Annotated in this window: 44 protein-coding genes (1 of these 44 only partly in view); 17 read left to right on the forward strand and 27 right to left on the reverse strand. The window is 73.2% G+C overall.

Features of this window, described 5'->3' with window-relative positions; translation table 11 throughout:
* Positions 1-145 precede the first annotated feature (145 nt).
* The 4 genes from ACZ499_RS21415 to yczE form a co-directional block, all read right to left on the reverse strand.
* The gene (locus ACZ499_RS21415; RefSeq protein WP_067155573.1) at positions 146-520 is read right to left on the reverse strand and encodes an RNA polymerase-binding protein RbpA; all 375 of its coding nucleotides are present in this window, start codon (positions 518-520) and stop codon (positions 146-148) included.
* 254 nt (positions 521-774) lie between these two features.
* Positions 775-2,127 carry an MFS transporter gene (locus tag ACZ499_RS21420; RefSeq protein ID WP_468409198.1) on the reverse strand — a complete coding sequence of 451 codons (1,353 nt, stop codon included), beginning with the start codon at positions 2,125-2,127 and terminating at the stop codon, positions 775-777.
* A gap of 57 nt (positions 2,128-2,184) precedes the next feature.
* A complete protein-coding gene (locus ACZ499_RS21425) occupies positions 2,185-2,949 on the reverse strand; it encodes a glycerophosphodiester phosphodiesterase (RefSeq protein ID WP_468677010.1) in 765 nt (254 codons plus the stop codon).
* A complete protein-coding gene (yczE, locus tag ACZ499_RS21430; RefSeq protein ID WP_468677012.1) occupies positions 2,946-3,662 on the reverse strand; it encodes a membrane protein YczE in 717 nt (238 codons plus the stop codon). Before yczE ends, ACZ499_RS21425 begins: the two co-directional genes overlap by 4 nt.
* A 64-nt stretch (positions 3,663-3,726) precedes the next feature.
* On the opposite strand from yczE, the gene ACZ499_RS21435 reads away from it, so the two are divergent.
* Positions 3,727-5,223 carry an SCO1417 family PLP biosynthesis transcription factor gene (locus ACZ499_RS21435; protein ID WP_468677015.1) on the forward strand — a complete coding sequence of 499 codons (1,497 nt, stop codon included), beginning with the start codon at positions 3,727-3,729 and terminating at the stop codon, positions 5,221-5,223.
* A 10-nt stretch (positions 5,224-5,233) separates the two neighbouring features.
* Here the strand turns inward: ACZ499_RS21435 and ACZ499_RS21440 are convergent, their stop codons facing one another.
* The gene (locus ACZ499_RS21440) at positions 5,234-6,787 is read right to left on the reverse strand and encodes an ATP-binding protein (protein ID WP_468677016.1); all 1,554 of its coding nucleotides are present in this window, start codon (positions 6,785-6,787) and stop codon (positions 5,234-5,236) included.
* Between the two features lie 38 nt (positions 6,788-6,825).
* On the reverse strand, positions 6,826-7,020 hold the full coding sequence (locus ACZ499_RS21445; RefSeq protein ID WP_067155558.1) for a hypothetical protein: 195 nt from the start codon (positions 7,018-7,020) through the stop codon (positions 6,826-6,828).
* A gap of 322 nt (positions 7,021-7,342) precedes the next feature.
* On the opposite strand from ACZ499_RS21445, the gene ACZ499_RS21450 reads away from it, so the two are divergent.
* From ACZ499_RS21450 to ACZ499_RS21465, 4 genes are all read left to right on the forward strand, one after another.
* Positions 7,343-7,735, forward strand: a complete 393-nt coding sequence (locus ACZ499_RS21450; RefSeq protein WP_371651093.1) for an ankyrin repeat domain-containing protein — start codon at positions 7,343-7,345, stop codon at positions 7,733-7,735.
* Between the two features lie 255 nt (positions 7,736-7,990).
* Positions 7,991-9,409, forward strand: coding sequence for a HEAT repeat domain-containing protein (locus ACZ499_RS21455; protein WP_468677019.1), 1,419 nt, complete (start codon positions 7,991-7,993; stop codon positions 9,407-9,409).
* 95 nt (positions 9,410-9,504) lie between these two features.
* On the forward strand, positions 9,505-9,744 hold the full coding sequence (locus ACZ499_RS21460; protein ID WP_468677020.1) for a hypothetical protein: 240 nt from the start codon (positions 9,505-9,507) through the stop codon (positions 9,742-9,744).
* Positions 9,741-13,313, forward strand: a complete 3,573-nt coding sequence (locus tag ACZ499_RS21465) for a hydantoinase B/oxoprolinase family protein (protein WP_468677021.1) — start codon at positions 9,741-9,743, stop codon at positions 13,311-13,313. Before ACZ499_RS21460 ends, ACZ499_RS21465 begins: the two co-directional genes overlap by 4 nt.
* Here ACZ499_RS21465 and ACZ499_RS21470 read toward each other — a convergent pair.
* From ACZ499_RS21470 to ACZ499_RS21485, 4 genes are read right to left on the reverse strand one after another with little or no spacing between them, the layout of a single operon-like run.
* Positions 13,301-14,215, reverse strand: a complete 915-nt coding sequence (locus ACZ499_RS21470) for a 5-oxoprolinase subunit C family protein (protein WP_468677023.1) — start codon at positions 14,213-14,215, stop codon at positions 13,301-13,303. The genes ACZ499_RS21465 and ACZ499_RS21470 overlap by 13 nt on opposite strands.
* Positions 14,212-14,832, reverse strand: coding sequence for a 5-oxoprolinase subunit B family protein (locus ACZ499_RS21475; protein WP_468677089.1), 621 nt, complete (start codon positions 14,830-14,832; stop codon positions 14,212-14,214). The genes ACZ499_RS21470 and ACZ499_RS21475 overlap by 4 nt, the downstream gene beginning before the upstream one ends.
* Positions 14,833-14,846: 14 nt before the next feature.
* The gene (locus tag ACZ499_RS21480) at positions 14,847-15,608 is read right to left on the reverse strand and encodes a LamB/YcsF family protein (protein WP_468677025.1); all 762 of its coding nucleotides are present in this window, start codon (positions 15,606-15,608) and stop codon (positions 14,847-14,849) included.
* A complete protein-coding gene (locus ACZ499_RS21485; protein WP_468677027.1) occupies positions 15,605-16,882 on the reverse strand; it encodes an MFS transporter in 1,278 nt (425 codons plus the stop codon). The genes ACZ499_RS21480 and ACZ499_RS21485 overlap by 4 nt, the downstream gene beginning before the upstream one ends.
* A 188-nt stretch (positions 16,883-17,070) precedes the next feature.
* On the opposite strand from ACZ499_RS21485, the gene ACZ499_RS21490 reads away from it, so the two are divergent.
* From ACZ499_RS21490 to ACZ499_RS21505, 4 genes are all read left to right on the forward strand, one after another.
* On the forward strand, positions 17,071-17,775 hold the full coding sequence (locus ACZ499_RS21490; RefSeq protein WP_468677029.1) for a GntR family transcriptional regulator: 705 nt from the start codon (positions 17,071-17,073) through the stop codon (positions 17,773-17,775).
* 77 nt (positions 17,776-17,852) lie between these two features.
* Complete coding sequence (locus tag ACZ499_RS21495) at positions 17,853-19,376, forward strand: hypothetical protein (RefSeq protein WP_468677032.1); 1,524 nt, start codon at positions 17,853-17,855, stop codon at positions 19,374-19,376.
* 431 nt (positions 19,377-19,807) lie between these two features.
* On the forward strand, positions 19,808-20,653 hold the full coding sequence (locus tag ACZ499_RS21500) for a hypothetical protein (protein WP_468677091.1): 846 nt from the start codon (positions 19,808-19,810) through the stop codon (positions 20,651-20,653).
* A 64-nt stretch (positions 20,654-20,717) separates the two neighbouring features.
* A complete protein-coding gene (locus ACZ499_RS21505) occupies positions 20,718-25,373 on the forward strand; it encodes a hypothetical protein (protein WP_468677034.1) in 4,656 nt (1,551 codons plus the stop codon).
* A 102-nt stretch (positions 25,374-25,475) separates the two neighbouring features.
* On the opposite strand, the gene ACZ499_RS21510 is transcribed toward ACZ499_RS21505, so the two are convergent.
* The 8 genes from ACZ499_RS21510 to ACZ499_RS21545 all read right to left on the reverse strand — a co-directional run bounded on the left by ACZ499_RS21510 (position 25,476) and on the right by ACZ499_RS21545 (position 36,686).
* On the reverse strand, positions 25,476-27,056 hold the full coding sequence (locus tag ACZ499_RS21510) for a GMC family oxidoreductase (protein WP_468677036.1): 1,581 nt from the start codon (positions 27,054-27,056) through the stop codon (positions 25,476-25,478).
* Between the two features lie 19 nt (positions 27,057-27,075).
* A complete protein-coding gene (locus ACZ499_RS21515) occupies positions 27,076-28,671 on the reverse strand; it encodes an APC family permease (RefSeq protein WP_468677038.1) in 1,596 nt (531 codons plus the stop codon).
* Positions 28,672-28,752: 81 nt separating this feature from the next.
* On the reverse strand, positions 28,753-30,222 hold the full coding sequence (locus ACZ499_RS21520; protein ID WP_468677040.1) for an aldehyde dehydrogenase family protein: 1,470 nt from the start codon (positions 30,220-30,222) through the stop codon (positions 28,753-28,755).
* Positions 30,223-30,330: 108 nt separating this feature from the next.
* Entirely contained in the window at positions 30,331-31,473 is a 1,143-nt protein-coding gene (locus ACZ499_RS21525; RefSeq protein WP_468677043.1) for an aromatic ring-hydroxylating oxygenase subunit alpha, read from the reverse strand.
* Positions 31,470-32,681 (reverse strand): N-methyl-L-tryptophan oxidase, encoded by a 1,212-nt coding sequence (gene solA, locus ACZ499_RS21530; RefSeq protein ID WP_468677044.1) that lies wholly within the window; start codon positions 32,679-32,681, stop codon positions 31,470-31,472. Before solA ends, ACZ499_RS21525 begins: the two co-directional genes overlap by 4 nt.
* A 68-nt stretch (positions 32,682-32,749) precedes the next feature.
* Positions 32,750-35,215, reverse strand: coding sequence for a GcvT family protein (locus ACZ499_RS21535; RefSeq protein WP_468677047.1), 2,466 nt, complete (start codon positions 35,213-35,215; stop codon positions 32,750-32,752).
* A 166-nt stretch (positions 35,216-35,381) separates the two neighbouring features.
* Complete coding sequence (locus ACZ499_RS21540) at positions 35,382-36,185, reverse strand: IclR family transcriptional regulator (RefSeq protein WP_468677048.1); 804 nt, start codon at positions 36,183-36,185, stop codon at positions 35,382-35,384.
* Between the two features lie 18 nt (positions 36,186-36,203).
* The gene (locus ACZ499_RS21545; RefSeq protein WP_468677050.1) at positions 36,204-36,686 is read right to left on the reverse strand and encodes a hypothetical protein; all 483 of its coding nucleotides are present in this window, start codon (positions 36,684-36,686) and stop codon (positions 36,204-36,206) included.
* Positions 36,687-37,039: 353 nt separating this feature from the next.
* On the opposite strand from ACZ499_RS21545, the gene ACZ499_RS21550 reads away from it, so the two are divergent.
* From ACZ499_RS21550 to ACZ499_RS21565, 4 genes are read left to right on the forward strand one after another with little or no spacing between them, the layout of a single operon-like run.
* A complete protein-coding gene (locus ACZ499_RS21550) occupies positions 37,040-39,793 on the forward strand; it encodes a sensor histidine kinase (RefSeq protein WP_468677052.1) in 2,754 nt (917 codons plus the stop codon).
* A complete protein-coding gene (locus ACZ499_RS21555; protein WP_266991087.1) occupies positions 39,790-40,230 on the forward strand; it encodes a roadblock/LC7 domain-containing protein in 441 nt (146 codons plus the stop codon). The genes ACZ499_RS21550 and ACZ499_RS21555 overlap by 4 nt, the downstream gene beginning before the upstream one ends.
* Before the next feature lie 10 nt (positions 40,231-40,240).
* Positions 40,241-40,693: a DUF742 domain-containing protein gene (locus ACZ499_RS21560; RefSeq protein WP_468677055.1), complete on the forward strand. Its 453-nt coding sequence runs from the start codon at positions 40,241-40,243 to the stop codon at positions 40,691-40,693.
* Entirely contained in the window at positions 40,674-41,279 is a 606-nt protein-coding gene (locus ACZ499_RS21565) for a GTP-binding protein (protein WP_385547703.1), read from the forward strand. Before ACZ499_RS21560 ends, ACZ499_RS21565 begins: the two co-directional genes overlap by 20 nt.
* Positions 41,280-41,374: 95 nt before the next feature.
* Here the strand turns inward: ACZ499_RS21565 and glpK are convergent, their stop codons facing one another.
* From glpK to ACZ499_RS21590, 5 genes are all read right to left on the reverse strand, one after another.
* Entirely contained in the window at positions 41,375-42,886 is a 1,512-nt protein-coding gene (gene glpK / locus ACZ499_RS21570) for a glycerol kinase GlpK (protein ID WP_468677057.1), read from the reverse strand.
* A 42-nt stretch (positions 42,887-42,928) separates the two neighbouring features.
* A complete protein-coding gene (locus ACZ499_RS21575) occupies positions 42,929-43,654 on the reverse strand; it encodes an MIP/aquaporin family protein (RefSeq protein ID WP_468677058.1) in 726 nt (241 codons plus the stop codon).
* A gap of 306 nt (positions 43,655-43,960) precedes the next feature.
* On the reverse strand, positions 43,961-45,157 hold the full coding sequence (locus tag ACZ499_RS21580; protein WP_468677059.1) for a lipid-transfer protein: 1,197 nt from the start codon (positions 45,155-45,157) through the stop codon (positions 43,961-43,963).
* Positions 45,154-45,603 (reverse strand): Zn-ribbon domain-containing OB-fold protein, encoded by a 450-nt coding sequence (locus tag ACZ499_RS21585; RefSeq protein WP_468677061.1) that lies wholly within the window; start codon positions 45,601-45,603, stop codon positions 45,154-45,156. The genes ACZ499_RS21580 and ACZ499_RS21585 overlap by 4 nt, the downstream gene beginning before the upstream one ends.
* Positions 45,604-45,679: 76 nt before the next feature.
* On the reverse strand, positions 45,680-46,486 hold the full coding sequence (locus ACZ499_RS21590) for a M15 family metallopeptidase (RefSeq protein WP_468677063.1): 807 nt from the start codon (positions 46,484-46,486) through the stop codon (positions 45,680-45,682).
* Between the two features lie 92 nt (positions 46,487-46,578).
* On the opposite strand from ACZ499_RS21590, the gene ACZ499_RS21595 reads away from it, so the two are divergent.
* On the forward strand, positions 46,579-47,115 hold the full coding sequence (locus ACZ499_RS21595) for an NUDIX domain-containing protein (RefSeq protein WP_468677064.1): 537 nt from the start codon (positions 46,579-46,581) through the stop codon (positions 47,113-47,115).
* A 172-nt stretch (positions 47,116-47,287) separates the two neighbouring features.
* Here the strand turns inward: ACZ499_RS21595 and ACZ499_RS21600 are convergent, their stop codons facing one another.
* Complete coding sequence (locus ACZ499_RS21600) at positions 47,288-49,654, reverse strand: glycoside hydrolase family 31 protein (RefSeq protein WP_468677066.1); 2,367 nt, start codon at positions 49,652-49,654, stop codon at positions 47,288-47,290.
* A 218-nt stretch (positions 49,655-49,872) separates the two neighbouring features.
* On the opposite strand from ACZ499_RS21600, the gene ACZ499_RS21605 reads away from it, so the two are divergent.
* The gene (locus ACZ499_RS21605) at positions 49,873-51,861 is read left to right on the forward strand and encodes an acetoacetate--CoA ligase (RefSeq protein WP_468677068.1); all 1,989 of its coding nucleotides are present in this window, start codon (positions 49,873-49,875) and stop codon (positions 51,859-51,861) included.
* 39 nt (positions 51,862-51,900) lie between these two features.
* Here the strand turns inward: ACZ499_RS21605 and ACZ499_RS21610 are convergent, their stop codons facing one another.
* The gene (locus ACZ499_RS21610) at positions 51,901-53,223 is read right to left on the reverse strand and encodes an aminotransferase class I/II-fold pyridoxal phosphate-dependent enzyme (protein WP_468677070.1); all 1,323 of its coding nucleotides are present in this window, start codon (positions 53,221-53,223) and stop codon (positions 51,901-51,903) included.
* A gap of 45 nt (positions 53,224-53,268) precedes the next feature.
* On the opposite strand from ACZ499_RS21610, the gene ACZ499_RS21615 reads away from it, so the two are divergent.
* Positions 53,269-54,543 carry an MFS transporter gene (locus ACZ499_RS21615; RefSeq protein ID WP_468677072.1) on the forward strand — a complete coding sequence of 425 codons (1,275 nt, stop codon included), beginning with the start codon at positions 53,269-53,271 and terminating at the stop codon, positions 54,541-54,543.
* 22 nt (positions 54,544-54,565) lie between these two features.
* On the forward strand, positions 54,566-55,522 hold the full coding sequence (locus tag ACZ499_RS21620) for a hypothetical protein (RefSeq protein ID WP_468677075.1): 957 nt from the start codon (positions 54,566-54,568) through the stop codon (positions 55,520-55,522).
* Between the two features lie 90 nt (positions 55,523-55,612).
* Here the strand turns inward: ACZ499_RS21620 and ptsP are convergent, their stop codons facing one another.
* The gene (gene ptsP / locus ACZ499_RS21625) at positions 55,613-57,283 is read right to left on the reverse strand and encodes a phosphoenolpyruvate--protein phosphotransferase (protein WP_468408796.1); all 1,671 of its coding nucleotides are present in this window, start codon (positions 57,281-57,283) and stop codon (positions 55,613-55,615) included.
* A 95-nt stretch (positions 57,284-57,378) separates the two neighbouring features.
* On the reverse strand, positions 57,379-57,671 hold the 3' portion of the coding sequence (locus ACZ499_RS21630) for a PTS sugar transporter subunit IIA (RefSeq protein ID WP_371651037.1). It continues 157 nt past the right edge of the window; the window shows 293 of its 450 coding nt (coding positions 158-450); its start codon lies off the right edge, out of view; its stop codon occupies positions 57,379-57,381.

Raw genomic sequence — 57,671 nt, forward strand, 5'->3', positions numbered from 1 at the left:
GGGGGGAAAAACAGGTCCCCCCTCCCCCCGCGACCCCCTGAGGTTCACGCCGGGCGATGCCTAAAAAAAAAAAAAGGGCCGCCCCACCCCCCCCGCCCCCCCCCCCCCCTCGACTCTTCGGTTTCCGCCAAGAGCGCTTGCGCGCCTACGCGGACTTGCGACTGTCGCGCGGATGCACGGCAATGTTCATGGCGCCGGAACGCAGAACCTCCAGCCTTTCGGCCAGAACCTCCTCCAGCTCTTCGCGGGTGCGCCGCTCCATGAGCATGTCCCAGTGCGTACGCGCGGGCTTGCCCTTCTTCTCTTCAGGACCTTCGCCGTCCACGAGGAGTGCCATGGCGCCACACGCCTTGCACTCCCACTCCGGCGGGATGTCTGCCTCCACCGAGAACGGCATCTCAAATCGATGTCCGTTCTCGCATGCGTACTCCACCGCCTGGCGCGGGGCCAGATCGATGCCGCGGTCGGTCTCGTAGCTGGTCACCACGAGGCGCGTGCCGCGAAGAGCTCGCTCACTCATGAATCGTGCCTCCCGGGCTTGTCGCCCACAGGACAGGTGTCGCTGTCGTCGTCATCCGGTCAACGTCCGGTCGGCGGTAAAGATTCCCGTTGTGGGTCATGTGTCGCCGTCGTGCCGCCCCTTGTTGTACCCACCAGTGCCCGGTTTGTCACATCTGGCAGCAGATGTCACCCAGCGTCTTCACTACTTGAGCACGCAGTAACGGTCCGCCTGGCAGGCCAAAGGCGTACACTACCGGCCTTTCACTTCAACGTCTAAATCCGCGCCGGAACCGGGTTCCCCGCGGCCGCCACGGCGGCCCTCACCGGCACCCGGGCGAGCAGCGCGAAGCCGGCCACGAAGAAGATCACGAGGGAGATGATCGCATCCCGGTAGCTCCCGGTCAGCTGATACGCGAGCCCGAACACCAGTGGCCCCAGCCAGCTCAGCCCGCGGTCGCTCATCTCGTAGGCCGAGAAGTACTCGGCCTCCTTGCCGCTCGGCACCATGTGTGAGAAAAGCGACCTCGACAGCGCCTGGCTGCCGCCCAGGACCGTGCCGATCGCCGCCGCCAGGACGAAGAAGAGCGCGGGCGAGCGGGCGGGCAGGAAGTACCCGGTGCCCAGGATCAGCGCCCACACCGCCAGCGAGGCGAGGATCGTGCGCTTGGCGCCGTACGTCTGCGCGAGCCGCCCCATCCCGAGCGCCCCGGCCACCGCGAGCACCTGCACGAGCAGCACGGCGACGATCAGCGTGTTCTGGTCGAGCCCGAGCTCCTCGGAGCCGTACAGCGACGCCTGCGAGATCACCGTCTGCACGCCGTCGTTGTAGATCAGATAGGCGAGCAGGAAGGCGAGCGTGAGCGGACGCGCGCGCATGTCGCGCAGCGTCGCGACGAGCTGGCGCCAGCCCGCACCCACCTTGCCCTCGGCCGGGGCGTGCCCGGCGGGCGCGCCCCGGTCCCGCAGCCGCCGCAGCGGTACGAGCGTGAAGGCGCCCCACCAGACCCCCGCCGAGGCCAGACAGATCCGTACGGCCGTGCCTTCGGAGAGCCCGAAGCTGTCGTGGCCCGAGTAGAGGATCAGGTTGAGGATCAGGACGAACGCGCCCGCGGTGTAGCCGAAGGCCCAGCCGCGCGAGGAGACGCGGTCGCGCTCCTCGGGGCCGGCGATCTGCGGCAGATAGGCGTTGTAGAGCACCATCGAGACCGACAGCGCGGCATTGGCGACGATCAGCAGCGCCGCGCCGAGCAGATAGCGGTGCCCGTCCAGGAAGAACATGCCCGCGGTCGCCGCGGCTCCGGTGTACGCGGCCGCCGCGAGCAGCGGCTTCTTGCGGCCGCTGCGGTCCGCGGCGGCGCCCACCATCGGCATCAGGACCACCGCGAGCACCACCGAGGCGGACACCGCGTACGCGAAGAGGGACCCGGCCCGCACCGGAACGCCCAGCGGGTGCACAAAGCCGTCCGCGTCGGCGGCGTCCTTCGCGATCGTCGTCAGATAGGGCCCGAGGAACACCGTCAGGACGGTCGTCGAGTAGACCGAACACGCGAAGTCGTAGAAGTACCAGCCGCGTTGTTCGCGGCGGCGGTCAGGGTCCGGCGCCGCCTCTGCGGCGGCCCGGCCCATGGTCTCGGCGGTCAAACCCCGCGCCCTCTCGTTCGTTCTTCGGGCGCGCGCCGGGTGTCAGAACCCGGTTCCCCGGTCGGTCAGTACCTTGCGCAGCGTCTCCAGATGATCGGTCATGATGCCATCCACGCCGAGGTCCAGGAGTTTCGTCATCCGATCGGGATCATTGATTGTCCATACGTGTACCTGCAGGCCCAGGGCGTGCGCGGTCTCCACGAAGCGCCGGTCCACCACCCGGACCCCGCTCTGGGCCTCGGGCACCTGCGCGCACACCGCGCCCCGGCGCAGCGGCACCGGGACGCCGAGCGAGCGCAGCCTCAGGGCGGCGACGCCGCGCACCCCGTACGAGGTGGCCAGGCGCGGGCCCGCCAGCTCGGCGGCCCGGGCCACCCGGGCCTCCGAGAACGAGCCCACGCACACCCGGTCCCACGCACCGGTCCGGCGGATCAGCTCCACGAGCGGGCCGAGCGCGGACTCGGCCTTGAGGTCGACGTTCCAGCGGGCCTCGGGGAACGCCTCCAGGAGCTCCTCGAAGAGCGGCAGCGGCTCGCGGCCCGCTACCCGGGCCTGGCGCACCTCGGTCCACGGCAGATCGGCGATCCGCCCCACGGCGTCGGTGACCCGGTCCAGGGTGGAGTCGTGGAAGGCGACGAGGCGGCCGTCCACGGTGGTGTGCACATCGGTCTCGAAGTACCGGAAACCGGCCGCCGCGGCCCGGCCGAAGGCGGCCGCGGTGTTCTCGATGCCGTCGGCCGCCCCGCCGCGGTGGGCGAAGGCGATCGGCGTCGGGTGGTCCAGATAGGGATGGCGTACGCGAGTCACCCGCGCAGTATCGCCTGTGCCGGTGCCGCCCCGGTGACGGGCTCGGCGGCGACGGCGGGCGCGGGCTCCGGGGCCGCTGTCCGCTCCGGCCCGGGGGCGGCGAAGACGCGCAGGAAGAACTGGGCGAGCGGGCCGATGGCGAGGGCGTAGGCGACCGTGCCGACGCCCAGCGAGCCGCCGAGCAGGAATCCGGTCGCCACCACCGCCACCTCGATCGAGGTGCGCACCAGCCGGATGGAGCGGCCGGTGAGCCGGTGCAGCCCGGTCATCAGACCGTCGCGCGGGCCGGGGCCGAACCGCGCCGAGATGTACAGGCCGGTCGCGACACCGTTGAGCAGGATCCCGCCGGCCAGCAGGGGGATCTGCGCGGCGAACCCGTGCACGTCCGGCACCAGGGCGAGCGTGGAGTCCATGGCGATGCCGATGGCGAAGACGTTGGAGACCGTACCCAGGCCCGGGCGCTGCCGGATCGGGATCCACAGCAGCAGCACGAGCGCGCCCACGATGATCGAGACGACGCCGATGGTCAGCCCGGTGCGCTCGGCGATCCCCTGGTGCAGCACCCCCCACGGTTCGAGCCCGAGCCCGCTGCGCACGAGCAGCGCGGAGCTCACGCCGTACAGCGTCAGGCCGACGTAGAGCTGGAGCAGCCTGCGGGTGAGGTGCGTGGACACGTGAGTGCCCCCCTGTCTGGTGGTAGTGGACCGGCGCATGACACTCTGTGGCTGGGAAACCCCTCCCAACCATGGCCAATTCGGGGAAGGTGGACTGACTTTCATGGCGCAGTGGACCTCGGCGGTCGGGCCGGCACAGCTCGCCCGTCAGCTCAACGCACAGCAGCAGCCCCGCCCGGCGGGCACCCGCAAGCCGCCCGCCTACCGGGCGCTCGCCGACGGGATCCGCCTCCTCGTCCTCGAAGGACGGGTGCCGGTGGCGGCCCGCCTCCCCGCCGAGCGGGAGCTGGCCCTGGCGCTCTCGGTCAGCCGCACCACGGTCGCCGCCGCCTACGAGGCGCTGCGCGGCGAGGGCTTCCTGGAGTCCCGCCGGGGCGCGGGCAGCTGGACGGCCGTCCCGGCGGGCAACCCGCTGCCCTCGCGCGGCCTGGAGCCGCTGCCGCCGGAGTCGCTGGGCTCCATGATCGACCTGGGGTGCGCGGCGCTGCCCGCGCCCGAGCCGTGGCTGACCCGTTCGGTCCAGGGCGCCCTGGAGGAGCTGCCGCCGTACGCGCACACCCACGGCGACTATCCGGCCGGGCTGCCCGCGCTGCGCCAGATGCTCGCCGAGCGGTACACGGCGCGCGGTATCCCGACCATGCCCGAGCAGATCATGGTCACCACCGGCGCGATGGGCGCCATCGACGCCATCTGCCACCTCTTCGCCGGGCGCGGTGAGCGGATCGCGGTCGAGTCGCCCTCGTACGCCAACATCCTCCAGCTGATGCGCGAGGCCGGGGCCCGGCTGGTGCCGGTCGCCATGGCCGAAGGGCTGACCGGCTGGGACCTGCCCCTGTGGCGGCAGGTGCTGCGCGACTCCGCGCCCCGGCTCGCCTATGTCGTCGCCGACTTCCACAATCCGACCGGCGCGCTGGCCGACGAGGACCAGCGCCGCGCCCTGGTGGACGCGGCCCGCTCGGCCGGGACCGTGCTCGTCGTCGACGAGACGATGTCCGAGCTCTGGCTGGACGAGGGCATCGACATGCCGCGCCCCGTCTGCGCCTTCGACCCGGCGGGCGCGACCGTGCTCACGGTGGGCTCGGCCAGCAAGGCGTTCTGGGCGGGCATGCGCATCGGCTGGGTGCGCGCCGCCCCCGACGTCATCCGCTCCCTCGTCGCCGCCCGCGCCTATGCCGACCTCGGCACCCCGGTCCTGGAGCAGCTCGCCGTCAACTGGCTGATGGCCACGGGCGGTTGGGAGCAGGCGGTCGACCTGCGCCGCGCCCAGGCGCGCGAGAACCGTGACGCGCTGGTGGCGGCGGTCCGCCGGGAGCTGCCGGAGTGGGAGTTCGACGTGCCGGTGGGCGGGCTGACGCTCTGGGTGCGCACCGGGGGACTCTCCGGCTCGCGGCTGGCGGAAGTGGGCGAACGGGTCGGTGTACGGGTGCCCTCCGGCCCCCGGTTCGGCGTGGACGGCGCCTTCGAGGGGTACGTACGGCTGCCGTTCACGGTGAGCGGCCCGGTCGCGGACGAGGCGGCGGCGCGGCTCGCCGCGGCGGCCCGCCTGGTGGAGAAGGGCGCGAGCAACGGGGGCGAGTCGCCGCGTACGTTCGTGGCGTGACGGGCGCCTGTCAGCCCTCCGCCGGCACCGCCTGCTGGCGGGGCGCCGCCTCCACCGGGAGGTCGCGCTCCGGGAGCAGGTCCAGGACCGCCTGGCGGTGCTGCTCGCTGGTCGCGTCGTCGTACGGGTCCGGCGTCGCCGGGACCTGGAGGCGCAGGACGGGCCCGGTGCCCAGGCGGGCGTAGCCGCGGCCTGGCGGGACCGCCGTGGTCGGGGTGGTGTGCGGCGGGACGCCGAGGACCCACTCGGCCAGCGCCGGGGTGGAGGGGCCGAGCACCACGCGCGCGCGGGTGTGCGTGCGTACCGGCTCGGTCAGCGCCTCCAGGCTGTCGAACTGCTCGGCGACCACCACGGTCACCCCGGCCGCCCGCCCGTGCCGCAGCGGGGTCTGGAGCAGCTGCTGCGGGTCGGCCCGCCCGTCGGCGGCGGCCAGGTGCCCGAAGACGCTCGGCCGGTCGAGCAGGATCCACAGCGGCCGTTTGATGTCGTCCGGGGCCGGGTGGCCCCCCTGGCGGGCGCGGTTGGCGGCGATGAGCCGGCGCTCGGTCTCGTGCGCTGCCCACTCCAGCGTGGCCAGCGCCCCGGCGAGGCCGCACTCGACGGCGAGCACGCCCCGGCGCCCGGTCAGACACGCGTACTCACCGGTGCCGCTGCCCTCCACCACGAGCACGTCGCCGTGCTGGAGCACCTGCAGGGCGATGGAGCGCAGCAGGGTCGTGGTGCCGCTGCCGGGCTCGCCCACCACCAGCAGGTGCGGCTCGGTGGAGCGCGGGCCGGTGCGCCAGACGACCGGCGGCGCGTCGCGGACGTCGTCGCCCTCGGTGACCGGCACGGTCCGCTGCACCGCGTCGGCGTCGGTGAACCCGAGCACGGTCTCGCCGGGGCCGACGACGAAGCGCTGGACGGCGATCGAGGTGGAGAGCGCGTCGAGGACGCGCATGACGAGCTGGTTGCCCTCCTCGTCCCACTCGAAGCGGTACTCCCGGCCGCGCCCGGACTTGGTGTGCAGCAGCTGTTCGATACGGGCGCGCGCCTCGGGCTCGCCGTCCGTGAAGTACGCGGGGTAGTGGATGAGGAGCCGGGTGACGCGGCCCGCGTCGTCGAACTCGTACTCACTGAAGGTGTTGGCCCACTCCCCGCCGTGGGCGAAGAGCGGACTGGGGTCCTCCGCCACCGAGAAGTAGGGCACAAGCGCCTCGTAGAGCGCCTGGAGGCGGCCGGTCTCGGCCTCGTCGGGCCCGGTCTTGACGGGGGTGCGCTCGCGGCCCTTCCAGGCGGCCGCGGCCATCACCGTGATCAGGGCGAGCAGTGGCCCGTACGGGATGAGCGCGACCACCAGGACGACGGCCGCCACCAGGAACAGCGCGGGACCACGTCGTTCCCTGGGCGTGGCGGTCCACTTGCCGCGCAGGGCGGCGGCGATCAGCCGCAGGCCGCGGCTGATCGTGATGAGCGGATGGAGGACGTCGGTGGCGCTGTCGGCGGCCGTGCGCGCGATCTCGCGGCTGCGGGCGATCGGCACGCTCGTGCTGCTCAGAATGCGGGGGAGTGGTCGCCGGGCCACGTCGGTCTCCTGAGGGGGTGGTCGGGACTGGCGGGAGGTCAGAACTTGATCCCGCCCAGCAGGCTGGCCAGGCTCTGGCCGCCGGCCTTGATGCTCGGGGCGATCGCGGTGCCCGCGAGGTAGAAGCCGAAGAGGGCGCAGACCATGGCGTGCGACGCTTTCAGGCCGTCCTTCCGGAAGAAGAGGAAGACGATGATTCCGAGCAGGACGACGCCTGAGATGGACAGGATCATGAGAAGTTCTCCTGGTTGATGGGGACAGTCACCATGAGTTCTTCCAGGATCACAGGAAGTATCTATGTGATAAAAGATGCAATCGGGTGAAATTCTCTGATTTTCACTGGAGTGGCGGACATGGAACCGGGTCGCGGGCGGGACACTGTGCGGCTGCGGCGCCGGATGCCGTCACTCGCGGTGAGATGTGCCCCGGGCGGGCCGAACCATGTCGCCCGACGGGCAGTACCCTGTCGATTCACTCGTACGGCCCCGGTGCCGTGCGGGCCCAGGTCACAGGCGTTCCGAGGAGCGCCGTACGCAGCGAAGGGCGGTCCGTGCGATGAGCGATGACCTCGATCCCGAGGTGGTCGAGCTGGCGACCAGGATCTTCGATCTGGCGCGCCGGGGAGACGCGGAGGCGCTCGCCGCGTACGTCGACGCCGGGGTCTCGCCGGACCTCACCAATGACAAGGGCCACACGCTCGTCATGCTCGCCGCCTACCACGGGCACGCGGAGGCGGTCTCCGTGCTCCTCGCGCGCGGCGCCGACGCCGACCGCGCCAACGACCGCGGCCAGACCCCGCTCGCGGGTGCGGTCTTCAAGGGCGAGGACGCGGTCGTCAAGGCGCTGCTCGCAGGCGGAGCCGATCCTTCCGCCGGAACGCCGTCCGCGCTCGACACCGCACGGATGTTCGGCAAGACGGAACTGCTCGCACTCTTCGGCGACCGCTGAGGTTTGCACCGGGTGCCCCTGCGTACCTGGTGAGAGGGGCTCGTAAATGTGGTCGCGGTGGCGAAATGCCTGGGTCATCATGACGACGAGCCCCTTCATCAGGGGCAGGGTCCTTACATCGGGGGCCACACGACGAGAGGCAGGAAGATGACTCACAGCAAGAAGACGGCGGACGGCCGAACATGTTGGCGCGCGGCCTACTAGGGCACGGCACGAATCCCGGTTGCGTCAACAGCTTGATGTGAGGCTACTTCCATGTTTGATCCGGTCATAGCGCCGAGCGGTACGCTGCTCGGCCTGCTGCAGCGGGGCCGCGGCGACGGCACCCTGCACGCGCTCGCCGCCCCGCGCCCAGAAGCCCTGGCGGCCCTGAACCACTGTGTACTGGGCGACCCCCGCCACGACTGGCAGGTGGAGAACCGCTCCCTGTACTACGCGCGCCTCTACCTGGATCTCGACGGCGGACTCGACGAGATCGAGGCCCATCTCTTCAGCACCGAGGACGTCCTCGACACCGACGAGCACCGCACCGGTCTCGCGCTCGCGGTCCTCGGCCACCTCGCCTCCTACGGCAGGGACGACGCGCTGCTGCTGCTGCGGCGGTACGCCGTGCGTGGAGCCAACTGGGGCTGGGCCCTGGACGAGCTCGCTCTGCGTGACGACGACGCGGGCCTGCGCGGCCTCGCCGACTCTGTCCTCGCCCGGTTCCCCGGCACCCCCGAGGGCGACGCCGAACTGGCCGCCACCGTCCGGGACGCCTTCGAGCCCCGGCCCTGGCGGCTGTGGGCCGAGGACACCCGGGACGTGGTCGGCGCACGGGTGCGCGCCGCCCAGGAAGCCGGGTCCTTCGACCGCTGGCAGCGCCAGATGCGACCGTCCGGGCCCCGCCCGGGCTGGAGCGTCCAGGCCGTCTTCGACTGGGCCCAGGAGGGTCTGGAGCGCGGCGCCGACCTCACCCTGCCCGCCGCCCGCTGCCTGGGCGCGGTGGCCGGGCCCGACGACCGCGACCTCATCATCGAGGCCGCGCGCGCCGGCTCGGACGGCGCCCGCTGCGCCGCCCTGCACTACCTCACCGAGTCACGCGACCCCCGCGTGCTCGACCTCATCGAGGCCGCCGTCGGCGGCGGCTCCCACACGGTGGCCGAGGCCGCCGTCCACGCCTTCGAGCGGATGTGTGGGCCCGAGGCCGTCGACCGGGCGCGCGGCTGGGTGCACCGGCCCGACGCGCTCGGCGCCGCCGCCGCGGGCGTCCTCGCCTGCCGGGGCGAGGCCGACGACGCCCAGCTGGTCCTCGGTGCACTGCGCGAGTGCGTGCGCTCCGAAGGGCCCGACGCGCCCCTGCTGCGTCCCCTCGTCGACGGGGCCGGACGGCTCGGCATCGGCTGCGCCGCCCCCGTACTGAGGCACCTCTACCGGGAGACCGCCTCCTCCGAGCTGCGCGGCCGCACCGCCCGCGCGCTCGCCGCCACCGACCCCTCCTTCCCCACCGGCTTCGCCGTCGAGTGCCTGTGGGACTGCGAGGAGACCACCCGCGAAGTGGCCGCCCAGTACGCCGAGCTCGTCGACGCGCGCGTGGCGGAGCGGCTGCGGCGCCTGGCCGACGACCCGGCCGAGGAGGCCGAGGTACAGAGCGCCATCCACAACCGGATGGGCCCGGACGCCTCCGCGATATGAGCCGATAGGGCCCTATGGGCGCTGTCCGACTGGACAGCGGCCCGCTGCCGCACCCTGCTCGCCGAGCGCGGCCTCGCGCCGGGCCCACCGCCCTCGTGCGAGCCGGACCGGCCGCCGCGCTCCTGAGGCCGGCGACGGCCGGGGCCGCCCGGGTGGCGCGGCGCTCCACGGGCCTGCTGCCCCAGTTGCTCGGCCTCGCCGGGGCCGAGCAGCGCCACGCCGCGCGCGGCACCGCCACCCACCTCGATCCGCGCGCCGCGGAGGCGCTCTCCGCGGCGCGCGCGGCCATCGGCGCGCCCCCTGGCGCGGGCCGCCTTGCCAGAATGGAGGGATGACAGGGCGCTGGGAGTTCTGGATCGACCGTGGCGGCACCTTCACCGACGTGGTGGGCAGACGGCCCGACGGGCGCCTGGTCAGCCGCAAGCTCCTCTCCCACGACCCGGAGCGCGACCGCGACGCCGCGGTGGCCGGGATCCGGCTGCTGCTCGGCCTCGGGCCCGACGAGCCGGTCCCGGCCGACCGGATCTCCGTCGTCAAGATGGGCACCACCGTCGCCACCAACGCCCTGCTGGAACGGCGGGGTGAGCCGACCGTCCTGGTCGTCACCGAGGGCTTCCGGGACGCCCTGCGGATCGCGTACCAGAACCGGCCGCGGCTGTTCGACCGGCACATCGTGCTGCCGGAGGCGGTGTACGCGCGGGTCGTCGAGGTCGCCGAGCGGGTCGACGCGCACGGCGCCACCGTCCGCCCGCTCGACCTCGCGGGTGTCACCGAGGGGCTGCGGGCCGCCCGGGCGGAGGGACTGCGCAGCGCCGCCGTCGTCCTGATGCACGGCTACCGCTACCCGGACCACGAGCTGGCCGTCGCCGAGGCCGCCCGCGCGCTCGGCTTCACCCAGGTCAGCTGCTCGCACGAGGTGAGCCCGCTCATCAAGCTGGTGCCGCGCGGCGACACCACCGTGGTGGACGCCTACCTCTCGCCGATCCTGCGCCGTTACGTCGACGAGGTCGCCAAGGAACTCGACGGCGTACGGCTGATGTTCATGCAGTCCAACGGCGGCCTGCGGGAGGCGGCGCACTTCCGGGGCAAGGACGCGGTGCTCTCCGGACCCGCCGGCGGCGTGGTCGGCATGGCCCGCACCTCCGGACGGGCCGGCTACGCGCGCGTGATCGGCTTCGACATGGGCGGCACCTCGACCGACGTCTCGCACTACGCGGGCGCCTTCGAGCGGGACTTCGCCACCCAGGTCGCCGGGGTGCGGATGCGCGCCCCGATGATGAACATCCACACCGTGGCGGCGGGCGGCGGCTCGGTGCTCCACTTCGACGGACAGCGCTACCGGGTCGGCCCCGACTCGGCGGGCGCGGTCCCGGGCCCGGCCTGCTACCGGCGCGGCGGCCCGCTCACCGTCACCGACGCCAATGTGATGCTCGGCAGGATCCAGCCCGCCCACTTCCCGGCGGTGTTCGGCCCCAGTGGCGAACTGCCGCTGGACGCCGGGGTGGTACGGGAGGGGTTCGCCGCGCTGGCCGCCCGCACCGGCGGCCGCACCCCCGAGGAGGTCGCCGCCGGATTCCTGGAGATCGCCGTGCTCAACATGGCGAACGCGGTCAAGAAGATCTCCGTGCAGCGCGGCCACGACGTCACCCGCTACGCCCTGACCAGTTTCGGCGGCGCGGGCGGCCAGCACGCCTGCGCGGTCGCGGACGCGCTCGGCATCGACACGGTGGTCGTACCGCCGCTGGCCGGAGTCCTCTCCGCCTACGGCATCGGCCTCGCCGACGCGACCGCGATGCGCGAGCGGTCCGTCGAGGCGGAGCTCGACGAGGACTCCGTCGGGCGGGTGCGCGAGCTGTGCGACGCACTCGCGGCACGCACGCGTGGCGAACTGCACGCCGACAGCGTCGCGGACGAGGCGATCACCACCCACGCGCGCGTGCTGCTCCGCTACGCCGGTACGGACGCGAGCCTGCCGGTGGCCCTGGACACGGCGGACGCCATGAAGGAGGCGTTCGAGGGCGAACACCGCGCGCGGTACGCCTTCACCATGGACAAGCCTCTGGTCGTGGAGGCGGTGTCGGTGGAGGCCGTCGGCGCCGCCGGACCGCACGCCACCCCCGAGGTCGAGGAGTACGCGCGCGAGGGCGCGAGCGGCCCCTCCGCCACCGTGGGCATGTTCGTGGCGGGCGAGCGCCGGGACGTCCCGCTGCACCGGCGCGCCACCCTGCGCCCGGGGGACACGGTGGCCGGGCCCGCGATCGTCGCCGAGGCCGACGCCACCACCGTGGTGGACGAGGGCTGGCAGGCCGCCGCCGGTGCCCTGGGGCATCTGCTGCTCACCCGGGTGCGCCCCCGCCCCGGCCGCTCCGCCGTCGGCACGGACGTCGACCCGGTGATGCTGGAGGTCTTCAACAACCTCTTCATGGCGATCGCCGAGCAGATGGGCGTACGCCTGGAGAACACCGCCCACTCCGTCAACATCAAGGAACGCCTCGACTTCTCCTGCGCGCTCTTCGACGCCGAGGGCAACCTGATCGCCAACGCCCCGCACATCCCCGTGCACTTGGGCTCGATGGGCGAGTCCATCAAGGAGGTGCTGCACCGCAACGCGGGCGCCATGCGGCCCGGCGACGTCTACGCCATCAACGACCCGTACCACGGCGGCACCCATCTGCCCGACATCACCGTGGTGACCCCGGTGTTCGACGGCGAGGAGCTGCGGTTCCTGGTCGCCTCGCGCGGCCATCACGCCGAGATCGGCGGCATCACCCCGGGCTCCATGCCCGCTTTCAGCCGCACCATCGAGGAGGAGGGCGTGCTCTTCGACAACTGGCTCCTTGTCCGGGACGGACGGCTGCGCGAGACGGAGACGCGGGGGCTGCTGACCGGCGCCGTCCACCCCTCGCGCGACCCCGACACGAACCTCGCGGATCTGCGCGCCCAGATCGCCGCCAACGAGAAGGGCATCGCCGAACTGCGGCGCATGACCGACGAGTTCGGGCTCGACGTCGTCCAGGCGTACATGGGTCATGTGCAGGCCAACGCCGAGGAGTCCGTGCGGCGGATCGTGGCGGGGCTGAGCGACGGCTCGTACACGTACGAGACCGACGGCGGCGCCGTCATCCGGGTCGCGGTCACCGTGGACCGCGAGAGCCGCAGCGCCGTACTGGACTTCGCCGGCACCTCGCCGCAGCAGCCGGGCAACTTCAACGCGCCGAGGTCGGTGGTGATGGCGGCCGTCCTCTACGTCTTCCGGACGCTGGTGGACGACGACATCCCGCTCAACAGCGGCTGTCTCAAGCCGCTGGAGGTACGGGTGCCGCCGGGCTCGATGCTGGCGCCGGAGCACCCGGCCGCGACCGTCGCCGGAAACGTCGAGACCTCGCAGGCCGTCACCGGCGCGCTCTACGCGGCCCTCGGGATCCAGGCCGAGGGCTCGGGCACGATGAACAACGTGACCTTCGGCAACGACCGGGTGCAGTACTACGAGACGGTGGCCAGCGGATCGGGCGCGGGAGACGGATTCGACGGCGCGGACGCCGTGCAGACCCACATGACCAACTCGCGCCTCACCGACCCCGAGGTGCTGGAGTGGCGCTATCCGGTGCGCGTGGACGCCTTCGCCGTACGCGAGGGCAGCGGCGGGCGGGGCCGGTGGACGGGCGGATGCGGGGTCGAGCGCCGGATCCGCTTCCTGGAGCCGATGACGGTCGCCCTGCTGACCGGCCACCGGCGCGTCCCGCCGTACGGCATGGCGGGCGGCGCGCCCGGCGGGCTCGGCGCGAACCTGGTGGAGCGCGCGGACGGCCGCAGCGAGCCGCTGGGCGGTGTGGACACGGTCGAGGTGGGCCCTGGGGACGTCCTGGTCGTCCGCACGCCCGGAGGCGGCGGCTACGGCTCCTGACGCCCCCGCTCCTGACGCCTCCGTACGGAAGCGGGGCCCCGTCGTACGGGCACGAACCGCAGCGGTGTGCCGGGCGCGGCCTGTGCGGCGGCGGCCAGATCCGCCCCGGCGACCACGCCCACCACCGGATACCCGCCGGTGGTCGGATGGTCGGCCAGGAACACCACCGGGCGCCCGTCAGGCGGCACTTGGACCGCGCCCCACACCATGCCCTCGCTGGGCAGCTCGCCGTGAACGGCCCGTTCGAGCGCCGGGCCCTCGGTGCGCAGGCCGATGCGGTTGCTCGCGGCGGAGACCCGGTAGCGGCCGGTGGCGAGGGCGGCGAAAGCATTCTCCGTGAACCAGTCGGAGCGCGGCCCCGGCAGCATCCGCAGCACCAACTCCCGCGGCGGCCCCGGCGCGGGGGCAGCGTCCACGCGCGCGTAGTGCTCGGCCGGATGCCCCAGGGGCAGTACGGCGCCGTCCGCGAGCGGCGCCGGGCCGAGCCCCGAGAGCAGATCGGTGGAGCGGCTGCCGAGGACCGGCTCGACGGCGATCCCCCCGGCGAACGCCGTATAGGAGCGCACTCCGCGTACGGCGGCGCCGACCTCCAGGACGGTCCCCGCGGGCACCCGCACCGGCACGCCCCACGCCGCCGGGCGCCCGTCGACGGCCACCGGGCAGGGCGCCCCCGTCACCGCGACGGTGACGGCCCGGCGCGGGCGCACCGCGCACCCGTTCAGCGTCGTCTCCAGGACGGCGGCGCACGGCGGATTCCCCACCAGCCGGTTGGCGAGGCGGCTCGCGGGCAGGTCGAGCGCCCCCGAGCGCGGCACGCCGAGGTGGGCGTGGCCGGGGCGCCCCTCGTCCTGGACGGTGGTGAGCGCGCCGGCCCGCACCACGCAGAAGGCCCGGTCCGTCATGCCCCGCCCCGGGGGACGAAGCGCACCCGGGTGCCCGGTGCGAGGAGTGCGGCGGGTTCCCGGTCCGCGTCCCACAGCACGGCGTCCGTGGTGCCGACGAGCTGCCAGCCGCCCGGCGACGAGCGCGGATAGACGCCGGTGTACGGGCCCGCCAGGGCGACCGACCCGGCGGGGACCGAGGTCCTCGGGGTGGTCCGGCGGGGCACCCCGTACCGCTCGGGCAGCCCGGTCAGATAGCCGAAGCCGGGTGCGAACCCGCAGAAGGCCACCCGGAATTCGGCCGCGCAGTGGATCCGCGCCGCCGCCTCGGGCGAGACGTCCCACACCGCCGCGACCTCGGCCAGGTCGGGGCCGTCGTAGCGGACCGGGATCTCCACCGCCGTGCCCACGTCCGTGCGCGGCGGCGCGACCTCCCAGCCGGGCAGCAGCGTCGCGAGGCGCGCCGGATCGTCCAGACCGTCGAGCAGGACCGTACGGGCCGCCGGGACGATCTCCCGTACGGGCGGCAGGCTTCCGGCGGCGCGGCGGCGCAGCAGCTCGGCGTGGAGGGCCTCGGCGTCCTCGCCGCTGTCCAGCTCGACGAGGAGCGCGCGGTCGCCGACCGCCAGCGTCCGCATCGGCAGGGCACGTCTCACGCGAACGCCTCCACCCGCACGCCCGCACCCTCCAGGGCCTGCCGCACCCGGTGGGCGAGGGCGGCGGCGCCGGGGGTGTCGCCGTGCAGACAGAGCGAACGCGCGCGTACGTCGACGCTCTCGCCGGTAGCGGCGACCACGGCCCCGGTCCTGGCCAGGGCGAGCGACCGCTCGACGACCGCGTCCGGATCGGCCACGACCGCGCCGCTCTCGCCGCGCGGGACGAGCGTGCCGCGCGCGGTGTAGGCGCGGTCCGCGAACGCCTCGGTGACGACGGGCAGTCCGGCCTTCTCGGCCCGCGCCAGCAGCCGGGAGCCGGGCAGCCCGAGCACCGGCAGCGCGCCGCCCGCCAGGCACACCCCTTCGACGACGGCCGCCGCCTGCTCCTCGTCGTGGACGACCCGGTTGTAGAGCGCGCCGTGCGGCTTGACGTAGGCGACCCGGCTGCCCGCGGCCCGGGCGAAGACCTCCAACGCGCCTATCTGGTAGGCGACCTCGGCCGCGAGCTCGTTCGGCGGGACGTCCATGGCCCGCCGTCCGAACCCGGCCAGATCGCGGTAGGAGACCTGGGCGCCGATCCGCACCCCGCGCTCGGCCGCCGTCGCGCACACGCGCCGCATGGTGGCCGCGTCGCCCGCGTGGAAGCCGCAGGCCACATTGGCGCTGGTGACGACGGACAGCAGCTGCTCGTCGTCGGTCAGCCGCCAGCGGCCGAAGCCCTCGCCCAGGTCGGCGTTGAGGTCGATGACCGGGGTCACGTCAGTTCCCGTCCACGTGTCTCGGGCAGTCCGAACAGGGCCACGAAGGCCAGCGCGTAGCCGATCGCGCCGAGGGCCAGCGCGCCGCCCACGCCCCAGCTGTCGGAGAGGTAGCCCACGAAAGTGGGCAGGAAGGCACCGACGGCCCGGCCGCTGTTGTACGTGAAGCCCTGGCCCGTCCCGCGTACCGCCGTCGGATAGAGCTCGCTCAGGAACGAGCCGAACCCGCTGAAGATCGCGGACATGCAGAAGCCCAGCGGGAAGCCGAGGACGAGCAGCAGGGTGTTCGCGCCGGACGGGATGTGCGTGTACACCAGGATGCAGAGCGCGGACAGGACGGCGAAGAGCTGGATGTTCCGCTTGCGGCCGAGCCGGTCGCTGAGCACTCCGCCGGTGAGATAGCCGAGGAAGGCGCCGGAGATCAGGAACGTCAGATAGCCGCCGGTGCCGACGACGGTGAGCCCGCGGTCGGTCTTGAGGTAGGTCGGCACCCAGGTGGCGAGCGTGTAGTAGCCGCCCTGGACACCGGTGGAGAGCAGCGTCGCGAAGAACGTGGAGCGCAGCAGGTCCTTCTTGAAGATCGCGGCGAAGGAGCCGCGCCCCGAGCTGGCCGCGCGCCGCTCGGCTGCCTCCGGGGCGTCGCTGACGTTGCGCCGGATGTAGATCACCAGGAGGGCGGGCAGCGCGCCCGTCCAGAACATCACGCGCCAGGCGGTGTCCGCGTCCACATAGTGGAAGACCAGCGTGTAGACGACGACGGCCAGCGCCCAGCCCGCCGCCCAGGCGCTCTGCACGGCGCCGAGGGTCCGGCCGCGCTCCTTGGCCGAGGCGTACTCGGCGACCAGGATCGCGCCGACCGCCCACTCGCCGCCGAAGCCGAAGCCCTGAAGGGCGCGGCAGACCATCAGCGTCTCGTACGTGGGCGCGAAGCCGCAGGCCACGGTGAACACCGCGTAGGTGATCACCGTGATCATCAGCGCCTTCACCCGGCCGATGCGGTCGGCCAGGATCCCGGCGAGCGCGCCGCCGACCGCCGAGACCACCAGGGTCACCGTGGTGAGCAGGCCGGTCTGGCCGTGGTCGAGGCCGAAGTACGCGCCGATCGCGACCATGCTCAGCGGCAGCGTGAAGTAGTCGTAGGAGTCGAGGGCGTAGCCGCCGAACGCGCCGCCGAAGGCGCGGCGGCCGCGCGGACCGAGGGCCCGCAGCCACCCGAACGGGCCGCCGCTGCCGGGGAGTTCGCCCTCTTTCTGCTGTGCCTTGGTCGTGCTCATCTGCACCTCGCAGGGGGAGCGTGCGCGTGGGGTGGGGGTGTGGCTGTGCGATGACGCCCAAGTTAGAGGATCGTTGAACAATCCGACAAGAGTCGTGTCGGAACGTTCTTCCGTCCCCCGCTCCCTTTCCGTCCTTCTACGATGGAAGCCGTGCGTCGCCGGGAGCCCGGCGGGGGAGTGAGGAAGCCGTGGGAACGACGGAGTCCGAGGTCGGCGGGCTGGCGGACGACCGCCCGCTGCTCGGCCGCACCAGTACGGCCGAGCGGGTCGCGGACATCCTGCGCGGCCGCATCGCCGAGGGCTACTTCCCGCCGGGCGAACGCCTCGCGGAGGACGGCATCGGCAAGGCGCTCGGGGTCTCGCGCAACACGCTGCGCGAGGCGTTCCGGCTGCTGAGCCACGAGCGGCTGCTGGTCCACGAGCTCAACCGCGGGGTGTTCGTGCGGATCCTGGCGGTCGAGGACGTCGAGGACATCTACCGGACCAGACGCCTGGTCGAGTGCGCCGTCGTCCAGGGCCTCGGCAGGCCCCCGTACGCGCTGGAGACGCTGGACGCGGCGGTGGCGGGCGGGGAGCGGGCGGCCCGTCGGCACGACTGGAAGGGCGTCTCCACCGCCAACATCCACTTCCACCGGGAGCTCGTCGGCCTCGCGGGCAGCGCGCGCACGGACGAGCTGATGCGCGGTGTCCTGGCCGAACTGCGGCTCGCCTTCCATGTGGTGGACGACCCGAAACGGCTCCATCAGCCCTATCTCATACGGAACCGGGAGATTCTGGAAGCGCTGCGGTCGGGCGAGCGGAGCGGGGCGGTCCGGCTGCTCGCCGACTATCTCGACGACTCCCGGAGGCAGTTGGTGGAGGCGTACGCCGGGCTGGTGGCGGCCGGCGATTAGCCGGCGGGGGCGGCGGCCGGGCGGTCGTATCTGCGCCGTTTCGACCGTTGTCAGTGCGAGGACCTAATCTGTGCAGCGTGACTTCGCCTGCCTCGACGGAACCCGTTCCGCCCCAGCTCAGCGCGGCGCCGCGCCCGGCACCGGGCCCGGCCGCCGACGAGGGGCTGGCGCGCAGGCTGCGCGCGCTCGCCTGCACCGCCCCGCTGCACGACCTGGACGTGCGCAAGGCGAACCTCGCGGGCGAGTACTCGGTCTACGCGATGGCGGAGGTCGCCCTCGCCTCGATCGACCTCGTCACGCTGAACATGGACTTCGACACGGGCGCCGACCACGAGCAGATAGTGGCCAGGCTGATCCCGCGGGTCGCCGCGCAGGCGCCGGGCCGCCCCGCCACCGAGCACGAGCGGGTGGCCCGCTGGGTCCTGGAGAACCTGATCAACGTCGGCAGCGTGGACCGCGGCTTCCGCGCGGTGTACGGGACGTTCAGCCCGGACGGCGTCTATGTGCGCCGGGACTACGACTTCAAGCTGATCGAAGAGGTCCCGGGGTACGGGGGCAGCGTCTACCTCCGTACGACGGACGAGGCCGTGAACGTGCTGGTGGGCGCGCTCGACACGGATGTCACCAGCGCCCAGATCGCCGCCGAGGTGAAGCTGGAGGTGCTGATCAGCCGGGGCAGGCTGGCCGACGCCCAGCTCGCCGCCGAGCAGGCGCGCTACCGGACCGTGCAGTACGCGGAGACCCTGCGCCGCACCCTGGAGGCGACCCGGCGCAACGTACGCGCGGTCGACTGGCTGAACGCGGTCCCGGACATGATCGCGGAGGCGCTCGACCACGTGGCGGACCGCTACCGGCACGAGAACGCGATCCTGACCAACATCCGCAAGGCCCGGGACGAGGCGGAGGAGCCCGAGCACAAGCGGCGGGCCGCCGAGCTCGTCGACATCGTCAAGGACTGCATCCGGCGCCACACCCAGCTGCAGTCGCGCCTCCTGGAGGCCGGGCCGCTGTTCCGCGCCGAGCAGGACCGCCAGGCGTTCGCGCGCCCGGCCGCCCGGACCGGCCTCGACCTGTACGGGCAGCTGGTCGCGCCACTGCTGCCGCTGCCGGTCGAGGACGCGACACGGGTGACGGACGCGTTCTTCGCGCGCGGGACGGGGCTGCGGACGCCGGTGTCGGTGCGGGTGGCCGACCTCGTCGACATACTGCTCACGCCCCCGATAGAGCGGGAGCACCTCGGCGCGGAGATGCCCGAGCCCGATCTGATCGCCACGCCCGACGACAGCCGCTTCAGCGAGGAGCAGCTGGCGGCGGCGATGGAGCTGCTCGACCTGGAGTACGACGCGCCGCGCCGGCTGTCCGGTCTGCTCGCCGAGGCGCGCGGGCTGGACCCGGAGCTGCCGTACCTGGTCGCACTGCTCGCGGTGCACGCGGCGAGCCCGCCGGTCGGTACGGCGTACCGGCAGGGCGAGGAGCGGCTGCTGTTCGCCGTCGACGACGGGACGCGGCTGGAGGACCCGGAGTTCGGCGGGGCGGACCTGATCGTGGGGACGGCCCGGCTGGACGCGGCGGGGATGGCGGCGGCCCGGGAGGCGGCGTGATGGCCCCGCCCCGCTTCGGGGCTGCGCCCCGGCCTCCGTTCGCCTGCGGGCCATCTGTGGCTGGTCGCGCAGTTCCCCGCGCCCCTTAGGGGCGGGAGCTTCGCTCACCGCCCCGGCTCCTCAAACGCCGGAGGGGCTGAAAACGTGGCCCGGCCCCTTTCTGCCTGCCTTCAGGGGCGAGAGGAACGGCGCGACCAGCCCCCACCGGGCCCGCAGAAAAACAGGGCGGCGAAGCCCCGGGCAGCGAGCCTCACCCCCACCCGGCCCGCCCGCCCAGGGCTCAAGGGAACGGGCGGGGCGGGGGACAGGCCCGCCGCAGGCGCCGACCACCCGCACCGCAGAACACCGCACCGCACACCACCCCCCAAGGAGCCCCCGTGACCGACCACCACCCCGAGCGTGAGCCCGAGGCCGGCGACGGTGTCGGCGACGTGCCCCGCGAGGGGGGCGAGCAGCGGATCACCCCCGGTGACGCCGCCGACGCCGCCCGCCTCGTCGCCTTCGGGCTCCAGCCCAAACTGCTCCCCGCCCGTGACGCGGAGTACGCGGAACTGCTCCGCCGCCACCGCGAGGACCCCGCGTTCGCCAGACTCGCGGACGCCGTCGCCGCGGGCCTCGGGCTCGTCGTCCTGGAGGTCTCGCCCCGCGCCGGCATGGCCGTGACGGCCGCCGAGGACTCCGTCTTCGCCGTCCGCATGGGCGACTACGCCCGCCGCGCCGCCACCGACGCCGCGGACCGCTTCCTGCACGGCCTCGCGCACCTCGCCGTCGCCGCGATGGCCTTCCCCCGCCCCGAGGACCTCGCCGACGACGGCTACATCGGGCGGATCACGGTCAACGGCGTCGACGCGTTCGTACGCCAGGCCTGCCGCCGCCTGGAGGAGCGCGCCGCCGAGCAGGGCGAGAACACCGACCCCGAGACCGGCGCCCCCGGCCTGGAGGCCGCCTGGCGCATCTACGCCCGGCGCAGCTCGACCGGCGCCACCAAGGACGCCCGCCGTCTCGCCGGATCCACCACAGGCATCGTGGCCAAGGCCGTCGCGTTCCTCACCGAGTCCGGCTTCCTCCAGCGGACCGGCGACGACGCGGGCGGCGCGTACCGCACCACCGCCCGCTACCAGCTCCAGGTCCGCGACATGGCCGGCACGGCCGCGCTCACCGAGCTCCTGGAGCTCGGGGTCGTCGCGGTGAGCGACGGCAGCGCGACCCTGCTGCCGCCCCCCGACGGCGACGACCTCGACCTCGCCGCCGACGCCGGGCTCCCGTTCCACGCCTGACCCCTGCAAGAGAACACCCCGCACCAGAACACCCTCACCCCCGCCACATCTACGAGAGTCCGCCATGTACGAGCTGTCCCGGGTCCGCCTCTACTCCATCGGTCCCGCCGGTGCGCGTTACGCCGACACCGTGCTGGACCTGCGCGGCGTGGGCGCGCCCGTGCCCCACCCGGCGCCCACCCAGGCGGAGTTCTTCGAGGACGAGCCGGTCGGCCCGCCGCGCCGCCCCGCCCCCGCCGGCGTGCTCTTCCTGGAGAACGGCGGCGGCAAGTCCGTCCTGCTCAAGCTGATCTTCTCGGTGATGCTGCCCGGCCACCGCAACACCCTCGGCGGCGCCAGCTCCGGCGTGCTGCGCAAGTTCCTGCTCGCCGACGACTGCGGCCACGTCGCCCTGGAGTGGCAGCACACCCTCACCGGCGAGCTGGTCGTGGTCGGCAAGGTGAGCGAGTGGCGCGGGCGGCAGGTCTCCAACGACCCGAGGAAGTTCGCCGAGGCCTGGTACTCGTTCCGGCCCGGCCCCGGCCTCAGCCTCGACTCGCTGCCGGTCGCCGAGTCCAGCGCGGTCCGCCCGGCCGCCGAGGGCGCCTCCGGCGCCCAGGGCAGGCGCCGCACCATGAAGGGCTTCCGCGACGCGGTCACCGAGGCTGGGAAGGCGTATCCGCACCTCGACGTGGTCTGGGAGGAGATCCACGACCGCTGGAACGAGCACCTGGGCGACCTCGGCCTGGACCCCGAACTCTTCCGCTACCAGCGCGAGATGAACGCCGACGAGGGCGAGGCGGCCGGTCTCTTCGCGGTCAAGAAGGACTCCGACTTCACCGACCTGCTGCTGCGCGCCGTCACCGACACCCGGGACACCGACGGCCTCGCGGACCTGGTCGGCGGCTTCGGCAACAAGCTGGGCCGCCGCGCCGAACTGATCGCGGAGCGCGACTTCACCGCGGGTTCGGTGGACCTGCTCAACCGGATCGTCGAGGCCGCAGAGGCCCGCTCCCGTGCGCGCGACATCCACGCCGGGGCCGAGCGCCGTACGCGTACGCTCGCGCGCAGGCTCTCCGCGCGCGCGGGCCAGGAGCGCGGGCGCGCCACCGACCTGGCGGGCCGGGTCACCGCCGCCGCGCACACCGTCACCGAGGCCGAGCAGGCGCGCGGCCGCAGCGCCCTGATCACCTCCGAACTCGCCTACCGCCACGCCTCGCTGGCGCTCGCCGTCGCCGAGAAGGCCGCCGCCGCCCAGCGCCGCGAGCTGGCCGACGCCCGGACGCTGCACTCCGCGTGGCAGGCTGCCGAGGCGGTGCTGCGGCACAGGGCCGCGGCCGACCGCTCCGCGCGCGTGGCCGTCGCGATCCGCGAGGCCGAGCGGGACGCCGCGCCCGCGCTCGCCGCCCGCGCCACCGCCGCCGCCGATCTCGTACGGGCGCTGCACACCGCCGCCGAGGACGGCGAGCGGGTCGCGGCAGAGGAGGAGGAGCGGTCCGCCGCGCTCCAGGAGGCGAGCGAGGCGGCCCACCGCGACGCCACGGCCGCCGCCACCGAGGCGCAGCGCGCCCGCAGCGAGGCCGGGCATCTGCGCCAGCGTCTGGCCGAGGTCGAGCAGGAGACCGCCGAGGCGGTGCGGGCGGGCTGGCTGGACGACAGCGCCCCGGACGCCGACCCGGCCAGGGCCGCGCTCGCCGCGAGCGACGCCGAGAAGACGGCGGTCGCCGCCTGGGACACGGCCCGCGAGAGCGCCCGCGCCACCGCCGACCGCGCCCGCGAGGCCGCCGCCGAGCAGGCGCGCGCCGAACTGGCCGCGGCCCGCGCCCAGGACGCGGCCGAGGCGGCCGGGAACGCGTACGACGCGGAGCGCCGCGCCGCCGAGTCGATCGCCGCCGACGAGCGCCTCGCGGAGCTCCTCGGCCTCCCGTCCGCCCCGGCGGCCGGGGTCCCGCTGCCGCGCAGCGCGACGATGTACGCGGCGGAGGCCGTCCACGCGGCGGTGCGCGGCACCCCCGCCGCGTTCGGTACGGACGGCGCGGACACCCCGCTGACCGCCGAGGAGCTGGACCGCCAGGCCGACGAGCTGCGTCAGCTCCTCGACCAGGGCATCGCCTCCGCCGAGCGGCACCTCTTCGAGCTGCGGACCGGCGCCGCCGACGACGCCCGTATCCTCGGCGCGCTCGGCGACGGCGGACTGCTGCCGCCGGGCCCCGACGTCCTCGCCACCGTCGAGTACCTGGGCGAGCACGGCATCCCGGCCCTGCCCGGCTGGCGCTACCTGGCCCAGGCCGTGGACCCCGCCGACCACGCCTCGGTGCTCGCGGCCCGGCCCGAGCTGGTCGACGGCGTGGTGATCACCGACCCCGCCTCGCACGTCAGGGCCCGCGAGGTGCTGGCAGGCGCCGCGCTGCTGCCCCGGTCCGCGGTGGCCGTCGGCACCGCCGCCGCGCTGCTCGCGCCGGTGCCCCGGCAGGGCGCGGGCGAGAGCGATGTGTTCCTCGTCCCGCCGAACCCGGCCATGCACGACGAGCACGCCGCCGACGAGGAGCGGCAGGCGCTGCGCACCCGCGCCGCCGCCCGCGACGAGGAGATCCGCGCCCTGGCCGCGCGCCTCGCGGGCGACCGGGGACTCGCCGCGCGGCTGGGCTCCTGGCGCGCCGACTGCCCGCCCGGGATGCTCGACGAGCTCGCCACGGCCGCGCGGGACGCGCGCGAAGCCGCCCGCGCCGCCGTCGAGGAGCTGACCGAGGCCCGTACGGAACGGGCGGAGGCCGACGAGGCCGCCGCCGAGGCGTCCCGGGTCCGCGACGAGCGCCAGGAGTCCGCCCAGCGCGCCCGCCGCGCCGCCGACGCGCTGGCCGGGCTCGCGTTCCGGCTGCGCGAGCGCGCGGGCTGGCAGAGCACCCTGCGCGAACTCGTGGACGAGGCCGCGGAGTCCGAGGCCCGCGCCCAGTCCCTCCTGGAGCGCGCCCGGGCCGCGGACGAGGACCGGCGCGCCACCCAGCGCGCCGCCGACGACGCCCACCGAACCGCCCGCGCGCTGCGCGCCGAGCGCGCCGAGATCGCGGGCGCGCCGGAGAACCTGCCGGAGCCGGACGCCGCCGCCCCCAAGGCCGCGCTGCCCGCCCTGCGCGAGGCCTACCGGGCCGCCTCGCAGCTGTACGAGAAGGTCGGCGTCGGCGCCGATCTGCGCGCCGAGCAGGCGCGTGCGGAGAGCGACGAGAGCGCCGCGCTCACCGAGCTGAACCGGCTCACCAACAAGGTCCGCACCCGCGCCGCCCAGCTCCTGGAGGGCACCGACGGCGCCGACGGCCCGTCCCGGCAGGCCGCCGCGGCCCGCGCCGAATCCCTCGTACAGCTCCTGGAGACCAGGGCGTCGGCGGCGAGCGAGCAGCTCGGCCGGCTGCGCGGCGAGGCCGAGCGGCTGGCCCCCGAGGACGGCGAGGCGCACACCGAGCTGCCCGAGGAGCAGGTGCCCGGCGACGCCGAGCAGGCGCAGGCCCTGCTGCGCACCGCCACCGCCGAACTGGCCGCCCGCACCGCCGAGCTGGAGACCTCGCGCGCCGCGCACGCCGAGCTCCTGCAGGCCCACCGGGCCGCCGAGGACGGGGCCGGAGGCTTCGACGAGACGGCCGCGCTCCTGCGCGACCTGCTCCGCGACCACCAGCAGGAGGAGGACGAGCAGACGCCCGAGCCGTTCCCCGGCGATCTGGCCGAGGCCCGGCAGTCGGCCGCCGAGGCCCGGCGTTCGCTGCGCGGCTGCGCGGGCGACCTGTCGGCCGCCGAGGCCGCCGTCCGGGAGGCCTCGGACATCCTGGTCCGGCACGCCAACGCGACCCGGTACGAGCAGGTGCGCACCCCCGCCCGCCAGCAGATCCGGGAGCTGCCCGCCGCCGCGCTGCCCGAGCACGCGGCGTCGTGGGCGGTGGCGTTCGCGCCCCGGCTGCGGGTCCTCACCGACGAGCTGGAGCAGCTGGAGCGCAACCGGGACTCGATCGTGGACCGGCTGCGCGGGCTCGTCGAGTCGGCGCTGACCACGCTGCGCTCGGCCCAGCGGCTCTCGCAGCTGCCGGAGGGGCTCGGTGAGTGGTCGGGGCAGGAGTTCCTGCGGATCCGCTTCGAGGAGCCCGACCAGGCGACGCTCACCGAGCGGCTCGGCGAGGTCATCGACGAGGCGACGCGCGCGGCCGTGAAGAAGAACTCCGACATGCGCAGGGACGGAATGTCCTTGCTGCTGCGGGGAGTTCAGGCGGCCCTGGAGCCGCGCGGCATCGCCGTGGAGATCCTCAAGCCGGACGCGGTGCTGCGCGCCGAGCGCGTCCCGGTCGGACAGATGGGCGACGTGTTCTCCGGCGGGCAGCTGCTCACCGCCGCGATCGCGCTGTACTGCACTATGGCCGCGCTGCGGAGCAACGACCGGGGCCGCGACAAGCACCGCCACGCGGGCACGCTGTTCCTGGACAACCCGATCGGCCGGGCCAACGCCACGTATCTGCTTGAGCTCCAGAGGGCCGTCTCCGACGCGCTCGGCGTCCAGCTCCTGTACACGACGGGCCTGTTCGACACGACGGCGCTCGCGGAGTTCCCGCTGGTCATCCGGTTGCGCAATGACGCGGACCTGCGGGCGGGGCTGAAGTACATCAGCGTCGAGGAGCATCTGCGGCCGGGCCTGCCGGTCGACCCTGACGGGTCGGTGCACGGGGAGATCACGGCAACCAGGATGTTCAAGAAGCCGGCGTAGACGCTCCGGGGATGCGTTGGCGGTCGCCTGCGGGCCGCCGGTGGCTGGTCGCGCAGTTCCCCGCGCCCCTTTCGGGGCGCGGGGAACTCACCGGCACCCTGCTCAGACGCGCGCGTCCGCCTTCATCATGTCCGCGCACTTCTCGCCGATCATCATCGTCGTGATGCACGGGTTGACGGTGACCAGCTCAGGCATCACCGAGCCGTCGGCGACGCGCAGTCCGCGGATGCCCTTGACGCGCAGACGGGCGTCGAGCGGTGCCATCGCGTCGTCGTCGGCGCCCATCTTCACCGTGCACGCCGGGTGGTAGACGGTGTTGTGCGTGGTGCGGATGTACTCGAACAGCTCGTCGTCGGTGCGGACGTCGGGCCCGGGCGCCAGCTCCGCGCCCGTCCAGTCCGCCAGCGCGGGCTGCGCGGCGATCTCCCGGGCCAGCCTCAGCCCGTACGTCATCACCCGCACATCGTGCTCATGGGTGAAGTAGCGCGGGTCGACCATCGGCTTGTCCCGGTAGTCGCGGGTGCGCAGCCGCACCGTGCCGCGCGACTTGGCGTGCGTGACGTTGGGCGTCAGACAGAACGCGTTCTCGCTGCTCGGGTAGCCGTGCCGGGCGGTGTTCATGTCGAACGGCACCGAGCCGTAGTGGAACATCAGGTCCGGCCGGTCCAGGCCCGGCTCCGTGTCCGCGAAGATCCCGATCTCCCACCACTGGTTGGAGCGGGTCGGCATCGGCCGCTTGGCGTCCCACATGATGACGCCCTCGGGGTGGTCCTGGAGGTTCTCGCCGACGCCGGGGGAGTGCACCAGCGTCTCGACGCCCACCTCGCGCAGATGGTCGGCGGGGCCGATCCCGGAGAGCATCAGCAGCTTCGGTGTGTCGATGGAGCCGCAGCTGACGACGACCTCGCGCCGCGCGGAGACGGTACGGGTGTGCACCAGGTCCGGGTCCAGGTACTCGACCCCGGTGCAGCGCCGGTCCCCGCCGATCACCAGCCGCTTGGCCCGGATCCCCGTCCGTACGGTCAGATTGGGCCGCTTGCCGATGATCGGATGCAGATACGCGACCGAGGACGACTGGCGGATGTTGTTCTCGTCCGAGTTGATCTGGAACCAGTTGGCGCCTCTGACGACCGTACGGCCGGTGTTGAAGGGCGTGGTGGGGATGCCCGACTGGGCGCACGCGTCGAGCAGCGCGCTGCCGCACGGGTCCTCGCCCTTGATGGTGCGCAGCTTCACCGGGCCGCTGCGGCCGTGGTGCTCGCCGGGCGCGTCGTTGTTCTCCAGGCGCCGGTAGAGCGGGAAGACGTCCTCGGCGCCCCAGCCCGTACAGCCCTCGGCCGCCCAGCCGTCCAGGTCCTCGGCGGGCGCCCAGAAGGCTATGCAGGAGTTGTGCGAGGAGCAGCCGCCGAGCACCTTGGCGCGCGCGTGGCGCATCATGCTGTTGCCGCGCTCCTGCGGCTCGACCGGGTAGTCCCAGTCGTAGCCCGATTCGAGCAGCCCCATCCAGCGCTCCAGGCGCAGCACGTTGTCGTCGCCGACGTCCGAGGGGCCGGCCTCCAGGACGCACACGGTCACCGAGGGGTCCTCGCTGAGCCGGGCCGCGACAACGTTGCCCGCGGTGCCGCCGCCGACGACGACGTAGTCGAACTCGTCCGTGTGGCTACCGGTGTTGGCCTCGTTCATGATTCTCTCGCTCCTTGCTTCAGCCGGCGGCGGCGGCGGTGGTGGTACCGGTGGTGGTGGGGTCGGTGTCCTGCTTCTCGGCGGCGTGGTCCGCGAGGACGCCGGTGCGGTGGCGCTGGACGAACCAGTAGTAGGCGAAGCCGCCCACGGTGACGGCGCCGACGAACAGCACGCCGCCCCAGCGCAGGTACCAGTGGTACGGGGCCGCCGCGTTGTAGACGGCGGCGCGCGGCCACAGCAGGTTGACGGTCATGCCCAGGCCCCACAGCACCGCGACGATGTTCACGGGGAGGCCGAAGCGGCCGAGCGAGAAGCGCCCGGGCGCGGGCTGCCAGGTGCCGCGCAGCCTGCGGACCAGCATGGGCATCGTGACCAGCAGATACGCCAGGTAGATCATGATGATCGCGATGCTGGTGACGACCGAGAAGATCTGCGGCTGCTTGATGTTGACCAGCAGGATGCCGATGGCGACGATCCCGCAGACCACAGCGGGCGCGATCGGGGTCTGGAAGCGCGGGCTGATCTTGGCGAGCCGGCTGCCGCCCGGCAGGTTGTTGTCACGGGCCATCGCGAACATCAGCCGGATGCCCGCGGTGTGCACGGCGAGCTCGCACACCACGACCGCGATCACCACGCACCACAGCAGTGCCTGGCCCATGGTGTCGCCGAGGGTGCTCAGGACCACGTACTGGAGCCCGTCCACGGAGAGTTCGGGCGCGCTCAGGTCCGGCGTGGCGAGCAGCGCGCACAGCAGGATGAGGCCGCCGATGACGAACGAGGCGATCAGCGCCCGCAGGATCGCGCGCGGCGCGTTGCGGCTCGGGTCGACCGCCTCCTCGCCGAGCGAGGACGCGGTGTCGAAGCCGTACATGACGTACGCGGAGGCGAGCGACGCGGTGAGGAACGCGCCGAAGTAGCCGAGCGACTGGCCGCCGCCGATGCCGTGGGTCTCCACGATGGCGCTGGGCCCGCGGGTGATGTGCGCGGCCAGCAGGACGACCAGGATCACCGCGGCGACCAGCTCGATGAAGACGCCGGCGGTGTTGATGCGGGCCATCAGCTTGACGCCGAACGCGTTGATCACGGTGGTGAAGAGGATCAGCCCGCAGGCCAGGACGACCGCGTTGGCCGCGGCGTCGTACTTCCCGCTGCCGTCGCCCACGAACTGGAACCACGACGAGATCTGAGGGAGCGTCAGCTGGAGTGCCAGGGCGACGGCGGCCAGCGACACCATGCTCGCCAGTGTCATCATCCAGCCGGCCAGCCAGCCCACGTGCGGACCGCCCAGGTTCTTGGCCCAGTTGTAGACCGATCCGGCCACCGGGTAGCGGGCGGCCAGCTCGCAGAAGCAGAGCGCGACCATCAGCTGGCCGACGAAGACCAGGGGCCATGACCACCAGTAGGCCGGGCCGCCGAGGCTGACGCCGAAGTAGAACATCTGGAACGTGCCGGTCAGGATCGAGATGTAGCTGATCCCGGCGGCGAAGGTGTGGAAGTTGCCGAGGGTGCGCTTGAGCCCCGGCTTGTACCCGAGTTCGGCGAGCGCGGCGTCATCGGCGTCGGCGCTCGCCGGGGCTGGGGAGGGCGTGGGGGGCGGGGGAGTAGTGGCGGTCATCGGGGATCACTCCTCGTACAGGATCGCGCAGCGGGGAGGGCAGGGGCGGCGTGCGGTCGGACCGGTGGGTGCGGCGGTCGTTCAGTCGAACCATCGCTGCGGGCGCGGCTCGGTGTTGCGCCAGATGTGCTTGGTCTCCTGGTACTCGGCGAGCCCGGCGAGACCGAGTTCGCGGCCCGTTCCCGACTGCTTCATCCCGCCCCACTCGGCCTGCGGGACGTACGGGTGGAAGTCGTTGATCCACACCGTGCCCGCGCGCAGCCGGGCCGCGACGCGGCGCGCGCGGGCCTCGTCGCGGGTCCACACCGCTCCGGCCAGGCCGTAGATCGTGCCGTTGGCGAGCTCCAGGGCCTCGTCCTCGTCGCGGAACCGCTCGACGGTCAGCACCGGACCGAACGACTCGTCCCGGACCACCGACATCGCGGCCGTGCACTCGTCCAGGACGGTCGGCAGGTAGTAATTGCCGCCTCCGAGCGCCGGGTCGTCCGGGCGGGCGCCGCCGCAGCGCAGCACTGCGCCCTCGGCGAGCCCGGCCGCCACATACGCCTCGACCTTGGCGAGATGGCCCGCCGAGATCAGCGGGCCGGTGCGGGCCTGCTCGTCGAAGGGGCCGCCGAGCCTGATCAGCTGCGCCCGGCGCACCACTTCGTCGACGAAGCGGTCGTGCAGCGAGTCCTCGACCAGCAGGCGCGCGCCCGCCGAGCAGACCTGGCCGGAGTGCAGGAACACGGCGGTCAGGGCGTAGTCGACGGCCGTCTCGAAGTCGGCGTCGGCGAAGACGATGTTGGGGTTCTTGCCGCCGAGTTCCAGCGCGGTGCGCTTGACGGTGGCCGCAGCCGACGCCATCACGCGCCGCCCGGTGGTCAGTCCGCCGGTGAACGACACCAGGTCCACGCGCTCGTCCTCGACCAGCGGCGCCCCGGCGGCGGGGCCGGTGCCCAGGACGAGGTTGGCGACGCCGTCCGGCAGTCCGGCCTCGGTGAGCAGCCGCATCAGCATGATCGCGGTGTGCGGGGTCAGCTCGCTGGGCTTGAGGACGAAGGTGTTGCCCGCGCCGATGGCCGGCGCGACCTTCCACGCGGTCTGCAGCAGCGGGTAGTTCCACGGAGTGATCAGCGCGCAGACACCGACCGGCTCGGTGACGGTACGGCTGTCCGTCACCGGGTTCCCGGTGTCGATGACCCGGCCGGGCTCCTGGGCCGCGACGAGGTGCCCGAAGTGGCGGAAGCAGTTGGCGATGTCCGCCATGTCGTACTCGGACTCGACCAGCCGCTTGCCGGTGTCCAGGGACTCGGCGCGGGCCAGCGCGGCCGCGTCACGCTCGATGAGGTCGGCGACGCGCAGCAGCAGCGCGGCCCGCTGGGCGGCGGGGGTCCCGGGCCAGGGGCCCCGGTCGAAGGCCTCGCGGGCGGCGGCCACCGCGGCCGCCGCGTCCTTGGGACCAGCCTCGTCGACCACGGCGACCTGCGAGCCGTCCGCCGGGCAGCGGATCTCGCGGGTCTCCCCGTCGACGGCGGCGCTCCATCGGCCGCCGATGAACAGTTCAGGCATGACGCTCCTTGACTTCCTCAGTTCCCCCGGCCGCCCGGCCGACGGCCGTGCAGCAGAGTCGGGGGCGCCGTGATCACGAGGCGCCCCGGGTCGCCGCTACCCAGGAATTCACACTTCAGGCATGTGAGGATTCAGACAGGTCAGAACCCACTCGTGGAAGGCCCGGATGTGGTGTTCGCTGGGAACCAGCACCCCGCCGTGCCGGTACGCCCGTGAATCCATGGCGGGTTGGGTGCGTTCGCACGCCTCGAAGTCCTGCACGTTGACGCGGTGGAACAGCTCCACGGACCGGGAGACGTCGGCACCGGACGCCACGACCTGCGGCGCGTACAGCCAGTCGCACTCGACGACCGTGCGGTCCACGGCCAGCGGGAACATCCGGTGGACGATCACGTGGTCGGGCACCAGGTTCACGAACACCTGCGGTTTCACGGTGATCGCGTAGTAGCGGCGGTCCTGCGCGTCCGCCAGACCCGCGAGGCGGCCGAAGCCCGCGCTGCCGTCCACGGTGAACCCCTCCGCGCCCCGCGCGAACTCGGCGCCGTGCCCCACGTAGTACTGCGCGGCGAACCCCTTGGCGAACTCCGGCAGTACATGGGTGAGTTCGGGGTGGATCGTCGCGCAGTGGTAGCACTCCATGAAGTTCTCGACGATCAGCTTCCAGTTGGCGCGCACGTCGTACGAGGTCCGGCGGCCCAGGGCCAGTTCCGCGGCCCGGTAGCGCTCCACCGCCGCCGGGTCGCCCAGGCGCTCGGTGGCCGCGCCGACCACCGTGCCCTCGAACGACGGCGGCTCCTCGGCCAGGCACACCCACACGTAGCCGAGCCACTCGCGCAGCGCGACCCGCAGCAGCCCGCGCTCCTCGCGGTCCACGTCCGGCATCCGCGCCAGGTTGGGCGCGGCGACCAGCCGGCCGTCGAGGTCGTACGTCCAGGCGTGGTACGGGCACTGCAGGGTGCGCCGGACCGTGCCGCTCTCCTCGGCGCACACCCGGGCGCCCCGGTGCCGGCAGACGTTGAGGAACGCCCGCAGCGCGCCCTCGCGCGTCCGCACCACCAGCACGTTCTCGCGGCCCACCTGGACCGTGCGGAAGGCGCCGGGCCGGTCGAGGTCGGCGGCGCGGACCGCGCAGAACCACAGCGCTTCGAAGATCCGCTCCTGCTCGTGGGCGAAGACCGCCGGGTCGCAGTAGAAGCGGCCGGGCAGGGTCTCCAGCAGGCTCGGCGCGCGCTCGGCGGCCTCGGCGGTCATCGCGCGCCTCCACGGGCGCCCGCGGAGGCGCCCGTGCCCGTGCCCGTGTCCGCTTGTGCGCCGAACCTGTGCGGGTCGAAGAGCTCGATGGGGTGGGCCGTCGTGCCGTCGAGCGCCAGGTCGGCGAGGATCTCGCCGACCACCGGCACGAACTTGAAGCCGTGCCCCGAGAAGCCGCAGGCCACGGTGGTGGTCCCGGGGTGCGCCGGGTGCCGCGCGATCACGAAGTGCTCGTCCGGAGTGGTCGAGTACATGCAGGTCGCGGCCCGCAGGAACGTTCCGGGCAGGGTGGGGGTCACCCGGCGCATGGCCGTCGCCATCTCCTCGACCTCGGCCGGGGCCACCGTACGGTCGATGGTGCCGGGCGTGCAGGGGGCGCCGTTCTTGCGGAAGAACGCGACCTTGACGCCGCCTGCGGGCCCGTCGATGGCAGGGAACCCGTACACCTGGACCCCGTCCGCCTCCTCCCACACGAAGACCGGCTGGCGCTCCGGGAGAAACGGTTCGGTGCCGCCCTCGGGCGCGAACCAGTACATGACCTGCCGCTCGACGCGGACCGGCACACCGAGGTCCGCGAGCAGCCCGGGCGCCCAGGCACCCGGACAGATCACCAGATGGCCCGCCGTGTAGCAGTTCTCGGCCGTGTGGACGCGGACCCCGCGCCCGCCCGGCAGCTCCTCCCAGCGGGTCACCGGCTCCTCGAAGTGGAGCTCGGCGCCCGCCTTGGTGGCGAGCTGGAGGTGGGCCGCCACCGTGGTCTCCGGCCGCAGCAGCCCGGCCCGCGCCTCGTAGAGCGCCACCTCGTCGTCGAGCGGGTTCATGGCCGGGAAGCGGCGGCGGATCTCGCGGGCGTCCAGCATCTCGTGCGGCAGATCCCACTGCCGGGCCGAGCGCACCGCGCCCGCGACCGTACGGCAGTCGGGGCGCCCCACCATCATCCCGCCGCACAGCAGCGCTATCCCGCGCCCCGAATCCCGCTCGATCCGGTCGTACAGCTCGTACGCCCGCAGCAGCAGCGGCACGTACGCCGGGTCCTCGAAGTAGGACTGCCGGGTGATCCGCGAACCGCCGTGGCTGGAGCCGTGCGCGTGCACCGGGCCGAACCGCTCCAGGCCGAGGACGCGCACGCCGCGCGCGGCGAGATGCTGGGCGGCGGCCGAACCCATGCCGCCGAGGCCGAGAACGATCACGTCGTACGTCGGAGCCATGCTTCCTCCCGGAGGGGTCGGTGCCCGGCCGGGCCCGCCTCGTGACGCCGTTCACCGCAGGGCGCCGTTCAACGCACGAGGTGAGCCATCCGCGGGTCGAACAGCGGCTCTTCGGCGACGGTCGCGGGGACCTTCTCGCCGAAGTACTCGACATGGACCGCCGTGCCCGGCGCCAGGACGGGCAGCCAGGCGTACGCGACGCACCGGCCGATCGTGTAGCCGTACGCGGCACTGGTGACATATCCGGCGGGCACGCCGTCGACCAGCACCGGCTCACCGCCGAGGGCCACCGCCGAACGGGAGTCCAGGGTCAGACAGGTGAGCCGGCGCTTCACGGCCGAGGGGTCGCCGAGCGCGGCGCGGCCGATGAACTCGCCCTTGCCGGGCCGGACCGCGAAGCCGAGCCCCGTCTCGTACGGGGTGTGTTCGGCCGTCATGTCGCGGCCCCAGGCGCGGTAGCCCTTCTCCAGGCGCAGCGACTCGAAGGCGCTGCGGCCCGCCGCGACCACATCGAGCCGCCGCCCCGCGTCCCAGAGCGTGTCCCACAGGCGCAGCCCGAGATCGGCGCTGGTGTACAGCTCCCAGCCCAGCTCGCCGACGTAGCTCAGCCGCAGCGCGGTGACCGGGACGTTCCCGATGACCGTCTCCTTCGCCCGGAAGTAGCCGAACGCGGTGTGCGAGAAGTCGTCGCGGGTCAGGGGCTGCACCAGCTCACGGGCGAGCGGGCCCCAGACGCCGACGCAGCAGGTGCCGGAGGTGATGTCCTGGACGGTCACGGAGTCCGGCGCGTGCGCGAGCAGCCAGTCCAGGTCGGCGGGGGAGTTGGCGCCCACCTGGAAGCGGTCCGGGGCCAGGCGCGCCACGGTCAGATCGGACCGGATCCCGGCCGCCTCGTCGAGCAGCAGCGTGTACGTCACCGAACCCGGCTTCTTCTCCAGCTGGTTGGTCGTCATCCGCTGCAGGAACGCGAGGGCGCCGCGCCCGGTCACCTCCAGGCGCCGCAGCGGGGTCATGTCGTACAGCGCGACCCGCTCGCGCGTCGCCTTCGCCTCCGCCGCCGCGATCGGCGACCAGTACCGCGCCGACCAGGCGTCGCGCACGGGGATGTGCAGCCCGTCCACCAGGGGCGCGTTCGTCTCGTACCAGTGCGGCCGCTCCCAGCCGCCGCCCTCCAGGAAGTACGCCCCCAGTTCGCGCTGGCGTAGGTGGAAGGGGCTGGTCCGCAGCGGGCGCGGGCGCTCCATCGGCTGGAGCGGATGGACGACGTCGTACACCTCGACGAAGCTCTGCGCCGCCCGCTCCTCGATGTACTCCGGCGTGAGCTGGACGTCCTCGAAGCGCCGGATGTCGCAGGCATGCACGTCGAGTGAGGGCCGGCCGTCCGTCATCCACTCGGCGACCGCCCTGGCCGCCCCCGCCGAGTGCGTCACCCACACCGCCTCGGCCAGCCAGAACCCGCGCAGCTCCCGGGACTCGCCGAGCAGCGGCATACCGTCGGGCGTGAAGGAGAAGACGCCGTTCAAGCCGTGCGCGACCGCGCTGTGCGCGAGCTCGGGCAGCAGTTCCGCGGCGTCCGCCCAGCTCGGCGCGAAGTCCTCCGGGGTGAAGGCGAGCGAGGAGGGCATGACGGGTGCGTCGTCGTACGCCGGGACCGCGAACGGGTCCACCGGCAGCGGCCGATGGGCGTACGAGCCGATGCCGAGCCGCGCCCCGTCCCCGTCCGGGTGCGCACGGAAGTACAGGTCGCGGTCCTGGTGGCGCAGGATCGGCAGCGCGGCCGCCGCCCGCGCGGTGAGTCCGGCCAGCGGGGCGGTCGTCGCGTACTGGTGGGCGAGCGGCAGCAGCGGCACTGTCACCCCGGCCAGCCGTCCGATCACCGGGCCCCAGAACCCGGCAGCCGAGACCACAAGATCGGCCGGGAAGCGGCCCCGGTCGGTGACGACGGCGGTGACGCGGCCGTCCTCTTGCTCGATGGCCGTTACCCTGTGCCGCGCCAGGAACCGGGCGCCCCGGGCCTGGGCGCGTGCCTGGAGCGCCCGGGAGGCGAGCACCGCGTCGGCGAGCCCGTCGTCGGGGGTGTGGAAGCCGCCGAGGATCTTCTCCGCGTCGAGCGGCGGCCACAGCGCCCTGCACCGGTGCGCGGTGAGCAGCTCGCCCCGCACGCCCCAGGCGGCCGCGACGCCCGCCTTGCGGTGCAGATCGGCCCAGCGCTCCCGGGTGGTGGCGACCTCAAGCCCGCCGACCACCCGGAAACAGGGCTCGCCGTCCACGCTCAGCCCGCGGAAGGTGTCCACCGTGTACGCCGCGAAGGCCGACATCGTCCTGGAGGCATTGGTCTGGAAGACCAGACCGGGTGCGTGCGAACTGGATCCGCCCGGCGCGGGCAGCGGCCCCTGCTCCACGACGGTGACGTGCGACCAGCCCCGTTCGGTGAGCTCGTCGGCGAGCGAACAGCCCACGATCCCGGCGCCGATGACGACGACGCGCGCGTGGGCGGGGTCGGGTGCGGGGGCGGTGCGGATCTCGTGAGACACGGCCTCACCCTCCTGTTGCGCAGAGCACTACCGGTTGCGCGATGTGAGACATCCTGGGGACGGCCCAGGAGAGCGTCAAGAGGGTCCGACCGGTCGCCGAACGGGGGCTTCCCAGCCATGAATTCGCCTGACACGAACGGGATGTGACGCTCAGTCAGTCGACGTGTTACCCAGGACGCCCCATGCGACGCGAGAGGTCCCGAGCGGCCTCCATCACGCGCTCGGCGACCTCCGGGAGGGACTCCCGCGGCATCCGGTACGCCGGGCCGGAGACGCCGATCGCGCCGATGACCGAGCCGTCGTGGCCGCGCACCACCACCCCCAGGGCGTTGAGCCCGTCCTCCAGCTCCTCGGCCGTCTGTGCGTACCCCCGCTCGGCCACCCGCGCCAGCTCGGCGCGGAGCACGGCCGGATCCGTGACGGTGTGCGCGGTGAAGCGCGCCAGCCCTTGGCCGAGCAGTGCCTCGCGGCGCTCCTCGGGGAGGTGGGCGAGCAGTGCCTTGCCGCTCGCGGTCGCGTGCAGCGGGGTGCGCCGGCCCAGCCAGTTGAACGCCGTGACGGCCGCAGCCCCGCGCGCCTGCATGATGTTGACGGCCGCGTCGCCGTCGAGCACGGCGACGTTGGCGGTCTCGCCCGTGACGTCCGCGAGCGCGCGGCAGACCGGCACGCCCTCCTGCGAGATGTCGAGCCGCACGGCCGCGGCACCGGCCAGACGCAGCATCCCGGCGCCCAGGAAGTACTTCCCCCGCTCCTTCTCCTGGCCGACCAGACCCCGGTTCTCCAGCGCTCCGAGCAGCCGGAACGCGGTCGACTTGTGCACCTCCAGCTCATCGGCGATCTCGGTGACTCCGGCCTCGCCGAGCCGGGCCAGCGCCTCAAGGACGCTGACCGCGCGGTCGACCGACCGCAGTGCCCCGGCGCCGCCCCGTCGTCTGCCCGTGGCCGCGTCCGGCTCCTGCACCTCACCCACCGGCACTCCTTCGGGCCGCTATGCCCGGGAGAGGCTGCCCGGCTCGCTCTGGCCTATTCGGCCGGTCCCCGACCGGTCGGCCGCCCGGGCCGCACCACGCCGCACCCGGCGCCGCTCCCGGCGCAGTTGGCGCGCGGTGCTGCTCGGCACCGACACCACGCCGTTGCGCTGGTTCCACACCTGGCGGGTGATCCACACGTCCAGGACCGCCCAGGTCGCCACCACCGTGCTCGCCACGCTGCTGAGGACCATCGGGAAGGCCAGCCAGGAGCCCGCCACCGTGCACAGGAACGCGATCACCGCCTGGATCAGCGTGAACGCGACGATCAGCACCGAGCGCACCGCCGCGTTCCTGATCGGATCCGGCAGCCGCGGCCGGATCGCGGGCTCCTCCACCCACAGCGGCGGCAGTTCACCCGCGCCGCGGCCGCCGCTCTGCCCTCTGTCGTCATGCCTGCCGTCCGCGCGCGAGCCCTCCGATGCCACACGGTTCGCACTCATGCCTTCAGTGCCCATGGATACTCAACTCCCCACCACCGGCGCATCGATGCCTCCCGATGCGCACGGGTCCGTACATCCCCGTCACAACCCCCGTACAGAAGGACGAACGGAACTCCCGGAAGATTCCCGGGATTTGCGTGGAAGGCAGAATTCCAGCCAACCGGGCCGGTACGGGAACCACTGGCCCTACGGGTGTCCTCGGCCACACTCGGGAGGTGATCTCCCGTAATACCAGGACAACCCATGATCAACCCCGGTGAGGGCGGCCGAAAATCGTCCGGACGTGCCTTCGAGTTGTCTGTGTGGCAGTAGTAGGCTCGCGCCGTTTGTTGACGGTTGATCTGGGGGAGGCCATGCGCTTTCGCGGGAAGTCCATCCGCAGGAAGATCGTGGCGTTGCTGCTGGTGCCGCTCGTCTCCCTCACCGCTCTCTGGGGATTCACGACCTACATCACCGGCCGCGAGGCCAACGAGCTCCTGAACGTCACGTACATCGTGGACAACGTCGGCTCGCCGATGGAGGACACGGTTCAGGTCATCCAGGAGGAGCGCCGGCAGACGCTCGTCTACCTGGCCGACCAGCGGGCCTCCGACGCGCTCGCCGCGCTGCAGAGCCGCCGCCAGGACACCGACCGCGCGGTGGCGAAGATTCGTTCCGCCGCCAATGACTCCCAGGTGCGCGACGATCTGCGCCCGGCGGCCAGGGCGCGGCTGAAGACCGTCCTCCAGGAGTTCGACGGCATCGGCGATCTGCGCCGGCAGGTCGACCGGCGCAGCGTCAACCGCACCCAGGCGCTGGAGGCGTACAACGGGGTCATCGAGCCCTGCTACACGTTCCTGACCAATCTCCACGCGCTGGAGAACGTCGACATGGACAAGCAGGGCCGCGCGGTCGTGGGCCTCGCCCGGGCGCGCGAGATGCTGGCGCGCGAGGACGCCCTGGTCGCCTCCTCGCTGGTCGCGCCGCAGTTCACCTGGAACGAACTGCGCGAGGTGGTCAACCTGGTGGCCAACCGCACGCTCCTGTACGAGATAAGCCTGGAGAACCTGCCCGCCGGCGAGCGCGAGATCTTCGAGAGGTTCTGGGCCGCCGCCGGCTCCGAGTCGCTCCGCGCCGCCGAGCAGAACATCATCACCGCGGGCCCCACCAAGAAGCCGCACGTCGACCTGGCCCGCTGGCAGCAGACCGCGACCCCGCTGCTCTCGCGTCTCTCGCAGTCCGTCTCCGACGCCGACGACCGCTACCGCGACCGCGTCCACCCGGTCGCCTTCAACGTCCTCATCAAGGCCGGTGTCGCGGGCGTCCTCGGCTTCCTCGCCCTGGTCTTCTCGCTCTTCCTCTCCGTCCGCATCGGCCGCGAGCTGATCCGCGACCTCACCCGGCTCCGCAAGGAGGCGCACGAGGTGTCCGGCGTGCGCCTGCCCAGCGTGATGCGCCGCCTCGCCGCCGGCGAACACGTCGACGTCGAGACCGAGGCGCCGCGCCTGGACTACGAGAAGGACGAGGTCGGCCAGGTCGGCCAGGCCCTCAACACCCTTCAGCGCGCCGCCGTCGAGGCCGCCGTCAAACAGGCCGACGTGCGGCGCGGGGTGGCCGAGGTCTTCGTCAACCTGGCCCGCCGCAACCAGGTCCTCCTCCACCGCCAGCTCACGCTCCTCGACACCATGGAGCGCCGCACCGAGGACACCGACGAGCTCGCCGACCTCTTCCGGCTCGACCACCTCACCACCCGTATGCGCCGTCACGCCGAGGGCCTGGTGATCCTCTCCGGCGCCGCCCCGTCCCGCCAGTGGCGCAAGCCCGTCCAGCTGATGGACGTCGTCCGGGCGGCCGTGGCCGAGGTCGAGGACTACGAGCGCATCGAGGTCCGCAGGCTGCCCCGGCTCGGCGTGGGCGGCCCGGCCGTCGCGGACCTCACCCACCTGGTGGCCGAACTCCTGGAGAACGCCACGGTGTTCTCGCCCCCGCACACCGCCGTCCAGGTGCACGGCGAGCGGGTGGCCAACGGCTTCACCCTGGAGATCCACGACCGGGGCCTGGGCATGACGCCCGAAGCGCTCCTCGACGCCAACCTGCGCCTCGCCGAGACCCCCGAGTTCGAGCTCTCCGACACCGACCGGCTCGGCCTGTTCGTGGTCAGCCGGCTCGCCCAGCGGCAGAACGTCCGCGTCTCGCTCCAGCCCTCCCCGTACGGCGGCACCACGGCCGTCGTGTTCATCCCGGCGGCCCTGCTCACCGACGCGCCGGAAACCAACGGCACCGGCTTCCGCCTCGACCGCAAGGCGGCCCACGGCGACGCGGCCGGGCGCCGCGAGCGCGACGGCGGACCCCGCACGCTCTCCCCGCTCCCGGTGGGCATCCCCGACCGCGCCGTGCTCGACGGGCCGGTCGAACTGGAGGCACCCGTGGACCCGTTGGAGCTGGACGCCCCGCACGTCCTGGGCGCCGGTGAGCGGGACGACGCCCGCGCCGGCTTCCCCGGCGCGCCCCGCGGGGTCCCGGCCGAGCACCGGCAGCACGAGCAGGCGGCCGACGAAGGCGCCGGAGCCCCGGCCCAGCCGTTCGGCCCCGTACCGCTGCCGCGCCGCCGCCCGCCCGCGCCGACGCTGGTCAGTGACCACGGGCGCCGGGTCGACGACCAGCCGGGCCGCGACCACCCGTCGCCCGCGGCGGAGCCGGTCCGTCCGGCCGGGCCGACCCCGGAGCGGCGGCGGGCCGACGCGCTGCGCGCCAGCGGGCTCGTCCCGGCCCCGGCCCCGGCCCCGGCGCCCGAGCCGCTGCGGCGGCCCGCGCCCGGTCGCGAGAGCGCCGACGGAACCGGTCTGCAGGGCGCCCTGCCCCGCCGGGTCCGCCAGGCCAGCCTCGCCCCCCAGCTGAAACAGACCTCCGCCGAGCCCGCGGACCGCACCGGGCCGGGCGGCCCGGGCGCTCAGCCGCAGCCCGAGCGCGACGCAGAGGAAGTGCGCAACCGTATGGCGTCGATGCAGCGTGGGTGGCAGCGCGGGCGTCGGCACAACGCGATCACCAGCGCAGAGACCACAGTCGACCGGCCCGACCAGGCCCTGGGCGACGTACGACGTAATACATCTGAGGGGGACGGTCGATGACCGCACCGAAGTCCGCAGCACACGATGTCATCGGGAAGGGCGCCGGGGAACTCAGCTGGTTGCTGGACGAGTTGGTCGACCGGGTAGGTTCCATCCGCAAGGCGCTCGTCCTGTCCAGCGACGGCCTGCCCACCGGCACGTCGAGGGACCTGACGCGGGAGGACGGCGAGCACTTGGCCGCCGTGGCCTCCGGCTTCCACAGCCTCGCCAAGGGGGTCGGCCGCCACTTCGACGTGGGCGGGGTCCGCCAGACGGTCGTGGAGCTCGACGACGCCTTCCTGTTCGTGACCGCCGCCGGGGACGGCAGCTGTCTGGCCGTCCTGTCCGACGCCGAGTCGGACGTCGGCCAGGTGGCGTACGAGATGACCCTGATGGTCAAGCGGGTCGGGGCCCACCTCACCACGGCACCACGGACCGGCCTGCCCACCGCAGGGTGAGCGCGACGGTATGAGTGACGCAGACCAGCGGGCGCCGGCGAACGGCCCGCAGCAGCCGGACCGGGTGCCGCAGCAGTCGCCGCCCCGGCAGCACCACTGGTTCGACGACGACGCGGGACCGGTGGTGCGGCCGTACGCGATGACCCGCGGCCGCACCAGCAGCGTCGGCCAGCACCGCCTCGACCTGATCGCGGTGGTGGTGCCCGAACCCGCCGCCGACGACCCGGTGCGGGACCACTCACTCTCGCCCGAACACGTCGAGATCGTCGAGCGCTGCGTCGGCACCCCGCAGTCCATCGCCGAGCTGGCCGCCGGACTCGACCTGCCCGTCGGGGTGGTCCGCGTCCTGGTGGGCGACCTCGTTCAGGACCAGCTGGTGCACGTATCCCGACCCGTTCCGCCGGCCGAGCTGCCGGACGAGTCCCTTCTCCGCGAGGTGATCAATGGCCTTCGGGCGCTCTAGCCGCAGGAAGCGGCCCGTCGAACCGGTGACACTCAAGATCCTGGTGGCGGGCGGCTTCGGAGTCGGCAAGACCACTCTGGTGGGCGCGGTCAGCGAGATCCGGCCGCTGCGCACCGAGGAGCGGCTCAGCGAGGCCGGGCGGCCGGTCGACGACGTAGCGGGCGTGGAGGCGAAGAACACCACCACCGTCGCGATGGACTTCGGGCGGATCACCCTCCGCGAGGACCTGGTGCTGTACCTCTTCGGCACGCCCGGACAGGACCGCTTCTGGTTCCTCTGGGACGAGCTGGCGCAGGGGGCGCTGGGCGCGGTGGTCCTCGCGGACACCCGCCGCCTGGAGGACTCCTTCGCGGCGATCGACTACTTCGAACGCCGGGGGCTGCCCTTCACGGTGGCCGTCAACTGCTTCGACGACGCGGCCCGTTACCCTGCCGACGCCGTGCGCTCCGCGCTCGACCTCGACCCGGACGTGCCGCTGATCACGACGGACGCGCGCGACCGCGAGGCCGTCAAGGACGTCCTTGTCGCCGTCGTGGAGCACGCGATGGTCCTCTCCGAGCGCAGACGCCGGACGGTCTCGATCTGAGGCTCCCGCGCAGGGACACGGCCCGTACCCCCACCGACTGGGGTACGGGCCGTGCGTCTTGGGGGGCGCTCCCGTGCCCTCGCGGCCGAGAAGGGCTACTTCCCGTCCTCCTCGTGCCAGCCAAGGCTGCGCTCCACCGCCTTGCGCCAGTTGCCGTACTCGCGCTCGCGCAGCCGCGCCTCCATGGCGGGCACCCACTCCACGTCCTTCTGCCAGTGCGCCTTGAGCTCGTCCAGGCCCGCCCACACCCCGGTGGCGAGCCCGGCCGCGTAGGCGGCGCCCAGGCAGGTCGTCTCGGAGACCTTCGGCCGGATCACCGGCACACCGAGCACATCCGCCTGATGCTGCATCAGGAGCCGGTTGACCGTCATCCCGCCGTCGACCTTGAGCGTGGTGATCCGTACCCCGGAGTCCTGGTACATCGCGTCGACCACCTCGCGGGTCTGCCAGCTGGTGGCCTCCAGGACCGCGCGGGCCAGGTGCGCCTTGGTGACGTACCGGGTCAGGCCGGTGATGACACCGCGCGCGTCCGAGCGCCAGTAGGGCGCGAACAGGCCGGAGAAGGCGGGCACGATGTAGGCGCCGCCGTTGTCCTGGACGCTCGCGGCGAGCGTCTCGATCTCGCCGGCGCTGCGGATCAGGCCCAGCTGGTCCCGGAACCACTGGACCAGGGCTCCGGTGATCGCGATCGAGCCCTCCAGGCAGTACACCGGCGCCTGGTCACCGATCTTGTAGCCGACGGTGGTGATCAGGCCGCTCTTGGAGGGCACGGGCCGGCCGCCGGTGTTGAGCAGCAGGAAACTCCCGGTCCCGTACGTGTTCTTGGCCGTCCCGGTGTCGTAGCAGGCCTGCCCGAAGATCGCGGCCTGCTGGTCGCCGAGCGCGGACGCCACCGGCACGCCCGCCAGCTGGCCCACCGCCGTCCCGTACACCTCCGCCGAGGACCGGATCTCCGGAAGGATCGCCTCCGGTACGTTCATCGCGGCCAGGATCGAGGAGTCCCACTCCAGGGTCTCCAGGTTCATCAGCATGGTCCGCGAGGCGTTGGTGACGTCGGTGACGTGCACCCCGCCGGCCGTGCCCCCGGTCAGGTTCCAGATCAGCCAGGAGTCGACGGTGCCGAACGCGATCTCGCCGCGCTCGGCACGGGTCCGCAGCCCGGGGACGTTGTCGAGCAGCCAGGCCGCCTTGGGCCCGGAGAAGTAGCTGGCCAGCGGCAGCCCGGTGGCGTCCCGGAAGCGGTCCTGGCCGTCCTCGGCGCCGAGTCGGGCACAGAGCGCGGAGGTCCTGGTGTCCTGCCAGACGATCGCGTTGTGCACGGGCTTGCCGGTCGCCCGGTCCCACAGGACCGTCGTCTCGCGCTGGTTGGTGATGCCGAGCGCGCTGAGCTGTTCCGCGCGCATCCCGGCCTTGGCCAGCGCGCCCGCGACCACGGCCTGCACCTTCGACCAGATCTCGGTGGCGTCGTGCTCGACCCAGCCGGGCTTCGGGAAGATCTGGCGGTGCTCGCGCTGGTCCACGGCGACGATGGCGCCGCTCTGGTCGAAGATGATGCAGCGGCTGGACGTGGTGCCCTGGTCGATGGCTGCGACGAACTTCTCCGTCATGGCTACCCCTAGGTCTGAAGGCTGCGGTGGCGCGGCGCGTGCTCAGAAGGCCGCGTGGTGGATGAGGCCGCCGAGGGCCCCGCCGGCCAGCGGCCCCGCCACCGGTATCCAGGCGTAACCCCAGTCCGACGTCCCCTTGTGGGGGATCGGAAGCACGCTGTGCACCAGGCGCGGGCCGAGGTCGCGGGCCGGGTTGATGGCGTACCCGGTGGGCCCGCCGAGCGAGAGGCCGATGCCGACGACGAGCAGCGACACGATCAGCACCGTGGTGCCGGATTCACCCAGGCCCTCGGTGTCGCCGAAGGCGAGCACGGGCAGCACCAGACCGACCGTGGCGATGATCTCGGTGACCAGATTGGCGGCCGGATTCCTGATCTCGGGGATCGTCGAGAAGACGCCGAGCGTCGGAACGGAGCCGTCCCGCTCGGAGTTGGCCCGGAACTGGGCGAAGTACACGAGGTAGGCGAGTACCGCGCCGAGGATCGCACCGGTCAGCTGCCCCAGGACGTAGAGCCAGACCTTGTCCCACTCGCCGGTGTCGACGGCGATGCCGACCGTCACCGCCGGATTGAGATGGCCGCCCGACAGGGGAGCCGCGGTGTACGCCCCGGCCAGCACGCCGAAGCCCCAGCCGAAGGCGATGACCACCCAGCCGGCGCCTCTCGCCTTGGAGTGGTTGAGCGTGACCGCCGCGCACACCCCGGCGCCGAAGAGGATCAGGATCGACGTGCCGATGACCTCACCGAGAAAGATGTCTCCGTTGCTCATGGCTGCTCCTATGCCCTCGCCCGGGGCGTGGCCCCGGTCCTCCGTGCAGGGTGCGCGCTTTCCCATGGCTGCGGAGCCGGTGGTGAGGGTCCGCCGGACCCCTCCCGGCATCCGTGACGAGCGTGCTGGTCCGGCGGAATCGCCCTGTGGGGGAGCAGCCCGGCGACCGCGTGCGACGGCACGCGGCCCGGAGCCGAGGAACGGCGACGCCGAGAGACAACCGGAAGTGTTCACCGGCCGTGATGGAGCGTCAAGGTCGCCGACAGCAACGGCTGCCGGGGTACGGACGGAACGGCGGGCGGGAGCTCAGCGCACCGCGATCACCGACGAGCCGTGTCCGAACAGGCCCTGATTGGCGGTGATCCCGGCCCGTGCCCCGTCGATCTGCCGCTCGCCCGCCGTACCACGCAGCTGCCGGGTGAGCTCGCAGACCTGCGCGATGGCCTGGGCGGGCACCGCCTCACCGAACGATGCGAGCCCCCCGCTCACGTTGACCGGAACGCGACCGCCGAGCGCTGTCGCGCCCTCCCGTACGAGCTTCGCGCCCTCCCCGGCGCCGCACAGCCCCAGATCCTCGTACCACTCCAGCTCCAGGGCGGTCGACAGGTCGTACACCTCGGCCAGCGACAGGTCCTCGGGCCCGATCCCGGCCTCCTCGTAGGCGGCCCGTGCGATGGAGGCGCGGAAGGAGTACGGCGAGGGCTCCGCCGCGACCGCCGAGTCGGTGGCGATGTCCGGCAGGTCCAGGACCGTGTTCGGGTAGGTGGGCGTGACCGTGGACACGGCCCGTATCCGCACCGGGTCCGCCGCCCCGTGCCGACGCGCGTAGTCCATGCCGCACAGCACCAGGGCGGCCGCCCCGTCGGAGGTCGCGCAGATGTCGAGCAGCCGCAGCGGATCGGCGACCACGGCCGAGGCGGCGACCTCCTCGGCGGTCACCGCCTTGCGGTAGCGGGCGTACGGGTTGAGCGCGCCCGCCGCCGCGTTCTTCACCTTGACCAGCGCGAAATCATCGACGGTGTCCCCGTGCAGGGCCATGCGGCGGCGGGCGTACAGACCGAAGTAGGCCGGGTTGGTGGCGCCCAGGACCCGGAAGCGCAGCCAGTCGGGATCGTCCGGCCGATCGCCGCCCGCCGGGGCGAAGAACCCCTTGGGCGCCGCGTCGGCGCCCACCACGAGCACCACCTCGGCCATCCCCGAGAGGATCTGCGCCCGCGCGGTGTTGATCGCCTGCGCGCCGGACGCGCAGGCCGCGTACACGCTCGTCACGCGCGCGCCCTGCCAGCCGAGGGCCCGCCCGAAGGTCGCCCCGGCCACATACCCGGGGTAGCCGCCGCGCACGGTCGCCGCGCCGACCACGGACCGCACGTCCGGCCAGTCGAGCCCGGCGTCGGCGAGCGCGGCGCGGGCCGCTACCGTCCCGTACTCGATGAAACTCCTGCCCCATTTGCCCCAGGGGTGCATGCCGGCGCCGAGGACCGCGATGTCGTCCGTGCCGCTCATGCGCTCGCCCCCACGGGCCGCCAGTGCCAGGTCGTCCAGACGGTCCCGGCGTCCTCATTGAGCACGCCGGGCACCACCTCGACCTCCATTCCGATGGCGAGGTCGGCGGTGGTCACACCCGGCGCGGCCTGGCCCAGGACGACCATCCGCTCGGCCTCCAGCTCCACGGCGACCAGCGTGTACGGCTGCCAGACGGCCTCGGGGTCGGAGACGTAGGGCGCGGGCGGCCGGTAGCGCCCGTCGGTGTACGACCAGACGCGCCCGCGCCCGGAGAGCGGCACCTCGGTCAACTTCCGCCCGGAGCAGGCGGGGTTGCGGCAGAAGGAGTCCTCGCGTGGGAAGAACACGGAGGCGCAGGCGGTGCACCGGGTGCCGAGCAGCCGGAACTCCTGATCCTCCGCCTCTGTGAACCAGCCCGCCACCACGGGCGTGCGCGTGCGCGTCAAAACCCCTCCCGGCCTCATATCTGACGGAACGTCAGAAGTGTGCCACGAGTGGCCGCGCTCCGGCAGGGGGCGTCACTCAGCGGTGACCGGCCACCGAGCGCCACGCCACTGGGAAGTCGAAGTAGGTGTCCGGGAACGGCTCCGGCTGGAAGGTGTAGTGCCACCACTCCTGGGGTATCCCGACGAACCCGGCGGCCTGGAGCGTGCCCTTCAGGAACTGGCGGTTGGCGCGCTGGACGCCCTGGATGCGGGGGTCGTCGGTGTGCGACAGGGTGTCGAAGCAGTCGAAGCCGGTGCCCATGTCGACGGAGTTGTCGGGGAAGCGCTGGTCCTTCGGCGCGAAGCACGGCACGAGCGGCTGGCCGGGACGGTACGGCGGCGTCGGCCACGCGGGCAGCCGGACGATGGTGAGGTCCACCGAACTGCCCCGGCTGTGCCCCGACTTGGCCGCGATGTACACATCCTCGAACAGCCTCGACTTGTCGACAAGCGGATAGAACTCGGTCTTCATCCGCTGGTCGTCGAGGTCCTTCGCCCACTCCACGAAGGTGTCGACGGCCCGCTGCGGCCGGTAGCAGTCGTACACCTTCAGCGAGTAGCCCTCTCGGAGCAGCTTCAGCTGTGCCTGGTGCAGCGCCTGGGCCGCCTGGCGGGTCAGGATGCACACCGGCTGCCGGTAGCCGTCGATCGGACGGCCCACGAAGTTGTGCGGCGTGATGTAGCGCATCTCCTGGATGATCGTCGGGTCCACGGTGGCCAGCGCGACGAACTCGGCGGGTGCCTTGGGTTCGGGCGTGGCCCGGGCGGCGGGCGAGGTGGCGGTCACGGCGAGCAGGGCGGCGGCAGCGGCGACCAGGCCGCGCACGGTCGATCTGAGTGTCATGTGCACACCCTTCATTGCTCAACGGGTCGTAGAAAAGGGGGAGTTGGGGCAATGTGATCCGATGGCCGAATGTATTCGGTTAAAGTCCGCGCGTGACCGGGACCTCGAAGACCTCGAAGCAGCCTGTGAAGGACTCGCACTGCACCGCGTGCGGATCGCCCTACCCCTCGGCCTCGGCCGGCTGGCCCCGCCCCTGCGCGGCGTGCGGGACCGTCACCTATCGCAATCCGCTGCCGGTCGCCGTCGCCCTCCTTCCCGTGACGGACGCGCGCGGTACGGGACTCGTCGTCATCACCCGCGCCGTCGAGCCCCACATCGGCCGCTCCGCCCTGCCCGGCGGCTTCGTCGACGACGGCGAGCTGTGGCAGGAGGCGGTCGTCCGCGAGCTGTACGAGGAGACCGGAATAGAAGCCTCCGCCGCCGATGTGCGCCTCGCGGACGCGCTCAGCTCCCCGCACCACGTCCTCCTCTTCGGCCTGCTCCCCGCCCGCGCCGCGGCCGAACTCCCGCCGCCCGCCCCGACGGACGAGACGGCCGGCTGGCGGGTGCTCCGCCGCCCCGAGGAACTGGCGTTTCCGCTGCATACGCAGGTGGTACGGGGGTGGTTCGCCGGGGGTGAAGGGGGGTGAGGGGGCCGGGACTGCCGGGCGTTGAGGGGGGCGAGAGTCGGCGGCTCTCGCTGAGGGGTGGCGGCACTCGGCTGGGGGCGAGCCGTATGGGTACAGGGTTGGCGGCATTCGCTGAGGGCCGGCCGCATCGGCACAGGGCCAGCCGCACTCGCCTGGCGGCGCCGAGCGCAAGTCACCCCACCCCACGGCCCTCACCCCGCACCCGCACCACGTACCCCAGCTCCCGCGTCGCCCCCTCGTCCGTTATCCGCTCCACCACCACCCGGCCGCCCGCCGTCCGGGTGGTGAAACGCTCCACCACCGCCGGCCCCCACCCGTCGCCCTCGTCCCGTACGACGAGGCCGCCGCCGGTGCGTCCGGCCGCCGGGGCCCACACCTCCAGTTCCACTTCGCCGTCTGCGCCGCGCACCGGGATGACGGAACCGGCCCTGGCCAGTACCGGGATACGGGCCAGGGGCGCGTCCACGAGGACCCGGCAGGGGCCCTCGTGGGGCTCCTCGGTCGCCGTGTCGTACCAGCGGCCGCGCGGCAGCCGCACCGCCCGCCGGTCCGTGCCCCGCTCGAAGACGGGCGCCACCAGCAGCGCGTCGCCGAGCAGGAACGCGTCCTCGCAGTCCCGCAGCGTCTTGTCGCCCGGCGTGCCCCACCACACGGGCCGCACGTAGGGCGCCCCGGTCAGCCGGGCCAGCTGCGCCAGCGTCATGAAATACGGATGCAGCCGCTCCCGCTCGGCCAGCGCCACGCGCGCGTGGCCGAGCACCTCGGGACCGAACTCCCACGGCTCCCGGCGCCCGGCCCAGATCGCCGAGTGCGTACGGAAGAACGGCAGCCGGGCTGCCAGCTGCAACCAGCGCAGATACAGCTCCGGCGACGGGGTGCCGCTGAACCCGCCCACGTCCGGACCCGAGTACGGCACCCCGCACAGCCCGAGTCCGAGCACCAGGGCGAGCGAGGCCCGCAACCCCGGCCAGCCGGTGCTCACATCACCCGACCAGGTGCCTCCGTAGCGCTGCATTCCGGCCCAGCCGGAGCGGCTGAACAGGAAGGGCCGGCCGTCGGGGCGCAGCCTGCGCAGACCCTCGTAGCCCGCCCGTGCCATGGTCAGGCCGTACACGTTGTGGGCCTCGCGGTGGTCGCCGCCCCGGCCATCCAGCACGTGCCGCGCCGAGCGGGGCAGGGTCGGATCGCCGAAGGGCGCGAACGACGTCGGTTCGTTCATGTCGTGCCACACCCCGGCGAAGCCCTGGTCGAGCCGCTCCTGGTAGAGCCCGCCCCACCACTCACGCGCGCGTGGATCGGTGAAGTCGGGATACACGCACTCGCCCGGCCAGACCACGCCCCGCACCTCGTCGCCGCGCGCGTCCCGCACGAACGCGTCCGCCGCAAGCCCGCTCTCGTACACGGCGTTGCCACGCTGCGCCTTCACCGCCGGATCGACGATCGACACCAGCCGCACACCCTCCTCGGCCAGGTCCTTGGCGAGGCGGGGCAGATCCGGGAAGTGCTCGCGGTCGACCGTGAACACCTGGTGGGCGTCGTAGTGGTCGATGTCCAGATGGAGCGCGGACAGCGGCAGCCCGTGCTCCCGGTACCCGGCGACGACCCGCCGCACCTCGGCCTCGCTTCCGAAGCCCCAGCGGGCGTGCTGCGGGCCCAGCGCCCAGGACGGCGGCAGCGCGGGCGCGCCGGTCAGCGCCGTCCACCCCTGCAGCACGCGCGCGGGGGTGCCCACCACCACCCAGCAGCGCAGCGGCCCGCCCTCCATCCGCAGCTCGCTGCTCCCGGCCCGGTCATGGCCCGAGCCGGCCCCCTCCTCGCCCTCGCGCAGCAGGACCCGGCCGTCCCAGGTGTTGTCGTAGAACGCCAGATGGGTCCCGGCGTCCGCCACCACCAGCTGCACCGGCATCGTGATGTACAGCGGGTCGTCGCCGGGGGCGAAGCCGCCGCGCGGGTCCGTGTTCCACAGCCGGTACGCCCCGTCGCGCAGCCGGGGTCCGTCCGCGCGCCCGCCGAGCCCGAACACGCGTGCGTCGGCGGCCACTTCGGAGCGCTGCACCCAGCGCGCGGGACCGCCGCCGACCGGCTCCCACCAGCGCGGCGGCAGCTCGCGGCGGAGCACCACCCCGCCGGGGGTGCGCACCTCCACGGCCCCGTGCCGGGACACCGCCACCATCACCCGTTCGGAGACCACCCGCCAGCCGCCGTCCGTGTCGGGCTCCAGGGCGGCGCGCGCGTCGGGCTCGGGCGCGGGCCCAGCCAGCGCGTACGACGGCTCGGGGCCGGCCCCGTCCCAGCCCCAGAACACGGCGCCGCCCGCCGCCACCCGCACCTCCAGCTCGGAGCGCGCGAACCGCACCACGCCGCCGCCCGGCCGGGGCTCCGCGTCCCGCACCTGTCCGGGTGCCCGGGCGCGCTCGGGCCCGCGCGCGGGCAGCCCCCACGCGTCCGCACGGCGCCGCCGCAGGGCCGAGCGGACCGCCCGCAGCCCCTGCACCGAGCCGACCGCCTTCACCGAGCGCACCAGGTCATTGCCGTCCATGCGGCTCACCCTGCCATCCGGATCATGAGCTGTGTGCTCCGTTCAACTTCCGTTCATCCGTGGTGGCGCCACATCCTCAGGTGCCGGACTATGGGCGGCACACCCTGGTGCGGAAGACGATCACATGGCATCGTCCCTGTGAGCCGCCGCATGCGCACACCCCTACGCGTGTGCGGGCGGCACACGCACACCACGCGTACCAGCCCGGGAGCCCACCCATGACCTCACCAGCGAACGCCGCGCCGCAGCCCGCGCCCCTGTGGCAGCCGGGCCCCGACCGCATCGCCGGGGCGCGGATCACCGCGTTCCAGACCTGGGCCGCCGAGCGGTACGGCGCACCTGCCGAGGGCGGCTACGAGGCGCTGCACCGCTGGTCCGTCACCGAACTCGACACGTTCTGGAAGGCCGTCGCCGACTGGTTCGAGGTGCGCTTCTCCACCCCGTACGAGACGGTGCTCGCCGACCGGTCGATGCCGGGCGCCCAGTGGTTCCCCGGCGCCACCCTCAATTACGCCGAGCACGCGCTGCGCACCGCCGAGGACCCGGCCCGCGCCGACGACGCCGCGCTCCTGCACGTCGACGAGATGCACGAGCCCGTCGCCACCAGCTGGGCGGAGCTGCGCCGCCAGGTCGGCTCGCTCGCCGCCGAGCTGCGCGCCCTCGGCGTACGGCCCGGGGACCGCGTCAGCGGCTATCTGCCGAACGTCCCGCAGGCCGTCACCGCGCTCCTGGCCACCGCGGCCGTCGGCGCCGTGTGGACGTCCTGCGCCCCCGACTTCGGCGCACGCAGCGTCCTCGACCGGTTCCAGCAGGTCGAACCCGTCGTCCTGTTCACCGTCGACGGCTACCGCTACGGCGGCAAGGAGCACGACCGCACCGACGTCGTCGCGGAGCTCCGCCGCGAACTGCCCACCCTGCGCGCTGTCGTCCACATCCCCTTGCTCGGCACCGCTGCCCCCCAGGGAACTCTCGAATGGTCTTCGCTCACTGAGAGTGACAACGAGCCGGTCTTCGAGCAAGTTCCCTTCGACCACCCGCTCTGGGTTCTCTACTCCTCCGGCACGACCGGCCTGCCCAAGGCCATCGTCCAGTCCCAGGGCGGCATCCTCCTCGAACACTTCAAACAGCTCGGCCTCCACTGCGACCTGGGCCCCGAGGACCGTTTCTTCTGGTACACCTCCACCGGCTGGATGATGTGGAACTTCCTCGTCTCCGGCCTGCTGACCGGCACCACGGTCGTCCTGTACGACGGCAGCCCGGGCTTCCCGGAGACCGGCGCCCAGTGGGGCGTCGCCGAGCGGACCGGCGCCACCCTCTTCGGCACCTCCGCCGCGTATGTGATGGCCTGCCGCAAGGCCGGTGTGCACCCGTCCCGCGACCACGACCTCTCGCGCGTGAAGTGCGTCGCCACCACCGGTTCGCCGCTCCCGCCGGACGGCTTCCGCTGGCTCCACGACGAGGTCCGCGAGGACCTGTGGATCGCCTCGGTCAGCGGCGGCACCGACGTGTGCTCCTGCTTCGCGGGAGCCGTCCCGACGCTGCCCGTGCACATCGGCGAGCTCCAGGCCGCCTGTCTGGGCACGGACCTGCAGGCCTGGGACCCGCATGGCAAGCCGGTCGTGGGTGAGGTGGGCGAGCTGGTCGTGGTCAACCCGATGCCCTCCATGCCGATCCGCTTCTGGAACGACCCGGACGGCAGCCGCTACCGCGACAGCTACTTCGAGATGTTCCCCGGCGCGTGGCGCCACGGCGACTGGATCACCATCACCGACCACGGCTCGGTGGTCATCCACGGCCGCTCCGACTCCACCCTCAACCGCCAGGGCGTCCGCATGGGTTCGGCCGACATCTACGAAGTCGTCGAACGCCTCCCGGAGATCCGTGAATCCCTGGTCATCGGGCTCGAAGAGCCGGACGGCGGCTACTGGATGCCGCTCTTCGTCCACCTCGCCGAGGGCGCGGTCCTGGACGACGCCCTCCGTACGAAGGTCAAGCAGGCGATCCGGGAGCAGCTCTCCCCGCGCCACGTCCCGGACGAGATCATCGAAGTCCCGGGCGTTCCGCACACGTTGACGGGCAAGCGCATCGAGGTGCCGGTCAAGCGCCTGCTCCAGGGCACACCACTGGAGAAGGCGGTCAACCCGGGCTCGGTCGACAACCTCGGCCTCCTCCGCTTCTACGAAGCGGTGGCCCGCAAGCACGGCTGACAAAGGCGCGCCCCGCCCGCAGGGCGGGGGCGCCGCCCCTCACCCTCCGTACGTGGCCTCGGACTCGCCCAGCACCTCACCGAAGTCCGAGGCCAGCCGAGCCGCCTCGGCCGGTTCGAGCCCCGCCGCGGTGATCCGTACACCGGCCCCCGTAGCGATCCGGAACCGCGCGCCGGCGGCGACCCACCACCCGCGCGAGCGCAGCCCGTTCACCACCGCGGACTCGTCCCGCACCGGCACCCACAGGTTCATCCCGCTCGCCCCGTGCGAGGCGATCCCGCGCCGCTCCAGCTCGCCCGCCAGAGCGCGGCGCCGCTCCCCGTAGGCGTCACGCGCGCGGTGCACGAGCTCCCGCGCCATCCGGTCGGTGAGCAGCCCGAGCACCGTGCCCTGGAGCAGATGGCTCACCCAGCCGGAGGTCAGCAGCAGTCGGCCGTCGTGCCGCGCCAGCGTCGCCGGGTCACAGGCGGCGGCCGCCCACCGCAGGTCCGTGCCCAGGTACTTCGTCACCGTCCGCACATGCGCCCAGCGTGCCAGCTGCCCGCCCGCCGTCAGGGTGTACAGCGGCGCCCCCGCGATCTCCGCGGCGTGGTCGTTCTCGATTACCAGCACCTCGGGCGCCGCTCGCAGCACCTCCACGAGGTCGTCGCGGCGCCGCTCCGAGAAGCAGCCGCCGTACGGGTTCTGCGCCCGCGGGCTGCATACGACGGCCCGCGCCCCGGCCCGCAGCGCCTCGCGAAGGGCTCCCGGCCGCATCCCCTGGTCGTCGACGGCGACCGGGACCGTACGCAGCCCCATCACCTGCACCAGGTCGAGCAGATGGTGGTAGCCGGGGTCCTCCATGGCCACCGCGTCGCCGGGCCGCAGCTCGGTGGTGAGCAGCCGGGCGACGCAGTCGAGCGCGCCGTGGGCGAAGGTCACCGACCCGGTCGGCACGCCGTCGGCGCCCAGCCATTCCTGGACGCGCTCCTCCAGCAAGGGCAGCCGGGGCGTCGAGCGGTGGGACCGCGCACCGGCCGTCATCCGTACCGGCGCGGGCAGTTCGGGCAGGAAGGCCGGGTCGGGGTGGCCGCCCGCGAGGTCCCGCAGCCCCTCCGGCACCTTCGGCGGGCGCCGTGACGCGACCGAGGGCGCGGCCGCGACCACGGTCCCGCCCCGCCCGTGCGTGACCACGACGCCGCGCCCGCGCAGCTCCTTGTACGCCGTCGCCACCGTGCCGGGACTCACGCCGAGGTCGTCCGCGAGCCGGCGGACCGGAGGAAGCGTGTCCCCCGGCGCCAACCCGCCGTCGGCGACGGCCCGTTCGACGGAAGCGGCAATTCCCTTGGCCGAGGTGCCGGTGATCGCATATTGTTCTGCCACGTACTGAACTATGTATCAATACATAATGCCAGTCAAGGGGGAGCAGTGACTTTGCGCAGCCGACGTGCCGCACTGTGGGAACGAGTCCCGGGAGGCCGCGACGGCCGACTGATGCTCTGGGTCGCCTTCGTCGACCGGACCGGAAGCGGCCTGTGGGCCGCCGTCTCGGTCCTGTACTTCACCTACGTGGCCGGGCTCTCGGTCACCCAGGTCGGCACGCTGGTCGCCCTCGCCGGCGCGGTCGGCATCGCGGGCGCCCCCATAGGGGGCCGCATCGCGGACCGGCTGCCCCTCACGCGCGTGCTCATCGTCTTCCAGGTCCTGCGCGCGCTCGCCGCCGCCGCACTGCTCACCACCGACAACTACGCGCTCCTGCTGGTGTACTCGGCCGTCGGCAGCTTCGGCGACCGCTCCGCCAACGTACTCACCAAGTTGTACGCGGCCCGCGTCGCCGGACCCGGCCGCATCCGCTACCAGGCCGTCAGCCGTACCCTGGCCAACGCGGGCTGGGCCGTCGGAGGCCTCGCAGCGGCGGCTGCCCTCGCGCTCGCCACCACGGCCGCCTACCAGTGGCTGCTCGCCGGAGACGCCCTCTCCTTCGTCGGCGCCGCCCTGCTCACCGCCCGCTGCGCCGAACCGCCCTCGCCCATGCGCACGGTCGCCACCTCCAAGGACCCCGCCCCCGCCGCGCGACCGGGCAGCCCCTGGAAGGACCGCACGTACCTGACCTATGTGGCCACCGAGTCGGTGCTCTTCATGGACGACGCCGTCTTCAAGGTCGGCATCCCCCTCTGGGCGGTCTCCGCCACAGACGCGCCCCAGGGCCTGGTACCGCTCCTGATGGTGCTCAACAACGTGATGGTGGTGGGCCTCCAGGTCCCCCTGGCCCGATTCGGCGCGACCACCAAGGCGGCACACCGCCTACTCCTCCCGCTCGCCGCCGTCTTCGCCGCCGCCGGCGTCGCCATGGCCGCCTCAGCGGTCCACGGCGCGGTACCGGCGAGCATCTGTCTGACCGTCTCGACCGCCGCCTTCACCCTGGCCGAGATGATCCACGCCACCGTCTCGTGGGAACTCTCGATCGCGCTGGCCCCGGAGCAGGCCCAGGGCAGCTACCTCGGCGTGCACGGCCTGGCACAGTCCGCACAGCGCAGCGCGGGACCGCTCGCCGTCACCGCGGCCATCGCGACCGGCCCCATTGGCTGGACGGCCTTCGGCGCCGCCATCGCTCTGACCTGCTGTGTTCAGCACCGGCTCGTACGGGACCGGCTGCCGCGACCGGCGTTGTCAGTGCCCCCGATTACGGTGAGTGAGCATTGATCGACAGCACGCAGGGGGAACCATGGCGCACATCCGCAACTCCAGGAAATCCACCAGCCCGACGGCTTCCACCCGGTCCCGAACACCCCGGGGCCCCCGACCCGTCCACGCCGCCAGAGCCACGCGGCGGACCCTGCGCCGGGAGACGCCCGGCACGGTGGGGCTGCTGGCGGACGCGTACGACTTCGAGGCGATGACGCGGTACCGGTCCTTCGCCTTCGACGACCACACCGCCTATCTCCGCCAGGTCGACGGCCTGCTCAGATCCCTCGCCGCCCAGGGACTGCACACAACGGTCGCCCTCTTCGACCCGGAGGAGTTCACCGAGTTCTGCACCGCGACAGGCCTCGACCCCGACACCGCCGACAGCCGCACCCGCTACACCGCCGAGATCGCGGCGGGCGGCGCCCGCGTCGCCTACGCGGGCCAGCCCATCGACAGCCTGGTGCCCGAGCTCATCAACAAGGCGGTCCGCCAGGCGACCTGGGACTACGCGACCCTGCTCCTGGCCGACCTGGGGGAGTGCGCCGAATGCGGCCAGGACATCGGCCGCTCCGCCTTCGAACGCGCCTCGACGATCCTCACGCGCCTGATCGAGGCGGCGGGCCCGGGCCTGCACCACATGGTGTGCAGCGTCCAGGCACAGCAGGAGCAGCTCATCGCCGTGCTCCACGCCGAGGGCCGCGGCGGCGACCCGGCCCTGCTCGACGAGACGGACGTCGCCGAGTTCGTCACCGTCCTCGCCGCGGGCATCGCCCAGCACAGCCCGGGCGGTCTGGTGCTGCGGACGACGGCGCCGGACGCGCCCGACCGCGTCCACGGCTGGCGGCTTCACGGAGGCAGCCTGCTCCCGCTCACCGCCGGAGAAGTCTTCAGCGCGTACTGCACCGATGCCGACACCGGAGACCCGGTGGCACCCGAACCAGGAGTGGACTACCGGGCGGGCTTCCCGTTCGACCAGCCCGCCACCGACCACTGACGGACAAGCGAGAGGGGCTTCCCGCCGCACCCGCGCCGGGAAGCCCCTCTCACTCAGACACTGCGCAGAGGCAGCGGACAGCGGCCCGGGTCACTCCCCGGACAGCACCGCCTGCGCGGCCACGCGGGCCTCCTCGGCCGAGTCCGCGGCACGGGCCGCGGCGGCCGCGCGCTCGCACTGGGCGAGCGTGTACTTCGCCAGCGTCGCGCGCACGTAAGGAATGGACGCGGCACCCATCGACAGGCTGGTCACACCCAGACCGGTGAGCACACACGCGAGCAGCGGATCGGAGGCAGCCTCACCACAGACACCACAGCTCTTGCCCTCGGCCCTGGCCGCCTCGGCGGACAGCGCGACCAGGTCGAGCAGCGCGGGCTGCCACGGGTCCTGCAGCCGCGACACCGCACCGACCTGCCGGTCGGCCGCGAACGTGTACTGCGCCAGGTCGTTGGTGCCCAGCGACAGGAACTCGACCTCCTGGAGGATCGAGCGCGCGCGGAGCGCGGCGGAGGGGATCTCCACCATCGCGCCGAACTTCGCCTGCAGCCCGGCCGCCCGGCACGCGTCCGCGAACGCCTTGGCGTCCGCACGGTCCGCGACCATCGGCGCCATGACCTCCAGATAGACCGGAAGCCCCTCGACGGCCTTGGCCAGCGCCGTCAGCTGAGTCCGGAGCACCTCGGGGTGGTCCAGGAGCGACCGCAGACCGCGCACGCCGAGCGCCGGGTTCGGCTCGTCGGCGGGCGTCAGGAAGTCCAGCGGCTTGTCGGCGCCCGCGTCCAGCACACGCACGACCACACGGCCCTCGGGGAACGCCTCAAGCACCTTGCGGTACGCCTCGACCTGCTTCTCCTCCGACGGCGCCTTCGCGGAGTCGTCGAGGAAGAGGAACTCGGTACGGAACAGACCGACGCCCTCGGCGCCCGCCTCCACCGCTGCCGGCACATCGGCGGGACCGCCGACGTTGGCGAGCAGCGGCACCTTGTGCCCGTCCGAGGTCGCACCCGGACCGGAGGACGCGGCCAGCGCGGCCTTGCGCTCGGCTGCGGCACGCTCCAGCTCGGCGCGCTTCTCGTCGGTCGGGTCGACGAAGAGCTCGCCGGTGCTGCCGTCGACGGCGATCAGCGTGCCCTCGGCCAGCTCACCGGCGCCTGGCAGCGCCACGATCGCGGGGACGCCCAGCGCCCGCGCCAGAATCGCGCTGTGGCTGGTCGGCCCGCCCTCCTCGGTCACAAAGCCGAGCACGAGCGCCGGGTCGAGCAGCGCGGTGTCGGCGGGAGCGAGGTCGCGCGCGATCAGTACGTACGGCTCGTCGCTGTCCGGAACGCCCGGCATCGGGACGCCCAGCAGACGCGCCACGATGCGGTTGCGCACGTCGTCGAGGTCCGCAACGCGCCCGGCCATGTACTCACCGGCGCCCGCGAGCAGCTCGCGGTAGTGCGAGAACGCGTCGTACACGGCACGCTCGGCCGTGCTGCCGACGGCGATGCGCCGGTCGACGTCGGCGATCAGCTCGGGGTCCTGGGCGATCAGGGCCTGAGCCTCAAGAACGGCCTGCGCCTCACCCCCAGCCAGGTTGCCGCGCGCGTTCAGGTCGGCCGCCACGGCCTCGACGGCCTTGCGAGCACGCCCCTGTTCGCGCTCCGCCTCCTCCGCCGGAATCTGCTTGGCCGGCGGCTCCAGGACCGCAGTACCCATGTGCCGGACCTGGCCGATCGCCACACCGTGGCTCACGCCGACGCCTCGCAGCGTTGTCTCCATTTCACCCGTCTCCGATTGGTGCGGCGGTCTGAGCCGCCGCGGTGGATGTCCGACTCACCGTCTCGACGACGGCGGCGTCACGACTTCTGGCTGAACTACTTCCAGGTGAAGAGGACGTCGCCGGCCTTCACATCGCCGTCCTCACGGAGGTCGCCGAGGGAGTCAGCAGTGGCTTCCAGGGCCACGATCGGGCACACGGGGGACTTCCCGGCCTCTTCTACGGCGGCCGGGTTCCAGCGCACGACGGCCTGGCCCCGCGTGACGGTGTCGCCCTTGTTGACGAGCAGCTCGAAGCCCTCGCCGTTGAGCTGCACGGTGTCGATACCTAGGTGCGTCAGCACGCCGTGGCCCTCGTCGTCGACGACGACGAAAGCGTGCGGGTGCAGGG

The organism is Streptomyces sp. NPDC031265 (assembly GCF_055570295.1).

What these genes read in the sequence shown, in the direction of transcription:
- ACZ499_RS21510 (WP_468677036.1), bottom strand. Translation starts at nt 27,056, where the DNA reads ATGAACGAGGCCAACACCGGTAGCCACACGGACGAGTTCGACTACGTC.
- ACZ499_RS21565 (WP_385547703.1), top strand. Translation starts at nt 40,674, where the DNA reads ATGGCCTTCGGGCGCTCTAGCCGCAGGAAGCGGCCCGTCGAACCGGTG.
- ACZ499_RS21445 (WP_067155558.1), bottom strand. Translation starts at nt 7,020, where the DNA reads ATGATCCTGTCCATCTCAGGCGTCGTCCTGCTCGGAATCATCGTCTTC.
- ACZ499_RS21515 (WP_468677038.1), bottom strand. Translation starts at nt 28,671, where the DNA reads ATGACCGCCACTACTCCCCCGCCCCCCACGCCCTCCCCAGCCCCGGCG.
- ACZ499_RS21470 (WP_468677023.1), bottom strand. Translation starts at nt 14,215, where the DNA reads ATGACGGACCGGGCCTTCTGCGTGGTGCGGGCCGGCGCGCTCACCACC.
- ACZ499_RS21505 (WP_468677034.1), top strand. Translation starts at nt 20,718, where the DNA reads ATGTACGAGCTGTCCCGGGTCCGCCTCTACTCCATCGGTCCCGCCGGT.
- ACZ499_RS21620 (WP_468677075.1), top strand. Translation starts at nt 54,566, where the DNA reads ATGGCGCACATCCGCAACTCCAGGAAATCCACCAGCCCGACGGCTTCC.
- ACZ499_RS21580 (WP_468677059.1), bottom strand. Translation starts at nt 45,157, where the DNA reads ATGAGCGGCACGGACGACATCGCGGTCCTCGGCGCCGGCATGCACCCC.
- ACZ499_RS21485 (WP_468677027.1), bottom strand. Translation starts at nt 16,882, where the DNA reads ATGAGCACGACCAAGGCACAGCAGAAAGAGGGCGAACTCCCCGGCAGC.
- ACZ499_RS21450 (WP_371651093.1), top strand. Translation starts at nt 7,343, where the DNA reads ATGAGCGATGACCTCGATCCCGAGGTGGTCGAGCTGGCGACCAGGATC.
- ACZ499_RS21435 (WP_468677015.1), top strand. Translation starts at nt 3,727, where the DNA reads ATGGCGCAGTGGACCTCGGCGGTCGGGCCGGCACAGCTCGCCCGTCAG.
- ACZ499_RS21525 (WP_468677043.1), bottom strand. Translation starts at nt 31,473, where the DNA reads ATGACCGCCGAGGCCGCCGAGCGCGCGCCGAGCCTGCTGGAGACCCTG.
- ACZ499_RS21560 (WP_468677055.1), top strand. Translation starts at nt 40,241, where the DNA reads ATGAGTGACGCAGACCAGCGGGCGCCGGCGAACGGCCCGCAGCAGCCG.
- yczE (WP_468677012.1), bottom strand. Translation starts at nt 3,662, where the DNA reads ATGCGCCGGTCCACTACCACCAGACAGGGGGGCACTCACGTGTCCACG.
- ACZ499_RS21465 (WP_468677021.1), top strand. Translation starts at nt 9,741, where the DNA reads ATGACAGGGCGCTGGGAGTTCTGGATCGACCGTGGCGGCACCTTCACC.
- ACZ499_RS21600 (WP_468677066.1), bottom strand. Translation starts at nt 49,654, where the DNA reads ATGGACGGCAATGACCTGGTGCGCTCGGTGAAGGCGGTCGGCTCGGTG.
- glpK (WP_468677057.1), bottom strand. Translation starts at nt 42,886, where the DNA reads ATGACGGAGAAGTTCGTCGCAGCCATCGACCAGGGCACCACGTCCAGC.
- ACZ499_RS21605 (WP_468677068.1), top strand. Translation starts at nt 49,873, where the DNA reads ATGACCTCACCAGCGAACGCCGCGCCGCAGCCCGCGCCCCTGTGGCAG.
- ACZ499_RS21520 (WP_468677040.1), bottom strand. Translation starts at nt 30,222, where the DNA reads ATGCCTGAACTGTTCATCGGCGGCCGATGGAGCGCCGCCGTCGACGGG.
- ACZ499_RS21415 (WP_067155573.1), bottom strand. Translation starts at nt 520, where the DNA reads ATGAGTGAGCGAGCTCTTCGCGGCACGCGCCTCGTGGTGACCAGCTAC.
- ptsP (WP_468408796.1), bottom strand. Translation starts at nt 57,283, where the DNA reads ATGGAGACAACGCTGCGAGGCGTCGGCGTGAGCCACGGTGTGGCGATC.
- ACZ499_RS21590 (WP_468677063.1), bottom strand. Translation starts at nt 46,486, where the DNA reads ATGACACTCAGATCGACCGTGCGCGGCCTGGTCGCCGCTGCCGCCGCC.
- solA (WP_468677044.1), bottom strand. Translation starts at nt 32,681, where the DNA reads ATGGCTCCGACGTACGACGTGATCGTTCTCGGCCTCGGCGGCATGGGT.
- ACZ499_RS21455 (WP_468677019.1), top strand. Translation starts at nt 7,991, where the DNA reads ATGTTTGATCCGGTCATAGCGCCGAGCGGTACGCTGCTCGGCCTGCTG.
- ACZ499_RS21550 (WP_468677052.1), top strand. Translation starts at nt 37,040, where the DNA reads ATGCGCTTTCGCGGGAAGTCCATCCGCAGGAAGATCGTGGCGTTGCTG.
- ACZ499_RS21545 (WP_468677050.1), bottom strand. Translation starts at nt 36,686, where the DNA reads ATGAGTGCGAACCGTGTGGCATCGGAGGGCTCGCGCGCGGACGGCAGG.
- ACZ499_RS21555 (WP_266991087.1), top strand. Translation starts at nt 39,790, where the DNA reads ATGACCGCACCGAAGTCCGCAGCACACGATGTCATCGGGAAGGGCGCC.
- ACZ499_RS21475 (WP_468677089.1), bottom strand. Translation starts at nt 14,832, where the DNA reads ATGCGGACGCTGGCGGTCGGCGACCGCGCGCTCCTCGTCGAGCTGGAC.
- ACZ499_RS21420 (WP_468409198.1), bottom strand. Translation starts at nt 2,127, where the DNA reads ATGGGCCGGGCCGCCGCAGAGGCGGCGCCGGACCCTGACCGCCGCCGC.
- ACZ499_RS21575 (WP_468677058.1), bottom strand. Translation starts at nt 43,654, where the DNA reads ATGAGCAACGGAGACATCTTTCTCGGTGAGGTCATCGGCACGTCGATC.